The 57,671-nt window shown below is 45.9% G+C and carries 55 protein-coding genes and 5 pseudogenes (2 of these 60 cut by a window edge); 28 read left to right on the forward strand and 32 right to left on the reverse strand.

The window, feature by feature from the left end:
• Positions 1–129: the 5' portion of a GrpB family protein gene (locus AC50X8_RS05105; RefSeq protein ID WP_494878948.1), read on the reverse strand. It extends 204 nt beyond the left edge of the window; only the first 129 of its 333 coding nucleotides appear in the window; the start codon lies at positions 127–129; the stop codon falls past the left edge of the window.
• A 372-nt stretch (positions 130–501) separates the two neighbouring features.
• Between AC50X8_RS05105 and AC50X8_RS05110 the strand changes: the two genes are divergently transcribed.
• Positions 502–1,071 carry a C40 family peptidase gene (locus AC50X8_RS05110; RefSeq protein ID WP_056031469.1) on the forward strand — a complete coding sequence of 190 codons (570 nt, stop codon included), beginning with the start codon at positions 502–504 and terminating at the stop codon, positions 1,069–1,071.
• 62 nt (positions 1,072–1,133) lie between these two features.
• On the opposite strand, the gene AC50X8_RS05115 is transcribed toward AC50X8_RS05110, so the two are convergent.
• Together AC50X8_RS05115 and AC50X8_RS05120 are read right to left on the reverse strand one after the other, a co-directional pair.
• Positions 1,134–1,703 (reverse strand): nitroreductase family protein, encoded by a 570-nt coding sequence (locus AC50X8_RS05115; RefSeq protein ID WP_494865359.1) that lies wholly within the window; start codon positions 1,701–1,703, stop codon positions 1,134–1,136.
• A 30-nt stretch (positions 1,704–1,733) separates the two neighbouring features.
• Positions 1,734–3,704, reverse strand: coding sequence for an AraC family transcriptional regulator (locus tag AC50X8_RS05120; RefSeq protein WP_494878951.1), 1,971 nt, complete (start codon positions 3,702–3,704; stop codon positions 1,734–1,736).
• A gap of 214 nt (positions 3,705–3,918) precedes the next feature.
• Here AC50X8_RS05120 and AC50X8_RS05125 point away from each other — a divergent pair, with 214 nt between their 5' ends.
• The 3 genes from AC50X8_RS05125 to AC50X8_RS05135 all read left to right on the forward strand — a co-directional run bounded on the left by AC50X8_RS05125 (position 3,919) and on the right by AC50X8_RS05135 (position 7,032).
• A complete protein-coding gene (locus AC50X8_RS05125; protein WP_494878953.1) occupies positions 3,919–5,115 on the forward strand; it encodes an MFS transporter in 1,197 nt (398 codons plus the stop codon).
• Positions 5,116–5,150: 35 nt separating this feature from the next.
• Complete coding sequence (locus AC50X8_RS05130; RefSeq protein ID WP_494878955.1) at positions 5,151–5,459, forward strand: hypothetical protein; 309 nt, start codon at positions 5,151–5,153, stop codon at positions 5,457–5,459.
• Positions 5,460–5,685: 226 nt separating this feature from the next.
• Positions 5,686–7,032, forward strand: coding sequence for an Ig-like domain-containing protein (locus AC50X8_RS05135; protein WP_494865354.1), 1,347 nt, complete (start codon positions 5,686–5,688; stop codon positions 7,030–7,032).
• 196 nt (positions 7,033–7,228) lie between these two features.
• On the opposite strand, the gene AC50X8_RS05140 is transcribed toward AC50X8_RS05135, so the two are convergent.
• Entirely contained in the window at positions 7,229–7,888 is a 660-nt protein-coding gene (locus tag AC50X8_RS05140; RefSeq protein ID WP_494878957.1) for a TetR/AcrR family transcriptional regulator, read from the reverse strand.
• Positions 7,889–7,991: 103 nt separating this feature from the next.
• On the opposite strand from AC50X8_RS05140, the gene AC50X8_RS05145 reads away from it, so the two are divergent.
• The 4 genes from AC50X8_RS05145 to AC50X8_RS05160 all read left to right on the forward strand — a co-directional run bounded on the left by AC50X8_RS05145 (position 7,992) and on the right by AC50X8_RS05160 (position 9,930).
• On the forward strand, positions 7,992–8,759 hold the full coding sequence (locus AC50X8_RS05145) for an MBL fold metallo-hydrolase (protein WP_494865350.1): 768 nt from the start codon (positions 7,992–7,994) through the stop codon (positions 8,757–8,759).
• Positions 8,760–8,931: 172 nt separating this feature from the next.
• A complete protein-coding gene (locus tag AC50X8_RS05150; protein ID WP_494878959.1) occupies positions 8,932–9,174 on the forward strand; it encodes a hypothetical protein in 243 nt (80 codons plus the stop codon).
• Entirely contained in the window at positions 9,175–9,492 is a 318-nt protein-coding gene (locus AC50X8_RS05155) for a hypothetical protein (protein ID WP_494878961.1), read from the forward strand.
• 42 nt (positions 9,493–9,534) lie between these two features.
• A complete protein-coding gene (locus AC50X8_RS05160; protein WP_494878963.1) occupies positions 9,535–9,930 on the forward strand; it encodes a hypothetical protein in 396 nt (131 codons plus the stop codon).
• 912 nt (positions 9,931–10,842) lie between these two features.
• Here the strand turns inward: AC50X8_RS05160 and AC50X8_RS05165 are convergent.
• The 3 genes from AC50X8_RS05165 to AC50X8_RS05175 all read right to left on the reverse strand — a co-directional run bounded on the left by AC50X8_RS05165 (position 10,843) and on the right by AC50X8_RS05175 (position 14,048).
• A complete protein-coding gene (locus tag AC50X8_RS05165) occupies positions 10,843–11,376 on the reverse strand; it encodes an isochorismatase family protein (RefSeq protein WP_494865342.1) in 534 nt (177 codons plus the stop codon).
• A 32-nt stretch (positions 11,377–11,408) separates the two neighbouring features.
• Positions 11,409–11,810: a ribosomal-processing cysteine protease Prp gene (locus tag AC50X8_RS05170; RefSeq protein WP_056031499.1), complete on the reverse strand. Its 402-nt coding sequence runs from the start codon at positions 11,808–11,810 to the stop codon at positions 11,409–11,411.
• A 288-nt stretch (positions 11,811–12,098) separates the two neighbouring features.
• Positions 12,099–14,048, reverse strand: a complete 1,950-nt coding sequence (locus tag AC50X8_RS05175) for an alpha-L-arabinofuranosidase family protein (RefSeq protein WP_494878966.1) — start codon at positions 14,046–14,048, stop codon at positions 12,099–12,101.
• A gap of 180 nt (positions 14,049–14,228) precedes the next feature.
• On the opposite strand from AC50X8_RS05175, the gene AC50X8_RS05180 reads away from it, so the two are divergent.
• Entirely contained in the window at positions 14,229–15,026 is a 798-nt protein-coding gene (locus tag AC50X8_RS05180; RefSeq protein WP_056031511.1) for an AraC family transcriptional regulator, read from the forward strand.
• Between the two features lie 143 nt (positions 15,027–15,169).
• Entirely contained in the window at positions 15,170–15,646 is a 477-nt protein-coding gene (locus AC50X8_RS05185) for a hypothetical protein (RefSeq protein WP_494865335.1), read from the forward strand.
• Between the two features lie 78 nt (positions 15,647–15,724).
• Here AC50X8_RS05185 and AC50X8_RS05190 read toward each other — a convergent pair whose 3' ends face one another.
• The 5 genes from AC50X8_RS05190 to AC50X8_RS05210 all read right to left on the reverse strand — a co-directional run bounded on the left by AC50X8_RS05190 (position 15,725) and on the right by AC50X8_RS05210 (position 20,699).
• Complete coding sequence (locus AC50X8_RS05190; protein ID WP_494865334.1) at positions 15,725–16,138, reverse strand: VOC family protein; 414 nt, start codon at positions 16,136–16,138, stop codon at positions 15,725–15,727.
• 53 nt (positions 16,139–16,191) lie between these two features.
• A complete protein-coding gene (locus tag AC50X8_RS05195; RefSeq protein ID WP_494878968.1) occupies positions 16,192–17,118 on the reverse strand; it encodes a YxiH-YxzG fusion protein in 927 nt (308 codons plus the stop codon).
• Positions 17,119–17,276: 158 nt separating this feature from the next.
• A complete protein-coding gene (locus AC50X8_RS05200; RefSeq protein ID WP_056031523.1) occupies positions 17,277–18,422 on the reverse strand; it encodes a glycerate kinase family protein in 1,146 nt (381 codons plus the stop codon).
• A 122-nt stretch (positions 18,423–18,544) separates the two neighbouring features.
• Positions 18,545–20,161: a DUF4179 domain-containing protein gene (locus tag AC50X8_RS05205; RefSeq protein ID WP_494878970.1), complete on the reverse strand. Its 1,617-nt coding sequence runs from the start codon at positions 20,159–20,161 to the stop codon at positions 18,545–18,547.
• Positions 20,133–20,699, reverse strand: coding sequence for an RNA polymerase sigma factor (locus tag AC50X8_RS05210; protein WP_235533071.1), 567 nt, complete (start codon positions 20,697–20,699; stop codon positions 20,133–20,135). The genes AC50X8_RS05205 and AC50X8_RS05210 overlap by 29 nt, the downstream gene beginning before the upstream one ends.
• An 857-nt stretch (positions 20,700–21,556) precedes the next feature.
• Between AC50X8_RS05210 and AC50X8_RS05215 the strand changes: the two genes are divergently transcribed.
• Entirely contained in the window at positions 21,557–22,630 is a 1,074-nt protein-coding gene (locus AC50X8_RS05215; protein WP_494878974.1) for a hypothetical protein, read from the forward strand.
• A 9-nt stretch (positions 22,631–22,639) separates the two neighbouring features.
• Here the strand turns inward: AC50X8_RS05215 and AC50X8_RS05220 are convergent, their stop codons facing one another.
• Positions 22,640–22,879 carry a helix-turn-helix domain-containing protein gene (locus AC50X8_RS05220; protein WP_056031541.1) on the reverse strand — a complete coding sequence of 80 codons (240 nt, stop codon included), beginning with the start codon at positions 22,877–22,879 and terminating at the stop codon, positions 22,640–22,642.
• A gap of 190 nt (positions 22,880–23,069) precedes the next feature.
• Between AC50X8_RS05220 and AC50X8_RS05225 the strand changes: the two genes are divergently transcribed.
• Positions 23,070–23,723 (forward strand): hypothetical protein, encoded by a 654-nt coding sequence (locus AC50X8_RS05225; protein ID WP_494878980.1) that lies wholly within the window; start codon positions 23,070–23,072, stop codon positions 23,721–23,723.
• A 197-nt stretch (positions 23,724–23,920) separates the two neighbouring features.
• On the opposite strand, the gene AC50X8_RS05230 is transcribed toward AC50X8_RS05225, so the two are convergent.
• Entirely contained in the window at positions 23,921–24,232 is a 312-nt protein-coding gene (locus tag AC50X8_RS05230) for a hypothetical protein (protein WP_155972863.1), read from the reverse strand.
• Positions 24,233–24,477: 245 nt separating this feature from the next.
• The gene (locus tag AC50X8_RS05235; RefSeq protein WP_056031551.1) at positions 24,478–25,743 is read right to left on the reverse strand and encodes a gluzincin family metallopeptidase; all 1,266 of its coding nucleotides are present in this window, start codon (positions 25,741–25,743) and stop codon (positions 24,478–24,480) included.
• 202 nt (positions 25,744–25,945) lie between these two features.
• Here AC50X8_RS05235 and AC50X8_RS05240 point away from each other — a divergent pair, with 202 nt between their 5' ends.
• Together AC50X8_RS05240 and AC50X8_RS05245 are read left to right on the forward strand one after the other, a co-directional pair.
• Complete coding sequence (locus AC50X8_RS05240) at positions 25,946–26,851, forward strand: hypothetical protein (RefSeq protein ID WP_494865322.1); 906 nt, start codon at positions 25,946–25,948, stop codon at positions 26,849–26,851.
• Between the two features lie 67 nt (positions 26,852–26,918).
• The gene (locus tag AC50X8_RS05245; protein WP_494878982.1) at positions 26,919–28,166 is read left to right on the forward strand and encodes a histidine phosphatase family protein; all 1,248 of its coding nucleotides are present in this window, start codon (positions 26,919–26,921) and stop codon (positions 28,164–28,166) included.
• 171 nt (positions 28,167–28,337) lie between these two features.
• On the opposite strand, the gene AC50X8_RS05250 is transcribed toward AC50X8_RS05245, so the two are convergent.
• Complete coding sequence (locus tag AC50X8_RS05250; RefSeq protein ID WP_056031559.1) at positions 28,338–28,910, reverse strand: hypothetical protein; 573 nt, start codon at positions 28,908–28,910, stop codon at positions 28,338–28,340.
• Positions 28,891–29,388, reverse strand: coding sequence for an RNA polymerase sigma factor (locus AC50X8_RS05255; protein WP_494878984.1), 498 nt, complete (start codon positions 29,386–29,388; stop codon positions 28,891–28,893). Before AC50X8_RS05255 ends, AC50X8_RS05250 begins: the two co-directional genes overlap by 20 nt.
• Positions 29,389–30,058: 670 nt before the next feature.
• Between AC50X8_RS05255 and AC50X8_RS05260 the strand changes: the two genes are divergently transcribed.
• The 3 genes from AC50X8_RS05260 (at position 30,059) to AC50X8_RS05270 (ending at position 31,992) form a co-directional block, all read left to right on the forward strand.
• Positions 30,059–30,337, forward strand: a complete 279-nt coding sequence (locus tag AC50X8_RS05260) for a DUF2564 family protein (protein WP_056031566.1) — start codon at positions 30,059–30,061, stop codon at positions 30,335–30,337.
• Between the two features lie 119 nt (positions 30,338–30,456).
• Positions 30,457–31,263 (forward strand): hypothetical protein, encoded by an 807-nt coding sequence (locus AC50X8_RS05265; RefSeq protein ID WP_494878986.1) that lies wholly within the window; start codon positions 30,457–30,459, stop codon positions 31,261–31,263.
• Positions 31,264–31,536: 273 nt separating this feature from the next.
• Positions 31,537–31,992: an AraC family transcriptional regulator gene (locus AC50X8_RS05270; RefSeq protein ID WP_494865315.1), complete on the forward strand. Its 456-nt coding sequence runs from the start codon at positions 31,537–31,539 to the stop codon at positions 31,990–31,992.
• Between the two features lie 280 nt (positions 31,993–32,272).
• Here AC50X8_RS05270 and AC50X8_RS05275 read toward each other — a convergent pair whose 3' ends face one another.
• Positions 32,273–32,920 (reverse strand): hypothetical protein, encoded by a 648-nt coding sequence (locus tag AC50X8_RS05275; RefSeq protein ID WP_494878988.1) that lies wholly within the window; start codon positions 32,918–32,920, stop codon positions 32,273–32,275.
• 22 nt (positions 32,921–32,942) lie between these two features.
• Entirely contained in the window at positions 32,943–33,122 is a 180-nt protein-coding gene (locus AC50X8_RS05280) for a hypothetical protein (RefSeq protein ID WP_494878989.1), read from the reverse strand.
• A 407-nt stretch (positions 33,123–33,529) separates the two neighbouring features.
• Here AC50X8_RS05280 and AC50X8_RS05285 point away from each other — a divergent pair.
• The 7 genes and pseudogenes from AC50X8_RS05285 to AC50X8_RS05315 all read left to right on the forward strand — a co-directional run.
• Positions 33,530–34,475, forward strand: a pseudogene (locus tag AC50X8_RS05285) (ABC transporter substrate-binding protein).
• Positions 34,468–35,271: pseudogene (locus AC50X8_RS05290) on the forward strand (FecCD family ABC transporter permease); the annotation flags it as partial. The pseudogenes AC50X8_RS05285 and AC50X8_RS05290, both read left to right, overlap by 8 nt.
• 33 nt (positions 35,272–35,304) lie before the next feature.
• Positions 35,305–36,132: pseudogene (locus AC50X8_RS05295) on the forward strand (FecCD family ABC transporter permease); the annotation flags it as partial.
• Positions 36,132–36,476, forward strand: a pseudogene (locus AC50X8_RS05300) (ABC transporter ATP-binding protein); the annotation flags it as partial. The pseudogenes AC50X8_RS05295 and AC50X8_RS05300, both read left to right, overlap by 1 nt.
• A gap of 303 nt (positions 36,477–36,779) precedes the next feature.
• Positions 36,780–37,154, forward strand: coding sequence for a BlaI/MecI/CopY family transcriptional regulator (locus AC50X8_RS05305; RefSeq protein ID WP_494878990.1), 375 nt, complete (start codon positions 36,780–36,782; stop codon positions 37,152–37,154).
• 30 nt (positions 37,155–37,184) lie between these two features.
• Positions 37,185–38,480, forward strand: coding sequence for a M56 family metallopeptidase (locus AC50X8_RS05310; protein WP_494879070.1), 1,296 nt, complete (start codon positions 37,185–37,187; stop codon positions 38,478–38,480).
• 186 nt (positions 38,481–38,666) lie between these two features.
• Positions 38,667–38,792: pseudogene (locus AC50X8_RS05315) on the forward strand (methyl-accepting chemotaxis protein); the annotation flags it as partial.
• Positions 38,793–38,954: 162 nt separating this feature from the next.
• Here AC50X8_RS05315 and AC50X8_RS05320 read toward each other — a convergent pair.
• Positions 38,955–39,410 (reverse strand): VOC family protein, encoded by a 456-nt coding sequence (locus tag AC50X8_RS05320; RefSeq protein WP_056031581.1) that lies wholly within the window; start codon positions 39,408–39,410, stop codon positions 38,955–38,957.
• Between the two features lie 131 nt (positions 39,411–39,541).
• Positions 39,542–40,435, reverse strand: coding sequence for a helix-turn-helix domain-containing protein (locus AC50X8_RS05325; RefSeq protein ID WP_494878991.1), 894 nt, complete (start codon positions 40,433–40,435; stop codon positions 39,542–39,544).
• 193 nt (positions 40,436–40,628) lie between these two features.
• Between AC50X8_RS05325 and AC50X8_RS05330 the strand changes: the two genes are divergently transcribed.
• The 4 genes from AC50X8_RS05330 (at position 40,629) to AC50X8_RS05345 (ending at position 43,417) form a co-directional block, all read left to right on the forward strand.
• Positions 40,629–41,000, forward strand: a complete 372-nt coding sequence (locus AC50X8_RS05330) for a hypothetical protein (protein WP_494878992.1) — start codon at positions 40,629–40,631, stop codon at positions 40,998–41,000.
• Between the two features lie 295 nt (positions 41,001–41,295).
• A complete protein-coding gene (locus tag AC50X8_RS05335; RefSeq protein ID WP_056031589.1) occupies positions 41,296–41,535 on the forward strand; it encodes a hypothetical protein in 240 nt (79 codons plus the stop codon).
• Between the two features lie 77 nt (positions 41,536–41,612).
• Positions 41,613–43,067 (forward strand): MDR family MFS transporter, encoded by a 1,455-nt coding sequence (locus tag AC50X8_RS05340; RefSeq protein ID WP_494865299.1) that lies wholly within the window; start codon positions 41,613–41,615, stop codon positions 43,065–43,067.
• A 98-nt stretch (positions 43,068–43,165) separates the two neighbouring features.
• Complete coding sequence (locus AC50X8_RS05345; protein ID WP_494865293.1) at positions 43,166–43,417, forward strand: hypothetical protein; 252 nt, start codon at positions 43,166–43,168, stop codon at positions 43,415–43,417.
• Here the strand turns inward: AC50X8_RS05345 and AC50X8_RS05350 are convergent.
• The 11 genes from AC50X8_RS05350 to AC50X8_RS05400 form a co-directional block, all read right to left on the reverse strand.
• The gene (locus AC50X8_RS05350; protein ID WP_494878993.1) at positions 43,404–44,174 is read right to left on the reverse strand and encodes a class I SAM-dependent methyltransferase; all 771 of its coding nucleotides are present in this window, start codon (positions 44,172–44,174) and stop codon (positions 43,404–43,406) included. The two genes, AC50X8_RS05345 and AC50X8_RS05350, sit on opposite strands and share 14 nt — an antisense overlap.
• A gap of 182 nt (positions 44,175–44,356) precedes the next feature.
• Positions 44,357–45,997 (reverse strand): response regulator, encoded by a 1,641-nt coding sequence (locus tag AC50X8_RS05355; RefSeq protein WP_494865286.1) that lies wholly within the window; start codon positions 45,995–45,997, stop codon positions 44,357–44,359.
• The gene (locus tag AC50X8_RS05360; RefSeq protein WP_494878994.1) at positions 45,994–47,775 is read right to left on the reverse strand and encodes a cache domain-containing sensor histidine kinase; all 1,782 of its coding nucleotides are present in this window, start codon (positions 47,773–47,775) and stop codon (positions 45,994–45,996) included. Before AC50X8_RS05360 ends, AC50X8_RS05355 begins: the two co-directional genes overlap by 4 nt.
• An 82-nt stretch (positions 47,776–47,857) precedes the next feature.
• Complete coding sequence (locus AC50X8_RS05365) at positions 47,858–48,748, reverse strand: carbohydrate ABC transporter permease (protein WP_235533073.1); 891 nt, start codon at positions 48,746–48,748, stop codon at positions 47,858–47,860.
• 13 nt (positions 48,749–48,761) lie between these two features.
• Positions 48,762–49,646, reverse strand: a complete 885-nt coding sequence (locus tag AC50X8_RS05370; RefSeq protein WP_056031606.1) for a carbohydrate ABC transporter permease — start codon at positions 49,644–49,646, stop codon at positions 48,762–48,764.
• Positions 49,647–49,725: 79 nt separating this feature from the next.
• The gene (locus AC50X8_RS05375) at positions 49,726–51,024 is read right to left on the reverse strand and encodes an extracellular solute-binding protein (RefSeq protein WP_494878995.1); all 1,299 of its coding nucleotides are present in this window, start codon (positions 51,022–51,024) and stop codon (positions 49,726–49,728) included.
• A 158-nt stretch (positions 51,025–51,182) separates the two neighbouring features.
• Positions 51,183–53,264, reverse strand: coding sequence for a beta-galactosidase (locus tag AC50X8_RS05380; protein WP_494878996.1), 2,082 nt, complete (start codon positions 53,262–53,264; stop codon positions 51,183–51,185).
• The gene (locus tag AC50X8_RS05385; protein ID WP_056031616.1) at positions 53,264–54,850 is read right to left on the reverse strand and encodes a gluconokinase; all 1,587 of its coding nucleotides are present in this window, start codon (positions 54,848–54,850) and stop codon (positions 53,264–53,266) included. The genes AC50X8_RS05380 and AC50X8_RS05385 overlap by 1 nt, the downstream gene beginning before the upstream one ends.
• Before the next feature lie 360 nt (positions 54,851–55,210).
• The gene (locus AC50X8_RS05390; RefSeq protein WP_494878997.1) at positions 55,211–55,927 is read right to left on the reverse strand and encodes an ABC transporter permease; all 717 of its coding nucleotides are present in this window, start codon (positions 55,925–55,927) and stop codon (positions 55,211–55,213) included.
• Positions 55,924–56,769, reverse strand: coding sequence for an ABC transporter ATP-binding protein (locus AC50X8_RS05395; RefSeq protein WP_494879071.1), 846 nt, complete (start codon positions 56,767–56,769; stop codon positions 55,924–55,926). The genes AC50X8_RS05390 and AC50X8_RS05395 overlap by 4 nt, the downstream gene beginning before the upstream one ends.
• 142 nt (positions 56,770–56,911) lie before the next feature.
• Positions 56,912–57,671 carry the 3' portion of a LytTR family transcriptional regulator DNA-binding domain-containing protein gene (locus AC50X8_RS05400; protein ID WP_494865271.1) on the reverse strand. 281 nt of this gene lie beyond the right edge of the window, so only the last 760 of its 1,041 coding nucleotides appear in the window; the start codon falls outside the window, past its right edge — the gene reads right to left on this strand; the stop codon is at positions 56,912–56,914.

Genomic DNA, 57,671 nt, shown 5'->3' on the forward strand with positions numbered 1-57,671 from the left:
AACCGATGTGCTGCCAATATGGTAGATGTCCATTACTCCTTCATTAAAAATTCTCCTTAGCTCCTTACCTTCTGCAGAGTATGCCTCATTCCATTTCTCAGACCAAGCCGCTATTGTCGTTTTGCGCATTAATCCTCCCTAAAGTCTATTCTCTTTATTGGCTATAGCAGGAAAAACAAGGAATATCGCGAAGATATAACCTTTAATAAAACATGAAGTATTAAAATGGCTGCATCTATGTGGGGGTAAGTCAGTTGGTATCATTAACAATCCCAGCGACTAACTGGGCAAAATAATGGGCTTCCACTGCCGTCACTCGCCTTTTTCCATATTCCTTTGCCTGAATACAATGAAGTGTGGAGGCGAGTGTAATCACGCATGCCGCTAATGAAACTAGACAATGGTCGGGGATCATCTATTACCTCAGAAGGTTCCGCAGCATGCTCTCCTGTATTAAAGTTAATAGCAGACAAAAGATCTTTAATGTGGGGGTCATGTGGGATGAGTATAGAAAAAGAGATTTATGTGCTTCTGACAGATACGGGAACCCTCTTCACAAGGATTATCCGAACGTTTACGAAGGATCCGCTGAATCACGCTTCGATCGCTTTTGATTCGGACCTGCGCGAAGTGTACAGCTTCGGCAGGAAAAATCCGAACAATCCGTTCTTCGGCGGATTCGTCCGGGAAGACGTGAGCAGCGAGTTTTTTGGCGAGTCGATGTGCGCCCTTTATCGATGCACGGTGAGCCCGGTAGTTTATGCTAATCTGAGAAATCAGGTTCAGCATTTTGAGCAAAATCAAGATTTGTATAGCTACAATTTGGTCGGCATGTTAGGCATTCTGTTCAATATCGAATGGGAGCGCAAAAATTCATACTTCTGCTCACAATTCGTGGCGACGATGTTCCAGCAAAGCGGGATGATTCTGATCGACAAGTCGCCGCTGCTCGTAACGCCTGGCGATCTCCAGCATACGCCCAAGCTGGAATTGGTGTATCATGGACATCTGAATTCATATGTGGGCTGTCAGAACAGCATGGCCGCGGCAGGCTCGTTCCGCACGGCATAGAAGGGATCCCGGAAGAAGTCGGGATCCCTTCCTTTTTTTCGAAAGCTGAACTGAATTTTCTTTTATTCCCCTGTAATGCAGGTTAGCAGTTCCCCAACAGGTGTACGAGGCCGAGGTTTAGGCTTCTTATCGGGATCAAAATAACCAAGATGCAGCGTGCCAATAATTCGTTCGCCTGGCTTTACGCCCGTAAGCCTGCAAAAATCCGGGTCGAAATTATATTCATTCGTCTTCCATACGACACCGATTCCCTGCTCCCACGCCAGCAGCTGGATATTTTGAATAAGCGCGGAGCCTGCACCAACAGCATCCTCCCATTCCCGCTGCCTAGCGTCAGCCTCTATGACGATGAGCAAATGGGCTTGCATGCGTTCGCAATAATCAAGCTGCAGCTTCTGTCCCCATTTTTCCCGCTCGTCCTCCGAGAACGTATGCAGCACCGCATCTGAAAACTGCTGCCTTCCGGCTCCCATGAACAAAATGAATCGCCAAGGCTCCTTGCGCGAATGAACCGGAGCCCATACAGCCGCATCCAATAGAGCAATGACCGTTTCCTTCGCCAATGTCCGTTCGTTAAATTGACGTATTGTTCTTCTTTCGCGAATGAGCTGCTCTATTGCTGATATTGCCATCTCGTATCTTCCTCCTCTGCTCACCGCCCTTTATTGGGTAAGAAATTGAACCGTTTCTTCAATAATTTTCGTTTGGCCGATTGGGCCGCCAGGACCTTGAAACCATAGGCCATAGTCCACCAAATGGACATGGTTATTTTGAACAGCCTTCAAGCTTTTCCACACTTCAGTCTTCTGCATCTCCGTCGTTTCCGCAGGATCGGATGACAATAAGAAGATGTGGTCCGGGTCAATAGACGGCAGCTTCTCCAGCGAGATCACCTGCATGGAATCCGCTGGATCCGGTATAGAAGCTGGCGCTTGCAAGCCTAGATCATCATAAAGAACTTCATAGTTCCGTTTGCTATAATAGCGCACTTCCTTATCAGACAGGCGCAAAAACATAACCGTGTCATCGCCGATAGCTTGCTTGATTTTCTCTTTGCCCTCTGCAGCCAGCTTCTCGTAATCCGCAATAACCTGCTTCGCCTGCTCCGTTCTTCCGAGCATGTCGCCCAGCTTAAGCAGGCTCGTCTTCATCCGAATGATGCCCTGCTCATCCTTCACTTTCTCCGCAAACAAGGTAGGGGCAATTTTATTTAAGCTGGCAAAGGATTCGCCCATAAAGTCTTGGCCAATAATCAGGTCTGGCTCCAAGGCTAAAATGCTCTCAAAATTCGGCTCCACCTGCCAGCCTAAATTTTTCTGCCCTTGCAGGCGATCGGCAAGATAGGTCGGGAATTGATCGCTGCCTTCTTCATTGCTTGATGCCGCCTGCGGCACGATGCCAAGCGCCAGCAAATAATCGGTAGCGGCCGGAAATAAGGAAATAATATTTTGAGGCTCCCCTTTAATAACCGTTTCTCCCCATGCATGCTGAATGACTTTCTCCTGCGTGGACGGCTGCTGGGTTGCTTGCCCGCTGTTCGTTTGCTGCGCTGCATTGCTGCCGTTTCCATTGCCACTCGCAGCTGTCGTGTTTGATGTGCCGGAGCATGCTGACAGTAATAGGGTAAGGCTAAGCATAAGAAGGAGCGTAATCGACTGTTTCGGTTTCATTGGTATGCGTGAGTCCCCTTTTTGTTTATATTGATAATGATTATCACCATTATGAATATAACGGCGAAAGGTACGCCTGACAATGGAGGATTCTGACCTGCCCGTAGCATTATACTGATCGGATGGCAAATGAACATAGCTCGTTTTAAAGCGTCCCGGAGAAATGCCAACATATTTTTTGAAAATACGATTGAAATACATCGCGTCTGGAATACCCACGCTTTCCGCAACCGCCTGTAGCGACGCATCGGTATGCAAAAGGAGTTCTCTCGCTTTATGGATTCGAATACGGGTCAAATATTCAATGAGACTGCTTCCCGTCTCTTTTTTAAACCTTCTGGATAGATGCCCCGCACTGCAATCCAGCAGTTCTGCCAGTCCATCCACCATGATGGGCTCTGCATATCGCTCGTTCAGATAACGGATTGCCTGCGCCACCATATTCGGCTTCATCGTTGGAATGCCCTGTGCATCCAGCTGCCGCAGCAGCTCGTGGACGAATTGATAAAACAAGGTTTTAACTTGGAATTTTGAAAGGGCGTCCGCCTGTCTCCACATTTGATTAAGGCTTGTAACATAGTTGTATAAAACAATCGGATAATGAGGAACGAAGGCATATTGAATGTGAAAAGGGAGCTGCTGCTCCAGTAAGGCTTGAAGCTCTCTGCTGCTGGGCAGCGGAAGGCTGGCCCGATAATAAATCATATAATATTCAAAGCAGTCCTCGACCTCGGAAATATCCAGACCTATGCCCTTTCCGCCATGCAGCACCTGCAGCTTGTTCACTTCATAGAATTTTCCGTCCAGTGCAACTTGGGCACTGCCTCTTGCTGTATATAAAAAACCGCTGGCTGGCAGCCGGTAGCCCTTCACTTGCTCCCCCGTGCGCATAACGTGATGCCGTATATCTAATATTTTAATAGAAGCCTGATTCCACAGCCTAACATGCTGCTCTATATCCATCGTTTCACCTTCCGATAAAAACCTGATCTGTATGCTTCTTTATTTTATCGATAATAATTCTCATCTACAATATAAATTTATTTAACACCATTTATAAATAGCTTGATATTACACTCAAAAACCTAAATAATGAGGAAATAGGTCTAATTGCTTGGATACATACCGTAACGATTAGAGATTTATTTTGCACAGCAGAAAGGTTGTCATTTACATCATGGAGTTATCTCAACGTTTAAGCCAGAAACGGGCAGCCAAGGAACCGTTCCCGGTCTCGATTCTCTCTCTTACGGTTGGTGCTTTTGCCATCGGCATGACGGAGTTTGTCATCATGGGGCTTCTGCCTAATGTCGCAACAGATTTGCATGTCAGCATCTCGGCTGCCGGACAGCTGATTACGATGTATGCCCTTGGGGTAGCTATCGGTGCCCCGATATTGACTATGCTCACCCAGCAGATTCCGCAAAAGCGGCTGTTATGTCTGCTGATGGTTTTATTTATTGTCGGCAATGTCATTTCGGTCTTTGCCCCAAGCTATGCCGTCCTGATGGGCGCACGGGTCATTACCGCGTTGACGCACGGTACTTTTTTCGGGGTCGGAGCTGTGATCGCTTCTAATCTTGTACCGCCGAACAAACGGGCCGGGGCCGTATCGATTATGATGGCCGGACTGACGATTGCCAATATTATTGGCGTTCCCCTCGGTACCTTTATCGGACAAAATATGGGCTGGCGAGCCTCATTCGGAGCCATTGCCATCATGGGCGTCATCGCCTTGGCAGGCATATTGGTTTTCATTCCAAAAATCAAGCAGGAACAAACAGCAAGCATCGTTCAACAGCTTGCCGCTCTTGCAAGACCGAAGCTCCTTGTATTCCTGCTAATATGCGCGCTCGGCAATTCCGGACTATTCGCCGTCTTCACTTATATTACGCCGCTGCTTACGCAGGTTACGGGCTTTGCTGAGCACAGCGTAACGTGGATTTTAGTTCTTTTCGGCTGCGGCGTAACGCTCGGCAACATTGTCGGCGGGAAGCTTGCCGACTGGAAGCTGATGCCCGCCATTTTAGGGCTTTATGTGGCCATATCCGTCATTTTGGCTCTCCTAACCTTTACGATTCATAGTCCAGTGGCGGCCGTCGTGACGATTTTTCTCTGGGGAGCCGGTTCCTTCGCGGTTATGCCGGGGCTGCAGGTTCGAATTATGAGCCTTGCCAAAGCCGCTCCTGCTCTCGCCTCGACCTCGAGCCACTCCGCCGGCAATCTCGGCAATGCTGTGGGCGCCTTTATTGGCGGCTGGGTCATCACTCATCTGTCCTTAAACGCACTGCCATGGGTTGGAGCTGTACTTGTGGGACTGGCGCTGGTGCTGGGGCTTGCAACTTATATGTCGGAACGCAAAACAATCAAATAAAAAAACATTCAACATTTTAAATTGGAGGTATTTCAATGAGCAAACGCTATCGCATTACAAGAGCCCTGCAAAATAACAACTCGTCGGCGCTGACGATTTCTTTGGAAGAATGCAAACAATATTTTGCGTCGAAGCCTGATTTTTCATATACATCGTTGTTTACTGTAAAAGGCGCTACCACGATGTCTATAGAAGGCGATTTCTTTATGTGGAGCTGCGGAGAAGCTTCGATCCCCTTCCGGCATTATGAGGGCGATATTTACGTTTCCGGCACGAACGATGCGGTCATTCCTAAGCTCATTGAGGTTGCAAGCGAGCTGATCGCTGACATCGTAAACGAGTAGTTTTCGAGCCAACTCCAAACTTTTACTTCATACACAAATAGCCCTCACGACCACAACAACGTGGATGTCGGGGCTATTTTTTATGCCTATTCTCGCTATTTTCACTATTTTCATTCGTCCTTTATATAAATTTTGACAAAAAGTTCACAAAGATACAATTGTAAAAAATAGATAAATATGTAATGATTATATTCGTAGTCTACTAGAAGAAAAAGGAGAGTTTACCATGTTCAAGCGGCTTTTATTGGCGGTTTCTCTACTAGTCACGGCGGTATTTGGCGGGTTTTCCTTCACACCTAGCGCGAATGCCCAGGCCATTCCCGAGGTAAGTCTGACAACCAGCAGCACACAATTGCCATCCTTCGACATTCCGGAAAGCAGCAAGCTTGACCTTACAGAAGCGTTGCCTGCACCTTCAGACATCTCTAGTTCGACACAAAGCCTGCAACAGCGCTCCCTCGACTCCGTCACTCAGGCGGTATACAATACCGATCCTGGCAACGCCTATACGATCAATACGGGCCAAGTCTATTTTGATTATATTGACCAAGCTGGCGGGCAGAAGTGGTTTAACTTTCAAACGACTGCGCCTAGCAAGCTGACCGCTTTTTTACAAACGGTGCAATCCGCAGCTGTCGATTATGATTTGCACTTATTCCGCTTAGATTTAGATACCTTGCAATTGGTAGAGGAGCATTATTCGGTTTATGGTCCGCAAATGGACGAGCAAGTAAGCCGGATCGCTCCAGCGGGCATCTATTATTTGGCCGTCAATACGGTGGCAGGCTATGATGCAAGCAATCCGTTCTATTTTACAGTCGTTCAATCCTCTGTTTATGACAGTGCCGAGCCTGATGACAACTATGTGTATGCCAAAGCAAAAACAAGCGCCTTCACCGTCAGCCAGACCATCGACAACGCTTTTGACGAGGACTGGATCAAATTCACGGTCAGCACAGCTAAGCAGTACACGATATCTTTTAACAATCCAGCGGCTGGCACAAACTATCAGGTTAACATCTACAACCAGAACCTAAATCAACTGGCTACCATTAACCAAAATACTAGTGGAACCTACAACATGAGTGCCGGCACTTATTATTTTAGAGTATTAAGCACATCTTCGTTTAATGCTTCGCAGCCTTACACCTTCAGCGTGAGCAATGCGGCTGCGGCAGTCACGGTATCGAACATTACCTCCGACCCTAACGTTTCAGGTTATATGACCTATGGGTATGGGAATAAGTATCGCATCCAAAACTATATTACCGTGACGGGTTCAGCTAGAGATTCAAGCGGAAATGCAGCTGCTAATGTGCCTATTACCGTGAGCATCAGAACGGTTCTGAACAATCTGCTTTATACGGCGACTACCACTACTAATTCCAGCGGAGGATTCACTGCCTCTATCTCCAGCATCCAGCCTGGTGTTGGACTTTATGGCTATGACAACTGGGTTTCCTACCACTACTTTGATATTATTCCGATCCAGTTCAGCTCCAATAATGCGGTTTTGAGCTCTAATGAAACGACGCTTTACCACTTTGCTTATCAGATTTATCAACCTCATTAAATATTAAATATTAAATGTGAGATGATAGAAGTATGATAAAAGCATAATAGAACTAAAGCCAATGCTCGCGGTCAAACGCGGCATTGGCTCTTTTTTTTGAAAATTAGCTTCCTATTCCTATTCCTATTCAATTTGTGGCAATCCGCCTTCACGGGGTGGGAGGGTGAAAAGTTAAGAAGACAGGTCACGAAGACATTTAAGCAACGATTCGTTCCTTTATATAAGCCTTCGCTTGCTCCGCACAATGCCGAATATATTTAGCATCATCAAATAATTTACTCATCATGACTCCGCCTTCAATTAGCCCGATGACTACACTGCATGATGCTTCCACATCCAGATCGCTGCGAAACTCTTGTCTAACCATCCCTTCCCTAACGATATTCCCAAGCTCGGTCATCAGCTCTTTCATGGCAAGCTGCGCCTTTTGCTTGAGCAGCGGGTGGCCGTCGTCATTTTCCACCGCAGTATTTAGAATGGGGCATCCGCCTTCACAAGCATCCTGTTCAATCAACGTTACATAGACATCGCATATTTCCAGCAGTTGATCTGTGGAGGAAGCTTTGTTCGAGATGGCATCCATCAGCAAACTCTTTAATTGCATAAAGGAATAATCAAAAGCAGCCAGCGCAATTTCATCCTTATTTTCAAAATGGTTATAGATGCCGCCCTTGCGGACATTGCAGCGCTCCATAATCTCCGACAACGACGTGCCCGCATACCCCTTCGTATTAAACAGGCCTGCTGATTGGCGAATAATATGTTCTTTCGTCATTTGTCCCTTGCGCATATCCAGCCCTCTTTTCAGAAAAATACCGATTGGTCTTAAAATAGCATACTCTTCTGCCGTGTTCAACTTCTTAGATGCAGATTCGCACCGTAACGCAAGAGGAATAGCAGCTTGATGGCACTCCAAAAGTATGTTAATTTAAAAACAGACCGATCGGTATTATTTGGAGGTGCTTCCTATTACAATTTCAATCCAACATATTCGCCACGCCACATTGGTCGTTACGATAAACGGTAAAAAAATACTTGTGGATCCGATGTTAAGTGACGCCCGCGAGCTTCCGCCTGTTCCTTTCACTCGAACATTACGCAGAAATCCGCTAACCCCGCTGCCCGTTCCCCTCCCTTTTTTTGAGGACATGGACGCTGTATTGTTAACCCATCGACATTTTGATCATATGGATAAAAAAGCGATCTCGGTGTTAAACAAGCGAACCCCCGTCTTTTGCCAGCCGGAAGATCAGACCTTCTTGCAAACTGCCGGCTTCCTCAACGTACAAGTCATTGGCAACTCGTTGGAATGGGGCGGCATACAGCTGAAACGGATCAAAGGACAGCATGCCCAAGGTATTTTTACCAGACTGCTTGGCCCTGTATCCGGATTCATCCTAAGTACAGCAGCGGATGGTTCTATTTATTTAGTCAGTGACTGCGTCTATACGCCTGCGATTGAAGAGACATTTAGGGAGAACCAGCCGGATATTGCGATTTTGCATACCGCACGCGCACAGCTGCTATTGGGGACGACTATTACGATGACAGCGGAAGATATCCTGCGTATTCGCAAGGTTTCGCCAGCTACGAAGCTCGTCGCTGTTCACATGGATGCCATTAGCCATTGTACACTCAAGCGCCAGCAGCTTAGAATCTTCCTGAAGGAGCGAGGCTTGGAAAATGAAGCGTTTATTCCTGAGGATGGAGAGGTCATTGCATTCTAGCTTTTCATGCGCTCCACTCAGCCTGCATAAATCTAGTAGAACTCTTCTCTACCTCAGCTTTATGGTATAATACCAATGATTTACATTAACCGAATAAAGTTGGGGGTACCTTTTTGAAGAAAATACATATTTGGGGAGCGGCTGCACTAATCGTGTGCTTGTCACTTGCCGGATGTTCCCAAGCATCTACAAATCATCAACAAGTGAAGCTGCGGACACAAACGAGCAATCACAATCCATCGAGGTCGATAACAGGCTGCTACAGACCGAATTAACGATGCCAGCTTCCATACTCAAATACCAGGATATGGACAGTATAACGGCTGATGCGAAAAAGATTGGGATTGACGAAATTACTACAAATACGGACGGTTCCGTCACTTTTAGAATGCCGCAAGCTGCTCATAAGGAATGAATGAAAAAAGCAGGAAAAGGCATGCTGCAAGCGATAGAGGATCTAAAAAGCGGGAACTATTTGGCATTTATTAAGGGTGTCAAGCATAACAAAGCTTTCTCAGAGTTTACATTTATCGTGGATCAAAAAGCTTACAAAAACAGCTTAGATGCAATTGCGAATTTTGGCATTGGAGCGGCGGCAATGTCTTATCAAGCAATTGCTGGCGTATCTCCCGAAGAGCTCAAGGTCACCATTAACATTCAGGATGAGGGTACGGGAACTATTTTTGACACCATTATTTATCCTGATGCTTTAAATGAAATGAGTGGCAAATAAGCGGGAAATCTATAAAACTAGGATATGGGGGCCGAAGGAGCCATGAGCAAAAAGCAGGCGGAAACGATCCGCACCATGAAATATCGTTACAACGGGCCTAAAAATGGCATCGGCTATTCCTTTAGCCCCGTTCGTTATGAGGATGCAGAACCAGCCAATAATCGGATTTTTATTTATGAGGAAGATTTCAGCGATATGCTGCCGTATATTCAGCAAAAATACCCGCTTGCCGATATACGCACAGGCGAGATTTATGCAGCTTTCGATCCTTGCTGGGATAATCCGATACCGCAGGCGGTCTGGGAACAGGTTGTGCAGGAGCTTGATGCCCTATCTTTAGAAGACCCGGGCCAGCTTGCCTTTATCCATTCATTCACTGCTTGGGTTCGCGAGGTGCTGGAGCAGGCTGATGAAATTGTGGTTTATGGAAATTTGTAGAAGGAATGATCTCTGCTTTCCATTTCCCGTTCTCCCATAAGACGATCTAATCAATAAGTACAAGAAATACGGTACAACAACGCCAGCAAATTCATATGAACAGGTGATCAAGTTGAAGAACAAGCTGCGCAGTATATCAATCGACGGAGTAGACTATAAATATACGCTGTCTATGCGAGTCGAAAGTCAGACCTGTATGCACGAACTAAAAATTTATTTAAAGGATTCCAAAATCCACCCTTTACACATCCGCATACGCACATGGGATGATCCTATCGCTGGGTGTCCACTAAATTCGGGATTTATATTGGCTAATAATAGTAACAACATGCCTGAAGAGAATTACAATCTCAATCATCCCAAACGGGTTCGCGAGTGGCTCTTATATGGATTAAGCTGCGGATGGACTGGGACGAAAATGCTTGTCATCGAGGACGGACTTGCCGCTATGAAGGAAATGGGATATGAAATAGAGCGAATACAATCTAGTGCGTGTGCAACCGTAAACGGGCCAGATTCAGATCGAATCTAGCATCAAACGTATGGCCTCTACTACCGGGATTGTCCCCCTTATGAGTAGAACATTAGGGTTAACCCGATACTCCCTTGCACAAAGACTGACTTGGCGGACTCAGAAGCCGCTATTTAACCGAATCACGGGTTAAGGCACTAGCTGCGGACTCAGAAGCCGCTAATGCGCGGTAAATGTCCATTTTGACGGGATTAGGAGCGCAATAACGACTTTCCTGTCCGCTTACGGCCTGAAATCGTAGAAAAAGCCAGAATAGCGGAACCTCAGTCCTCCAAAAAAGGATCGAGCTTCCAGAGCTGCTGAAATTAAATCAAAAAAAGCGGCGGCGGCTCGTTGAGAAACGTTGACAGCATTTTTCAACTGCAAAGGGTCATACAGGGTTAAAATACATGCTCGTCTAAGTCGCGAATCTTGACAAACCTTCCATTCCATATGTGCTCGTGATGCTCAATAATTTGAGGAGCGGTCAGCACAGCGTTCGCAAGGGTGCTATGGCTATTTTTCGCCAAAATATTAGACTTATAGCCACGGCTGTACGCGGCTCGAATCGTTGTATCCAAACAAAATTCGGTTTGTGCTCCAGCAAAAATAAGCTGTTCAATCGATTTCCCCTCCAAAACAACAGGCAATTCAGTGTTGTGGAACGAATCCCATGTCGTTTTTCGAATGACTGCATCCCCTGGCCTAATATCCAGTCCGTGATGCAACTGCCAATCTGGTGAATCGACATAAAATTCTCCATTTTTATTGTTATAATCCGTATGCTGGATAAAAATCACCGGAACCTCTGCCCTTCGTGCAGCCGCAATCCATTGGTTAATGCGGAGCACCAAGTCCTCTTTTTGATATAAGTAATTTTCCGGCAAGTTAAAAAAAACCTCCTGCACATCGATAACGATTAATGCTTGTTTCATCTCGGTTCTCTCCCTGTCTATTTCAATTCAATTCAATTCTTCTCCACCCTTATTTCCTCAATAATCAAATATTGCTCGCCATATGAACGCTGAATGTCTTCCATGCCTAACCGGAGTGATCGCAATAAAATTTGCGAATCCCTACTGACTTTTTCATGAATGATGCATTTCATATAGTTCCTGCCCATGTCTACCTCAGGACTGTCATCTGTAAATTGATTGATAGAGTTAACGGCATTAATCGTAAGCGTGGATACGGCTGCGGCAATAATGTCTAAGCCATATTTGGAAAATCCCGTGCTGCCCTTAGCTACAAAACCATAAATATCCTGATTGGCGTAGGTGAAAAAGGTTATTACGAAAGGATCTCTATGCTCCTCTGCTAAAATGTCCCTTTGCCTATCCATTCTTATGTTGATATCATCATGCTCCATAAAAACCATCTCCTTGGTCGGTTCAAGAATGCTAAATCCGCTATTGAAAATGGGATAATCCCCCTGCTACTGCTTAAATTTTACTATAGCATGCTGCTGGACCGACGTATAGCTGATTCGAAGCGATGCTAGAAATTAGGCCCATTTCCCCTCACAAAAAAAAGACCAGCCCCAGCAACGGATACTAATCTCCGCCGCTTGACTGGTCGTTGCTGGGCCCCACCTGATCCTATTCCTGTTCCTATTCAACTCACCGTCATAACTCCTATTGCACCATTCAAGCTTCCCCTATTTCCCATCCTTGCAAAACATCTTAATGACATGAAATGACTTCGCATGGACCTCATATTCCATCGTGCTGCTCACCTTGATTTCGTGCTTTTGCGGAGCTACGTTAAGCGGAAGCTCGATAGAGTTGACCGCCTCTTCTCCGCCTTGCATAATATAAACTTCCGCATCCTCGGCGAGCTGGAATTCGTTCTTCAGCTCTATCCGAACGGTACGATCGAGCGTATTGACCAGCTTCACGAAGATCGCGCCCTCTTCTGCATCATAGGAGACGGAGAACGGAATTTCCTCGTCGTCATGGACGACCTTAAGCAGTTCGCTTCCCATAAGCGTGCTGTACATTTTTTGCACATAGTAGCTAGGGCTGCCATAGGAATGCTCGCCATCAAGCCATATCATATCTGGCGACCACTGAGAATAGCCCAATCTTGCGAACAGCGGCGCATAAGAAGCAAGGACGACTACATCGGCATTCCGCTCAAGCCCCGTCATAAAGGCTGCCTCTCCCAAAGCGGCACTCCAGTTGTTAAAATGGGGCGCGTTCATGCCATTGCCATGGTGAGCCGCATATTCGCCAGCAAACACTTTAATGTTTCTTGGATACTTATCATAGAAATGGACGTTCTCGCACAGCCATTCCGGCTTTACATAATAATGCTCGTCTACCGCGTACACGAAATCCGGATTTTTCGCTGTTCTGTCTTTATAATATTTCCACGCATTTTCATAGTTTTCAGAGGAAATATCCGGGCCTGCTGAGCCGATAAGCTTCATCCCAGGATATTGACGATGAATGGCTTGCTGGAACAGATCGGAGCGCTTATAAAAATCGACATGCTCCGTTTCCCACTGCTCATTACCGAGACCAATCATCTCTAGCCCGAAAGGCTCTGGATGCCCCATTTGCGCCCGAATAAGTCCCCATGGCGAATCTGCTGGTCCATTTGCGAACTCGATCAGATCCAGCGCATCGTCAATGTATTCTTGAAAAGCTGGCGTATCGACGCATACGAGCTCATCAGACTGATACTGACAAGCGAGTCCAACATTCAAAACGGGGATTGCCTTCGCCCCCAAATATTCGCATAGCAGAAAATACTCATAATACCCGATTCCGAGCGTCTGATTATAGTGGCTGTATGGGCTCATAAACTGGTTTTCCTCATTATTTCCATGCAGCGCCCAGCGGTTGGTATTTGGTTTCCGCTCTTCCGCTTTTCCTATGCCATGCTTCCATTGGTAACGGTTATCCAGAGAGTAGCCCTCTACGACGCAGCCTCCGGGAAACCGCAAAAATCCCGGCTTCATATCCTTCAGCAGCTCTACCAAATCTGTGCGGAACAGTCCCAACACCGCATCTGCGGGAATCATGGAAATAAAATCAAAGCAGACGGTGCCCGGCTCGTTCAGTTGAATGACAAAAGCGCCATAAGAAACGGCCTCGCTAGCGCGCAGCTCCGCTTTGTATTGAGTCCATTCGCCTTTGACGGATGAAGTAACCTCCGCAAAAGCCATGATCTTGTCATTTTTCTCCACAAACACTTCAATGCCACCTGAATAATTTTCTGCCCGTGCGTAGAAAGAGACGTGATAGGCCACATCCTTCTTCAAACAAACGCCATCATACGCTTTATTCGTAAAAGCCTTCTGGCTATCCGTCGCGGTGAACGCCAGATAGTGCGGATTTGTCGTGTTTTGCGGCTTGTCCGTTTCGATATTCAAAATAGCGCCGCTTGCAGCTTGCGGATATGCACTCCAGCCATAAAGTCCGGCATACGTCTCCTGAACACTGCCTTTGTCCCCTGTTGTCTCTAAAAACTCAAAGGAACGGTTTTCGATCATTTCCGCATGAAGACCACCGTCGAGCCCGTAATTGATATCTTCGAAAAACAGTCCGATCATGCCCTTCTCGATAGCAGGGCCACGTTGATTTGTTATATGGATTTGCATATATATCCCCTCTTTGCCACGTCACGCTGAACGTTGAATTTGATATATTCAGCATAATTTAGAAGGGCAGGAGCATTCAATTACACATTATGCGCATCTACTAACCTATTGTGCAAATTATATTTACAACGCAGCAAGCGGATTATACAATGGGCATACCCCGCATCCATGGAGGCGCTTATGAATATTGGAAATATCGGCTTTAATCATAGCCACGATAGCGATTTTATTATAAATAGGCCGCAGGGCTCCGGCGACTATATGCTGCTGCTTTTGAAAACACCTGCATTTTTCACCTTAAATGGCTCCGAAATGCTGACTGAACCGAATTCCTTCATTCTTTACAGCGAGGACGAGCCGCAAATGTACCGCGCATGCGGAGCGCAGTTTACAAATGACTGGTTTCACTTCAAGCTGCAGGAGGGCGATGAAGCTCTGCTCGCTGAGCTAGAAATCCCCCAAAATCAAATCGTCCGCATTGGCGACATGAACGAGCTGTCGTTGATGATTAACCATTTGTGCTATGAAAACTATTCCTCCAACCGTTTCAAATCAGAAACGATTCAATTATATTTGAAGCTGTTTTTTATTAAGCTAAGCAACAAAATCCATGTTTCCAACAAAGAAATCAGCAGCACCCATTACAATAAAATGTCGATTGTCCGCACCAAAATGTACAATCAGCCTTTTCTCCCGTGGACGATAGCCGGTCTCTCTCATGAGCTGACGATGAGCAAATCTTGTTTTCAGCACTTGTATAAGGACTTTTTTGGCGTTAGCCCGATTACAGACTTGATTCTGAGCCGAATCGAGCATGCGAAATATTTGCTTTCAACGACGGATATTTCCGTGAAGAAGGTTTCGGAGATGTGCGGCTATAATAATGAAATTCATTTTATGCGGCAATTCAAGCAGCAAATGAAACAAACGCCCAGCCAATATAGAGAAGCGATTCAGTTAACTGGAAGCAGAACATAAGACTAAGAAATTAGGACCAGAGCCAAAGCCTCAGTTACATCAGGTATTTGCTATGGTAAACTGGATGGCGGCATTGTTTTTCTTTCCAGAAACTGTTGGTTGCTGTATAAAAGCGAGTTCATCTTAAAATGGGGGTTGTCTCTATGAAAAAAAATAATAGACGATGGTTAAGCGGAGTGGCCCTTATATTGTCGCTGCTTACCCTTTCAGCATGTGGTTCTTCGGGACCTACACAATCAGATTTTGACAGTTTGCAGGAAAAGGTTGCGGGGCTGGAACAGCAGCTTGCCGCTAAGGAACAAGAGCTGGAAGAGCTCAAATCAACGGTTGTAGCCATTAATCAAGCTGGCGGCAGTGTCGATGCGTCTGCGCCAAGCGATAATGGCCCGGCTGACAAAGGGGACGATGTTCGAATTACCTTTGATCAGTATCAGCAGATTGTGATTGGCATGACCTATGATGAGGTGAAAAATATTGTTGGCGGTGACGGTAGCGCCTTGAGCGAAACTGCAGATATGGTCGTCTACTCCTATTATGGCGCAGGAGATACAGGAGCGAATGCTATCCTCTCTTTCAACAAAGGAAAGCTGCTATCCAAAGCACAGGCAGGACTCGAATAAAATAACGATTGGGCAAAAAGAACAGACAGCCTTCACTCATTAATAACATGAGATGCGGGCTGTCTGTTTGTCTAATGCCTACTGTGGACTCGCTTCAATGGGATTGATCGCAAATATCGAATGAATATTGCCTTCCGGATCAGCGAAAAAGCCTGTTGTATGTCCCCAAGCCTTTAATTGAGGCGCTGTAATCGCTGTAGCTCCTTTTGAGACAAATTCATCATAAAGAGCATAAACCTCTTCTGGAGAAGAGCATTGAAAATTAAGCTCAAACGCCTGTCCCTTATGCTCTTCTGTAAACGAAGGATGGTCGTTCGTATTATCCGCCATTAACGGCTTGGAGCATATCGCCAAACGAACCCCATTATTTTCAAACTCCGCATAATGACCTTCTTCTACTACGATTTTAAATCCGAGCACATCACGATAAAAGCTGGCCAGCCGGGATACATCATTCGATAATACGGTAATGCCTTCTAATTGCACTTTCATCCTGGCAGCTCCCTTACTCGCTTCGTTCTAACTTTCTCCTAAGTCTATATGCACTAAATTAATTCTTCAATCGCCACTTTGTACAAATAGTTGCCTTCACTGAACAGCACACGGTTTTCTCGAAAATCTTGAGTAAGCGGTTTAAGCGGCTCCGCCTGCTCATTCAAAAAATGAATTTTGTGCCCCGCACTCAAGCTGTCTCGTTTTTCATTTTTCTTCAAAATAAAGGTCTCATGCTTGCCGTAGCCGCCGTCGAATAAAAAGTAGTACCCATCCGTACAAAACCCGGCGGAGCCGGAAATATTCGGATTCAAATAGGTAACCTTAGCCTGCTCGGGTCCGCCTGAAATACGGCCTAACAGAAAGTCCGTGTAAAAATAGAACCAGATCTCCTGTTCATTCACGACATTCAGCGCATAACAATCCGCGATATTCGACGTGTGGTCTTCGTATATTTTGTTGCCATGCTCATCCCAAGCCAGGAGACCTTGTGCCCCAATGGGATGATTCCACCCGTTATTTCCAAAAACACCTTCGTCGAAATAACTGGTCCAAATGGTGCCCTTCTCCGTTACCTGCACGCTCTGAATGCCGTCTCCCAGCATAAATTCCCGAACGGTCTCGCCCTTATAGTCACATACTTTGGCGTTCAAATCATATCTCTCTAAGCCATAATAAGAGCAGCGCGCACCGACTAACAGCAGTTTATTCCGAAGGGGCTGCACATAATGATAATTGAAATGCTGTCCCTCAATCACCACTGCTTCCATATAGTTATCTTCTATGATGAGCACCTTATAGGTGTACGTTTCCTTCAGCGCTGATGGGACGTGCACGCCTCGTTTCCGTTTCGGGATGCGGTTAACCAGCAGTACATACACGCATTCATCACCGCCGAGCTGGGCCGAAACCACCTCAAAGCCCTCCATATGCACAGACATATCCGCATAAGGCTGCAGCGCTACCGTTTTATCAAACATATCCATTCCTCCCCTTCGATATCATCAAAAGCACCGTCGGTATTCAATAACTGAATTATGTGTGAGCACGGTGCTGCTGAACAGGGTAGAAGTATGGCAAAGGATAAAGCGGGCATGCTCGTCTCTATTGAACTGTCTTGAATTAGCCCGCAGCTCTCCTAAACTTTCGTTAATTTCAACACCCTCGCAATGTTCTCGGCAGTACGTTCTACGTTGCTTGGACCTTCCTTCAGAAGCTTCTCCAAATCGGAGGCTCCTGGAACAATTCCGAACACAGCATCAATGCCTTCGGCGTATAACGTTTCGATTCCTTCCCCAATGTATCCGGCGATAGCTATGACCGGCTTGCCCGCTTCCTTGGCCGCTTGTGCTACACCGTAGGGGGTTTTGCCAAATTTCGTCTGAAAATCGATGCCGCCTTCACCCGTAAACACGACATCGGCCTCAGCCAACTTGTCTCGAAGTTCTGTATATTCAATTACAATTTCAATACCCTTGCGCAAAACCGCCTGCGTGAAAATCAATAGGCCTGCCCCCAATCCGCCAGCTGCGCCTGCGCCCGGTATGTCTCGAACATCCTTACGCAATTGCTGCTTAACGACATCTGCATAATGTGAAAGATTCGCATCCAGCCGCTGAACCATTTCCGGCGTCGCTCCCTTCTGCGGACCAAATACCTGCGAAGCGCCATGCTCCCCGCATAACGGATTCGTCACATCGCAGGCGACAATAAACTGCACTTCCTGCAAACGCTCATCCAGCATCGACACATCGATGCGGGCCAAGTGTTCCAGAGCCCCTCCGCCACGCGAAAGTGCCTGTCCTTGTGCATCAAGGAATTTTGCACCGAGCGCTTCAGCCATGCCCGCTCCCCCATCGTTGGTGGCGCTGCCGCCGATTCCAATAATGATTTTGCGGATTCCCTGATCCAAGCAAGCGCGAATCACTTCGCCGGTCCCGTAAGTAGTGGTGCAAAGCGGGTTTTTCGTTTGCTTCGTCACCAGATGAATGCCACTGGCCGATGCCATCTCGATAACCGCCGTTGTACCGTCGCCAAGAATGCCATATGCTGCCGTTACGGTCTGGCCAAGCGGTCCGCTTACTTCTTTATAATGTATAGTCCCGCCTGTAGCATCCACAAGGGATTGCACCGTTCCTTCTCCTCCGTCAGCCATCGGGACATGAATATAACCTGCTGCCGGATAGATTTTCCTTAGCCCTTTTTCCATTGCGATGCAGACTTCTTTTGCTGTCATGCTTTCCTTGAATGAATCTGGTGCCAGCACGAATATCGTTTCTTTCATTTTTTCACCCCATCCTCGTGATTGAAAGGAGAAATCCGTAAATCCATGTAGCTGCAATAGCCATCATACCCCAAATTACAGTTTCATAGGGGACAACGCCCATCCGCTGTCGCCCCGCTGGCTTATTGCGGAATGACACCAGTCGTTCCCTCTGACGGAATGATGAAAGACAAGTCGGCATCCTTGTACTGGCGATTGATGACCGTGCGTTTAATCGTCAGCTCTTTCGGCATGCTGTTCATGCCAAACATCACGAATCCAAGATCAGCCCCATCGTCCAAATTCGGATGTTCAGGGCTATATCCCCCGCCAACCGACATCCGGTATTCCTTGCCATTCTCATCAACGGCGATCCAAGTATCCGACGCAAAGTTGGGATTGCTGAACGTTCCCCCAATTGGAATTTTCCCTACCCCATCTGAGTTGACCGTTAATCCCTTGAGCTGCAATGAATCGCCAGCGTCTTCAAATAGGACAGGATTTTCGGCCGAAGCTTGAGACGGATCAAAGACGACCGAGGCCTCGCTTTTTTCCCGAATCATATAGCTGTCCAGCACAAACCGGATCTGCTGCTTGTCATAGGCAAAATCATCGAATTGGTAAAACCATTTCGTCAGCCCGCTCCATCGGTCAAACTCGTAGCGACGACTTGAAAATTCCATTTCCGTCATGCTCGGGCTCTTCTCAAGCACATTGCCTTGTTCATCCTCCAGATGGTAGTTTAACAGATTAAACCCGCTTTGACCGTTTAATGCCCTGCTCGCCGCCTCCGACGTCAGCGACGTCGTAAATTCAAGCGAGCCTCCGCTCGGCGTACGGGTTGCTCCTTGCATCTGAATCCGAATGCCGCTTGGCGTCTCATAAGAAATGCCGATAGGGGTGAGCAGCGTCTGGGCTTTCGCCTTGCTCAAATCGACATCGAACCGCAGCGCCCATCGACCCTTGACCGTCTTAGACGAAAAGTCATCCGAACCCGGTGTTCCTTGATGCAAGGCGATCTGGTTAATGTAAGCGTCGAGCTGCAGCTTGTCTTTCAATACTGGCCGTCTAAAAACAAATTCGAATCGGCTCGTAGTCGTATTGCCTCCCGTCATGATTCCATAAGGGATATCTCCAATATGCCCTCTATCTACATCAAAAAGATTGAAATTCCCATTAGTAGATTGAATTTCGCCAGCTACCGGATTTCCTTTCGCATCATAAATGTCGATTCCTACAATGAGACGGGTCGAATCAGCTATCACTTCGTTAACCTTCAGCGTATAACCCTGATCCTCGGCGCTGGCATCCGGATGCTGCACAAGTCCTGCTTCCTGCGCCTGCTTCATGCCGTTATCCACATAACTGTTCTGGGCAAAAAGCGACCGCACCATATCCGCAAGTGTCGGTTGTGCGTATAGCAGCGTGCTTCCCGCGAGCACGACGGCAGCGGCTGCAAGCCCCCAGGCTTTGCGTCTTGAAGATTTTCTGACCGCATATTGACGTTTGACTTGATGGGCAATAGATGAGGTGCCCGGCTCAAGATCAAGCGGATCACGATTTCCCGCTGGCTCTATGTCGATGCCCTCCAGCTCCAGCATCACCCGATCGGTAAAATCGTCTTGAAGCTTGTCCTCGAACAAGACGCTTTCTATTTTTTTATCTTCCATCGTCGGTGTTGGTGTCGGTGTCGGTGTCGCTGCTTCAGCCCCCGCTTTAAGACCGGCTGTTTCAGCTTTTGTACGATTCCAAAATGTCATAACGTTGTCCCTCCTTGGCTTCTACCATTTTCCGCAGTCTGATTTTAGCGCGGTGAACGATGTTGGTGACCTGCCGTACAGACATGCCGGTTATGCTGGCGATTTCCTCGTGGCTCAGCTGGTTCGTGTAGCGGAGAACCAGCACCAGCCGATAATGCTCAGGCAGCTTCTCCAGCAGATGGTCCAGCTCAGAGCGCAGCTCTTTTTGCAGCAGCTTGGATTCGGGTGTCTCGCGTTCGCAGCCTTCATCCTGCACGGGGGATTCTGCTGTTTTCCGTCGCCAGCCGTCCTTCTGCAAGTTAACAGCTATTGTATAAAGCCAGCCAGCAAAGCTTTGCACCGGATTATGCGATGCCAGCTTGCGGTACGCCTTGAGCAGCGTCTCCTGCGTCAAATCCTCAGCATCAGCCTCGGAAGAGCCCATTTTTCGAAACAGTCCATAAAGCTTATTTTGATAGCGCCGGACGATATCCGCGTACGCTTGTTTATTTCCGTTCAGCACGGCTTTGATTATCATATGATCGTCTCTCAGCTCCACTTGCTTCCCTCCTCTTACGGTGCGACTTTTGTTTATCTCACTACTAAGACTCCCCATCCTCGCTAATTCTCTCACTTGATTTTAAAAGTTTTTGAGCCTATTGTGGTGAATTGGCATTTATTTCAGCAAAAAAAGACGCCAGTCCTCCAAAACAGCCGTCCGACCAACTAAGGCGTGTATACAAACGTAAGCAAGCCAGACCCTGATTGAATTTAGCGTCAATCGTATTGCCTCTTCTACCGGAAATATCACGCTTCATGAATATAAACAAGCGTACCTTAAGGCAGCTCTATGCGCTTGGTTTCATAGTTTTACTCCCTGCACAAAGATAGTTTTGGCGGACACAGCAGACGCTATTTTATTAGGATCACGGGTTATGGGACAGGCTGCGGACTCAGGAGACGCTAATGCACTTCCAGTAGCCATTTTGCTCGGATTATTGGGTAGATAACGGATCTCCTGTCCGCTTAAAGCCTAAAATCGTTGAAAAAGCCAGAATAGCGGAACCTCAGTCCCCCCAAAAAAGGAGCGAGCTTTCCGAGCCGCATGGTCTTAGCAACAAAGGCCTCAGCAACAATGGTCTTAGCGACAATGGTCTTAGCAACAATCTCACGCTGCGGCTCCTTAAGTCTTGAATCGTCAGATGAGACTTGCTTTGAGATTTGCTTTTAGATCTGCTTTGAGATTTGCTTTGAGATTTGCTTTTAGATCTGCTTTGAAATTTGCTTTGAGATTCGCTTCGAATAAGCGCTAAGCAAGACGCAGTAGACCGACTCCGGTTTGCTTGCACGCCCTAGTATTTGGAAGATACATAGGAATAGATTAAAATAGAGCTATTAATGAAAAGGGGTGGGAATATGCCATTGCATCACATTTCTTTGCCAGCGCTTAGCGCCTCCCCAGGTCCTATCGCTGTTATGCATCCTTTGCCTAATGAGCAAAATAGGTCGGTGCTTGCCTTAAATCATGCATGTGAATTGTGGAAGCTGAACCTTGCTACAGGACTTGCTGAACAACTGCTCCAAGTGGATATCCCTGAGTTCAATATTCATCATCCCGTGCAAGTCGTAATCAGTAAAGATGGGCAATATGCAGCGGTTTCGAACTGTTTTGGCCGTCACGCCGCAGTTTATGATTTGCTCGCCCGTCAACAAATGATGAAGCTGTCTCGAGACGACTATCATTCAGAGGTATGTACCTTTCCGTTAGCCTTTGCCGAGATTGACGGACGATCTCTGCTCATTCATGGAACACTGTGGAATCGTGTGGACTTAACCGATGTGTTGACAGGGGAGCTTCTAAGCAGCCGTCCACAGGCCGAATATGAAGACGACGGCTATCTTAATTATTTTCACGCCAAACTTTATGTATCGCCGGATCAGCAGTGGGTTGTAGATACGGGCTGGGTATGGCAGCCTGTTGGTATTATTCGGTCCTGGAATGTCCGAGCTTGGCTTAAAAACACTCGTGAGTCGGAAGACGGTGCTTCCGTATCCTCACCTTGGGAAATACTTGTGGACTGGGACTTGCCCGCCGCTTGGGTAGATTCGCAGACCATTGCAATCTGGGGACAAGTGGATGGCGATCTATTCGATGAGGAGGATTTGCCGGATGAAGGCGCATTGCCTGTCGTTATGGTGTTCAATGTGATGACGGGTGAACGTTCAATCATATTAAGAGAGGCCCCTGCCTATGAGACCACTTCACCAATAGAGAATGTTTATCCTCATCCACAGGGAAAATTAGCAGTAGATGGTGATCGCTTGTTCTTATGGGGGAGGGGGCTGAATATGACCGTATGGAATAGGCATGACGGGGCACAGGAAGCTGCAGAGGAAGCCTTCTGTCCTGATTTGTACCATGAAGAGGGGCGGCTATTTCTACAATTGGATTCGCAGGGCGGCATTTCGGCTTGGCGGCATACGCCCTAGATGAGCCTCCTATTCGCCTCTGGGAGGGGCTTCGGCTTCTAGCGCGATTAATTCATATAGGTCATTTACCGAGCATCCAATCGTATCAGCGATTGAAATAGCGGTTTTCAAGGGCATCATTCTCTTATTTTCTATAAAATCATTCATCCGCTCGTGTTTATAATGCAGCGCTTCGGTTAATTGACCGATGGTCATGTCGGCTTCCGCTAATCGCTCAAGCAGCAAGCAGCGCCCAAGTTCAAATTTCATTTAATCTCCTCCTACTATGTTTGGCTATTCATAAGAAAGCGGATCAGTCGCCTTTTTCCGCCCTTAGAATAATTCCCCAATGTCGGGCTATTTATAAATTTCGAGCAGCAGCTAATATTTTATTCCGTAAAGGTGAGGTTGATATGAAAAATAATCCGCTGGCCTACATAAATACCCTTGAGGAAAAAGCATGAATAGGGCAGCAGAGTGGAGCATCCGTGTGCTGTCCGTAGAGCCAGAATGGCTGCATTTCCCCCATGCGCATCAGGATACATTAGGATATCGGTTAAAGCTCAGTCATTCGCCAAAAATAGAGCTGCTTCGCTATGATCACATTCAAGTGACCACGGGGACAACTGGCACTTCATCTTGGGCCGCTTTCACAGCGATCGTGATGGAGATTAACCCGGAATCGCTGCTGCTCTTCACAGCCCCCATGTATCATAAGCAGTTAAAGGAAGCGCATAAGATCAAGCGGATTTTCTCCCCACGCCATTCGATTCAAGGTGCGGAGCAGCTCATTGCACATTATGGTTATTTTCCTCCCTTTCACTACGATGAAATAATGGATGCAAGCTGGGATGGGGAAAATGAAGGTTCGAGCGAGGAGAAAAGCTTGACCATTGCTATTAAGCCCTCCTTAGTTGAAGAGGCAGCGAAAAATGTCATCTTCCGTTTTGATGGGGTCCAGGAAGAGAATCTCTCTACTGTCGAGGAGCACAATACTATTTTTCAATTGGAATTTACTTATCAGGAAGAAGCGATACATGTTGTCATCGACTCACAAGAAGGTTTTGGCGGACAATTTCTGTGCCGCAGCGTCCATGTTAGCTGGGAAAGTTAAATAAAGCTGGCACCAGTCAATGACCGGCGTCAGCCTGCTGCTGTGCGCTTTCTCCAAACTTCTGCTGCAGAAGCGCTTTATTTTTATCAAGAAAACGGACATTATGCGAAGAAACACCAGCCATATCAGAAGCTCCCGGCTCATTGTGAGCCCAAATACCGATATCGGTTATTATGCTGCAAAGCCTATTCTATCAGCTATTTTTGCAAGAAATAATCGTAGTAGGCACCTTGAATCAGTAACACAATTTCACCGAAAACCCCTATGACAAAAAATAGGAAGTAGTAACTTGCCGATGATACCTCTTTGTTAAATAGCTCTTTAAAGGCTTGACTAAACACCCGCTCGAATTTAAACCAATTCAGGACCCAGCCGATAATGAGAAAAGTAAGGATCGCCATGTTGAAAACACCGCCCCCAATATCCATATTATTGTTGAGCTTATTATAATGGATAATTCGCCAAATCGAAAATGGTACATCATACATATAAAGATGGCGGCGGTTCAATCGTCACGATTTCTGGATAATGTACGTTCAATGCAGAAGCGCCTCTTGCGCCCCTTTTAAATACTGCTTAAGATGCGTATATTTTCGGTTGGCCATTTATTCATAAACAATTAGCCCCCTGACTCTTTACAGAGCGGGAGCTAACATCATTTTAGTATCTTTTTGGGAGGGATTTTTGATTCAAACATTCCCTACAAAACCGCGCGGATCTGCAGCGAATGTTTGAATCCATTTCAGCCCCTCATTTAAACGGGCAGCAGCTCATCTACAAGATGTGTTTTCATCGAATCAAATTGAAATCTGGTTGAGGCCGTAATTCCACGCCAGTCAAAACAGCCACGAATGGTTTTTTCATATTTTCCATTATAAAGCTCGCGATCTGCATCCAAAATGTGGCCCAGCATTTTGTTGTAGCTAAATTTTTGCACCTCTGTGTTGCTCCAAGCAGTGGCCATTAGCTTACCAAATGTGTCTCTGGCATCCAGCAATGCTTTCGTAAATTGCTCCTCCTTGCCTGGATAAAGGGCTTCAAATTCCCGTTGCACTTTAGAAATCTCATCTCCCTTTGCATGAAACGAGCGATCTCCAAGCGATTGCGAAATTAAGCCTTGTTCAATTAAATTAAGTTGAAACATCTCTACTAATATATCAAAGGCACCTCCCGTAAATGGTTGGGATAAAGCATGTGGTTCTCGCCCAACCATACTCATTTTGAAATCATTAAATGCTATACGTATGGATCGGCCACCGCTTAATTCCCCGAGTCGGGTTAATTCGTTAGGGGAGAACAAGTTCCCCTTCGTGTTATCCAGCAACCGTTTAATTACAGAATCGAAATGTAAGGTTGCCACTATTGCCACTAGATCGCCAAAAGCCTCATGATGCCCGCCATACTCAGGCGTTAATTGATCAGAATTTTGAATTTCATCTAACCCTTTTAAAACCGAAAAATTAATGGTGTGGCCTGTTTCATGCGCTAATACATCAAAATTTTCACAATAGGCATCATTATGATCTATTCTGCCATTTCTTCCTCTAGGAAAACCGAACTCCAAAAAACCTTCCAAACCTGAGTGAGCATTGTCCCATTCCACTCTGGGAATTAGCAGAAGTTTTGGCGGCGAAAACGGCCATTTAATGGCATGTCCAAAATAATCCTCCCAAATCTCCATTACACGCCTTACCGTGGCAAACATGGTCATTGCTGAAAACTCATGCGTTCCCGGTCGAATATGATCAAAATGGCCGTCTGCATCGGGCTTCACGGGCGGATTCTGTTCACCTTCATATCTGTACTTGAACGCAGGGGAACCCTCAAAGCCAAAAGGAATCTTATTAACAGCATCAACCACGTATATTCTGTTGTCTTCCGGTCCGCTCTGAATCGAGCCTGGCTGAGCATTAAGATAAACCACCTCGGGTTGTTCGAATCCAGGAATGGTTTTGCTTTGCGGATAGATTAAAAACCGCGTTCCATTTTCTCGTGCGTTAGCATCTAACATTTGCGACATTATTGTATCCTCCTTGTTTATGAGCTGACAACGAATATTATATTTACCTAAATTCAGTGTTATTATCACTCATTTGTTTGGCATATAAAGGTCATAATAATTATATTAACTTATTATGGCTGTCGTAATTTGATACATAAAAGCGGTCTTAAACACACAAGATGTTACAGGTTCAAAAACACATTTTTGGAGGGATACACTGATGACATTTCAAAAAATTTGGGAAGCGGATATGAAGGAAAACGGAATCCTCCCTTTGATTAAAGGATTGAGTGACAATCAAAAGGACCCTGCACAAGGTTACGTTATCGTCGATATGAACCCGCAGCCCGATGAAGCTTCAACGCCAGGAAGTGAAAAGAATGAGATTACAGTATTTAAGGAAACCCTAATTCCTGACAGCAAACAGCCCTCGTACGACTTATTTATTAAATTGCATGATAATTATGATTGGAAAGTAGGAAGCAAGGAATCAACTTCTCCTGAGGAACAAGCTGAGGTCAATGAGTTCTTACAATTTGCTATTGGAACTAAGCCCATGCAAATTGCTCGGGAATATGCTGAATCGAACGGACATCTTGCGGCTGGGAATTCAGATGATGATTGGAAGAACATGCTGAAAGCACTGTGGTTCAAACTAATTAAAGGAAACAGCACCTCTTATTTTGAGCATGTGTTTCTAGGCGAGCAAGGCAGTAAAAGGAGGAAATTGGGCGGCCATCATTTCTGGTACCATTATTTGATTAACGATGGCCCCTTCGTCAAATTGGAAAAAGAAGATTCAATTGTTTTCATTAGACATGTAGAAGTAAATAAAATAGAAGCTAGTAAGCTCGCTGAAGTGATAACGATTGAATACTCTTTGGAAGAAATAGATAATCAAGGTAAAAAAACAAAGCTGATTAAAAATATCGGAGGTTTTTTTGTCGGTACAAGCCCAGAAGGCCTACTTGCTCTAGGTACAGTCGCGTTTCTCGATGGCAGGGAACATATCCCGGTTGAGCTTAATGGAGAGAAGCTTGATATCACTGTGTTTCGAACTCAAGATGAAAAGAAAGACGCACGAACTTTCTACCCGGTGATCAAAGAGGCAGTTCCAGCACATTAAGCAAAAAGTGGGGGCTTCCCCCACTTTTTTTATTATTACATTCATTTCTGCGAATGGAGGAATTAGAATGAGTCAAACCGATATGCCGTATGAAATCAAATTTTTATTGGATGGCAACCAGGTACTTACGGATAAACATGAACTGCGCACCGACCTTGTTCATCTGGACCAAGCTGAGCATCAGCAACTGGATATTCGATTTTTGGATACTTCTGCTTTGGATTTGTACCGTAAAGGCTGGATTTTGCGTGGACGTCTCAAACAAGGGAAGGATCGCTGGGAAATCACCTTCAAAAAGAGAATTGCTCTTCAAGGGACAATGACGATTGAAAATGCTATTCAAGAAGCAGAGAAATTGGGTTTTGATCTGAACGATCCTTCCCTTAACAAAGAAGTGGATTGGACCGGGGAGCATCAATCGTTAAACCTTTCCTATGAGGTAAAAGTAAGTGCTTCTGAACTGAACGATACCAGTGATTGGAAAATAACATTGATGAAGCATGCGCCGGAACCATTGCGATTGCAGCAATGGGGCGAGATAACTTTTAAGGAGATGTTATCTAAATCAAATATGTATGGCCCGATCCCTGCTCAAAAATATCAAGGAGAACGGAATGGGGTGAAAGAAAGTATTGAAATCTGGACGGTTGCTGGAAGCTCAATTGTGGAAATAACAACGGAGGCGCTAGGAATGGAGGCGGCGCAAAGTAGTCACGAATTGATGGCAAATCTGCTTCAGCAGCAAAATCTGCTGGTCCTGCAACCTGGTTTATCCAAAACCGGATGGGCGCTAAAAAAATGGCTGCAAACAGTAAGCAATCCCTTTTCGCTGCTTCTCGAAGGTGGATTCAACCTCTATTTTAGACATGCGCAGCCTGAAAGTACTGATAATGATGAGGTTATGTTGAGTCAATCAGGTCAAGAGCAAGCTAGGAAATTGGGCGAGCTGCTTTCTGAAAAAAAGATCCCCATACAACTGCCGGTTAGCGCCAGTCCGATCAACCGTGCGAGACAAACGGCGGAATTAGCTTTCAGCGAGAAAAATATTCTAATTGAGCCGCGGCTTATCCAGAAGAATCATTTACCTCAATTGTTAGAAATAGTCCCTAAGCAAGGATTCAATCAAGTATTTGTTGCTCATCACTTCACATTTAACAATCAGCTTAAAGAATACGATGACTTCATTCATCTAGGGATGGTATGGCTTAAGCCCTTGGGCGAGGGAAAAGGCTATACCGTAGTGCAGGTACTGGACTTGCTGCAGGAAGCTTTGATTAAGCACAGTAGCGATATTCGTGAATTAACCTTGAGGTAACAAAAATATTTAAAGGAAATAAAAGCATACCGCTGTAGGCTGCAACACGATGGAAAGTAACTGAGGAAATTCCTCCATACACTAAAAAAACTGCAAAGAACGCAGTGGGATAACTCTCTGCGGTCTTGCAGTTTTTCACTCTCTCTTTCAGCTTTCATCGGCATAGTTATCTTATTTCTGTGGAGCCATATTATTGTAAATGCGCGTTGCATTCACTTTTCCTGTGCTTACATCCTCTGTCGTAAATCCGGATACGATATTGCCAACTTTAAATTCCTTTTGCAGCAGATCTTCAGACGGCTCGGCAGCCGTTGGCCCACTGATACCCAATTCGGTTTCTGGGGTTACGGTTACCCATAAGTCGCCAACCTTGAAGCTTGCTCCATCTTCGCTTACTTCCGTAATCACGCCCTCAATATTGACGACCGCTTTGCCGCTCGTAGGAGGTTTTGTTGCAACAGCAGCCGACTCGGGTGTTGTATTTGGCACATTTGTTGTATTTGGTGTATCCTGATTCATCGCGAAGATGCCTACCGATAATACTGCACATGCTGCAATACCAACTGTCCAACCTGTTAACGTTCTTTTTTTAGCTTTTTCCATTTTAAACGACTCCTTTTGATTGATCAAATTTGGTTGTGCTGTCTTTTCCATTTCCGACATCAGCTTCTGATAGGTTGCCTCTTGAAAATTCTCACTTGTTTTCACACGGGACATCGCGGATTTATAAACAGATTTCTTCATCCTCAAGGCCTCCAATCTTCTCTTTTAAGATAAGGCGTCCTCTTGCGAGCCATGTTCCTACCGTTGCCGACTTGGTCTGCAAAATATCGGCAATTTCCTTAATGGAATATCCCTCATAATAGTGCAGATGAATCGGAATCCGATACTTCTTGTCCAAGGCTAGTACAGCCTGCAAGACCCCATTTTCTTCCGGTGGGAGATAGCTAAGATCTTCGGGAACAGGATTTCTGCTTTTGAACCATCCTGTTTTCAGCATATTTTTACTTTTATTTATGGTTGTTCGAATCAACCATGCTTTTTCGTGTTCATTGTTTTCAAATACAGGGCGCTTTTGCAAATAGGTGAGAAATACCTCTTGGGTCACTTCTTCCGCATCAGCTATATTTTTCAAATACGCAAAGGCAATTTTGATCATGCTTTGTGAATATATATCCAAGGCCCGCCGTACAGATTCATTGAGCTCATATGAATTGTACACCTCAGCACCCCCTTTCACTTTTAATACAACTGAGAGTTCTAATATTTTTCATTGCGTCTAATTTTTTTAGCATTTAATGATTTCCACTAAAATATCCGTTCCATTAAAAGAGATAGAATAAGGACATTGGCATGACATGGCTGCCCTCCTACCTTAACCTTGCTATTCAATCATGTAGAGTACTGCATCTATAGGACAAAATAAAAAAGCACCCGATTGGATGCTTTTTCGTTCTAATCCTCACCTATACCATTTTCGGCTATTTCCAGAGCTTTTTCCAATAAAGGAGTTGGCGATGATGTCGAACAAAAGTCCAAGTGCAGCAAGCCTGCATCATTAGACAATAAACCGATTTTAGAAAGATACATCGCAGAAATGATTACCGATGATTTATGTGAAATCTGTGTGCCGATTAAACCATTATAGTTCCCAAGAATGCCTTGTTATCATGCCCCACAGCAATAAAAGCAACAACTTGCATGAAAACGGCGGACGGTTGCTGAACTTTCAGAGTACTCTTCCTCCTAAAACTGATGATTTAGCTTCCTGCTTCATCATGCTTATAGCTCATATGTCTATTCGTTAGCAGCAATCCATGCATATTTTACTGGATATTTCACAAAACTATAGTGTGGACAACATGATCTAATCGAGAGGGGAAAAAGCACACTTGGCTAAGCACACAGACACAAGTTGGAAAGAGGATCATCCGAGCACTTTGCTCAGTAACTCTGTCCAAAAGGCAAATCATGCGGTTAAGCAAGCGATGTCTCATCCAGAAGAACAAACCGTTGAGCAAGCATGCGATTCAATATCACATGCAGAAAATGCGCTAGATAATGCAGAGCAACATTACGGTCACATGGACACCGTCCAGCAAAATAAAGAGCAGTTAGAGCTTCTGGAGCACCAATTGGATGAAGTACAAGAAAATATGAAGGATCAGTAATATAAGAATAAAGACAAGCTCCGTTCGTTATGTAAAACGAATGGGGCTTGTTTTTATTTCACAATATATCCGCCTATAAAGGGATAGAATTTGTCTTTGTTCCCGGCGACGAGGTAACCTTGGGCTGGAACAACTGGTTCGAGGAGCCGGATAGCACGGCACGCATGGATTCGGAAGAAAACCTGATGAAAATTGGGAGATCGTTTAAGAAGCCGGAGGATAGACTGCGTCGAATGATGACTCCGGTCAGAAAAGCCGCTATTGGGCCGATGCTGGTAGAGCGGAATACCCAGCCAATCGGCTGGACCGAGGTGACTGCTGAAGAGCTAGATGCAGAAAAAGATGCTGAACTGCTAGGGCGGTTGGAAGTGTTCAAGAAGATCGTTAAAAGTAATCGTGAATATTATCCTTCCTATCGTCTAGATCGGGATGGTGAACATATTCGCATCTATCTGTTTAATGATAGCGAGAATTTTGAGGATTGGGCCGATTCGACCTTGAATCAGGGATTCGACATTCCAACCGAGGACGAGTGGGAGTATATGTATGGTGCCGGCTGTAGAACCTTGTTTCCATGGGGAGACGGAATGGATTACTCGATGAATCTAAAATATTTTGAGGGTCTTAAGGATGACAGAGAGATGAGTACCCCAACAGGAGCAATCAGCCATTCCTATGACCTTGAGCTACCGAATGTCTTCGGACTGCGTTTTCTGGGAGATCCATACCAGAAGGAGCTGACCAAGACAGAAGACGGAGAGTCGACCGGCAAAGGTGGCGAAGGCGGGGCCAATCACAATGGAGGTTTGGGCGTCTTTTTCAGTTATTTGCCAACAGCCGTATATTACCGTGACAAACATGAAGATGAACAGGAATGGGTGGAATGGCTCGATCAGCTGCATTATCGACGAATTGTGCGACTGTGAACAATTCTTGTGTATTACTAAACAGCGTTATCCGCTCTACACCATTATTTAAGTCCAAACTTTCAGGCTTGCTTTGAGAAACGACCCAAACTTTATCTCCTTGTTCAGCAACTCCTCTAACGAATCCATCTCTTGATCCTTTGCTCGCGCCGGATACAAGCTAGATTCCCCTCTCACTCTCCCTTACTTTTCCCAAAAAAATAATGAATATTATTTTATAGCATGATAGCATTCCAAATGTAGTCAATTCTAATGAAGAAAGGAAATAAAATAATGAATATTAAAATCGAAACTTTGCCGAAATACCGTATTGCCTATGTGCGACAAGTAGGTCCATATGGTCCTGCCAATAGTCAAGCAATGGAGAAGCTGAAACAATGGGCTAAGGGGAAAGAGCTGCTTACCGAATCGACTATCCTGCTCGGAGTGCCACAAGATAACCCTGAAACAACAAAGCCGGAAAACTGTCGATATGATGCATGTATTGTCATTGCAAAGGATTATCCAGATGATGATTCCATTAGCGAAGGCCAGCTTGATGGTGGAACGTATATTATTTGCAAAATCAAACATACAGCGAAAGCTATAGAAAGAGCATGGAATGAGATTTTTCCATACTTGCAGAACAACGGATACCAAATGGACAATAAACCAATTTTAGAAAGATACATTGGTGAAATGCTTATCAATGATTTTTGCGAAATATGCGTGCCGATTAAACCTGTATAACTTTCTAAAATCACGATAATCTACAACCTCCTAAGACACGTACAAAAGGCTATGACAGGTCACTTGTTCACAAACTGTCATAGCACTCAAACTCGTGAACGATGCGATCGCTCCGGGCCGACTTTCAGACACCATCTACGTGACGACTCTCTACCCAGATATCTTGGTTTGAACTCGCACAAACAGCGCTTAATCCTCCATTTAAGGACGATTAAGCGCTTATATTGACTCATCTTTAAATTCAAAAAAATCAAAGTAAAAGCCTTTTGCTTTTACCTTTTCAATTAGGAGTACACCAAATTGGCCCTGCCCATGGTTGGTGTACATAATACCCGTTATTATTCCAATTGCATATCTCACCTATGCCGTATAAAAAGTATAAAGCAGCAGCCCATACCGCACTAATTCCACCTAAAGCCGATGCTATACCTGCTGCTCCTCCGCCCGCAGCTAATACTTTCTGTACCTTACTAGCCTCACTAGCGTTTATAAAAAGAACATGTCCATACCATTCTGTTTCAACTGTGAAAGAAGGTTGAACCATATCGATAATAGTCTCATCGGCTTCATTATTGATTTGTAAATCTAGAAGGCTTCCATTTGTTATAAATATTCCATCTTCAACTTGTTTATTAAGTGCAATTAAGGTTTCATTAAATTTGTCAAAAGCTACTTTAGAAACGTTTGCCGATTCATAATTTTCATAAAAATTTTTAAATCCACCGTTAATAAATACAGCTGTTTCTTCTAAATCCGAATTTGCAATTTCTAATGCAATTTCCAAATTTTCATCCGTTATTTCTGGAAGCTCAATTACTAATTGATTGTTTATTTGATCTTCACCGAGTAAGGATGATGCATAGGTTGCTGATACACCAGATGTCGAAAAAAGCAGAGCAAAAGCAGAGATTACTGTTACAAATTTCATTTTCCATTTAATCCCAACAAAATCACTCCTTCTTTTTATTTTTATCTCGCAAAGCAAAGTACCCTATTATCAAAGAAATGACAGCAATTAATATTGCAAATATTTTCTTCATCAATATCATTTCGCCAAAAATATTTCCGAATGAATCTAACAATAAAAATATAGCTACAATGAAAAGTGTTATTTTAATTGTTTTATTCAACATTTCTCCCCCCACCTCTATTGTATGCTGTTATACAAACTGCCGTAATCTGAATTCCTCAACCTATTGTTTCTTACAATTCACACTCCTTTTAAAAAGGAATAAGTACACAATAGTAAATATATATAAATTTTACCTTTTTTAGAACTTGCAAGAAACAGGTCGAACGAATCAATTAGATGGTCGAAAATTAGCATAAAATGTATACGTCCAATACTTACTCTAACGTTTGCATTGCTTGTTTTATGCTATTGCATCCCTTCTTCATCGATGATGAGAATCATTATCGAAATTCAGAGAAGCTATTTTTTTCATAATTTTTACAACATCACGATTGATGCGAGTTTACTCTGCAAAGATAGTCATCGCCAACAAAAATATATTTCAAGATAAGGAAGGGTTCACACATGAATACAAAAAGAAAGTTCTCTTTATCCACGCTAATTATTATTGCAGTGCTTGCAATCGCGCTAGCAGGTTGCGGCAGTCAAAATTCCAATTCGACGGCTTCACCATCTCCGGCTGCAAGTGAATCGGCAAGTACCGAAGCTCCTCAGACAGAAGCTTCCGCTTCCCCAACCGAAACGGTCCAATATCCGATCGTGATCAAGCATGCTTTTGGCGAGACCGTTATTGAAAGCAAGCCTGAACGCGTCGCTACGGTTCAATGGGCGAATCACGACGTCGTACTAGCTCTTGGCGTTGTTCCTGTAGGCTTCTCGGCAGCGAACTTCGGCGTCCAAGATGGCAGCGGACTATTGCCTTGGACAGCAGAAAAGCTTAAGGAGCTTGGCGTAAGCGATCCTAATGTTTACCAAGATACGGACGGCCTAGATTTTGAGGCCATTTCGGATTCAAACCCGGATGTGATTCTTGCTGCTTACTCTGGTATTACTCAGGAAGACTACGATCTGCTTAGCCAAATCGCTCCTGTTGTAGCCTATCCGACTGCACCTTGGGCAACCGCATGGCGGGAGCAAGTTCTATTAAATGCAACTGGTATGGGCATCTCGTGTTTCTTTCTTGCATGAGCTAGGAATGGTTTATCCTGAAAGTATTTCGAAGCAAATTACTGACCCTACCAGCTACTCTTTAACTTTAAGCTCTGAGAACGTCGAAGCTCTGAACGATGCGGATCTCCTCGTTGGATATGGCAATGACGAATTGTATCAAACGCTTAAAGCCGATACGCTGCTTGGCAAAATTCCTGCGATCGCGAGAGGCTCTGTTGCTTTTATTGATAGCGATACGCCTTTAGTAGCTGCTGGAACTCCAAACCCACTTTCCATTGCTTATACCATTGATGAATACCTTGCATTAATTGGAGGAGCCATTGACAAAATAAATGAATAGTTCTTCCGTTTCAAAAAACAAACAGCTCACCTCGCCTATTCCGGGGAACTTTAAGATGGTCCTGATTATTTGCATTGTCCTGCTCGGCGTATGCGTGGTCGCATCTCTAGTTTTAGGCGCTCGAATTGTAAAGCTTAATGAACTGATAGACGGTTTATTTCACCAGGACATTGATTCCTTCGGGGCTAACGTCGTTCGCAAGCGAATTTCTCGAACCGTATTTTGTTTATTGTGCGGTGTCGCTCTGGGCGTTTCCGGGGCGATTATGCAGTCGGTCACTCGCAACCCGCTTGCAGATCCAAGCATACTGGGAGTCAACACAGGCGCATCTTTGTTTGTCGTCTGTGGGATTGCGTTCTTGAATATTAGCAGCGCCAATCAATATATATGGCTTGCTTTAGCCGGAGCTGGAATTACGGCAGTGTTCGTATTTGGAATCGGCTCTATGGGACGTGGCGGCGCCACGCCCATTAAGCTTGTTTTGGCGGGGGCGGCCACCAGCGCCGCCCTTGCTTCTCTGGTTACCGCCATCATGATTCCGCGCTCCTATGTTATGGATCAGTTCAGATTTTGGCAAGTAGGAAGCGTCGGTTCGGCAACCTGGAGCGCTATTACTACCTTCATCCCTTTTCTAATCGTTGGCTTACTAATCGCTTTTATGGCTGCCCCGGCACTAAATGCGCTGGCACTGGGAGACGATGTTGCGACTGGACTAGGCGTTCGGACAGGGCTGCTAAGGTTTATTGCAGCTTTTGCAGGTGTTATTTTGTGTGGAGCTGCTACTGCGCTCTCGGGAGAGCAGCTTAAAGGCGTATCTTTTGCGGTTAGTACAATACGTTTACCGAGAATGCTGGCTGGTCTCTTCGCTGGATTTGCTTTCGGCATTGCTGGTTATGTCTTCCAAACGATGCTGCGCAATCCTCTTGCGAACCCGAATGTCATCGGTATTACCTCCGGCTCCAGCGCGGCGGCTGTTTTTTGCATCACTATCCTTCATTCAAGCAGAGCAGTGATTTCCATTGCTTCTGTCATCGCCGGTCTAGCTATTGTCATTCTGATTTATGCATTATCCAGGGGCAAAACATTTTCAATCGGGCGATTGATTCTTGTCGGAATAGGCATATAGGCTATGCTTGACGCCGTCATATCCTATCTTCTGCTCGTTAGCGCCCAACAAGATATCCCTTCAGCGCTCAGATGGCTCGGAGGCAGCCTCAATGGCTCTCAAATGCGTGAGCTTCCGCCTCTTATAATAACGGTTATTATCTTTACTCCTATCATTATTGTTCTAGGAAAACATCTAAACATATTGGAGCTTGGCGAACAATCGGCTTCTTCTCTCGGCGTGGACACGGACAGGACAAGAATTGCGCTAATTGTGAGCTCCGTCATCATGATTGCTATTGCTACGGCTACCACGGATCCAATAGCCTTTGTCTCCTTCCTTGCGGGACCGATCGCAAAAAGAATGGTCGGAGCCGGCTTCTCGAACATCATCCCGGCGGGACTGGTTGGCGTTAATTTGGTCCTGGCGGCAGATCTAATCGGACAATTTGCTTTTGAGTACAGATTCCCCGTAGGCATCATTACCGGATTGCTCGGAGCGCCTTATCTAATCTTCTTGTTAATCCGAATGAATCGAAAGGGAGAATTATAATGAAACCGACACATATTTTTCAAGCCGAACAAATCGTAGCGGGCTATGAGAATAAAACGGTTATTCACGGAGTAGATCTTGTTATACCTAGCAATAAAATAAGCGTTATTATTGGCTCCAATGGCTGCGGTAAGTCTACGCTTCTTAAAACACTGGCCAGGCTTATAAAACCTGCATCGGGCAAAATCACCCTTGATGGCAAGCCACTCGGCAAAATCCCGCCTAAACAATTGGCTCGAATGGTAGGACTGCTGCCGCAATCCCCTATTGTTCCGGAAGGCATTTCTGTAGCGGACTTGGTGGGACGGGGAAGGTTTCCGCACCAATCATTACTCGGCGGATGGATCTTTCTGTAAAACCCGCATTAAACCTCCTTTCACCTAACCCAGCCCTATGCTGCTTAACTCCCAAATGGTTTTTATTATATCAGCGCACCATACCCCGACATTTACTATTTCCCTAAAGCTAACTTGAAAAATGCTTCAGATTCAAATGGGATACGATGTTGAATTTAATTATCACTACAGCTACGGCCGTTAATCCGTTTAACTTGACAACCTACTACGAAATGTAGTAGGTTTTATTTACTACATCATGTAGTAACAAAGCTCGTTATGGACGCATAACGAAGTAAAGAGGTGTTCACCGTGAACCAGATTCAAAAGTTATCGGATACTGAATTAGAGCTAATGGAGGTCATTTGGGCGTGCACGCCCCCTGTCACATCTACTGAGCTTCTGAGTATGTTCGCCCTAAAGGGGAAGGAATGGAAGGCACAGACCATTTCCACCTTCCTCTCACGTCTAGTCGATAAAGGGGCGCTAACTACTGCAAGGCATGGACGGATCAATAAATACGAGCCGCTTATTTCGGCCGAGGATTACAAGCTAATAGGGACGCAGCAAGTTCTGGATGGCTTATATCAAGGCTCCGTCAAGAACATGGTTTCTGCTTTGTATGATGGTGACAAGTTATCGGACGAGGATATTGCGGAACTGAAAAAATGGCTGTCGGAAAAGTAGGTGCTGCATATGAATACCATTTTTACATTGATGTTTACCCTAACCGTAGCTGGAAATGTCGTTGTCGCTTGTATTTGGTTGTCACAGCACCTATCCACCGAGATTTGGCCTACGAAGTGGCGGTACGTGATTGACAAAATGGCGGTAGGATTGTATTTATTCCCCGTCGTTCTTATTATTCAGTGGATTTCGCGAATGATCCCATTCCGTACGCCAAACGATTCCAGCATGAATGAATCTGCTTCGATCGTACAGCATGCCCAGCCCGGAGCATTATTGAGCTTCAAGCCTGAGCCGCTCTTTCCGGAATGGACGATTTCAACAAATGCAGCCTTTTTTGTAATAGCCATATGGGCAATCGGAGTTGTAGCTTTTGCAGCTTGGCAAACGTATTGTTACCGCAGATTTTTAAAGCAACTGGCAAATACGAGTACTGCCGTCCCATTAAACAGCGAGGCGGTTAACCAGCTTTACCTGATTAAGCAGGCTCTTGGACTTAAAAGCAAGGTCCGGCTTGCTTTTAGCTCCTCCATTCAGAGTCCCATTCTTGTTGGGCTTTGGAAGCCTGTCATTTATCTCCCTATGGTTAGTACCACAAACGTAGACATGAGCATGATTATCCGTCATGAGCTGATTCATCTGAAACGCAAGGATATATGGGTTAAAGCTTTTACGCTAGGAGCCAGCGCTTTACATTGGTTTAATCCTTTGGTTCATATCCTTCGTAAGGACATTCATACATGGAGCGAGCTGTCCTGCGATGAAGAGGTGGTCAAAGGCATGTCCCATGCCGAGCGCATACGTTACGGGCAAACCCTTTTAAACGTAATAGCAGAATCAAAAAATATTCCCGTACAGCTCGGCGCCTCTTTATCCGGTGACGGAAAACAATTAAAAAGGAGATTAATTCTGATGCTAAATGTTAAGAACCTGAGCAAAAAAAACATTTTTCTATCCATTACAGCGGTATTTGCGGTAGCTGTAATCAGCACATCCGCTGCGGTATGGGCATCAGGCAATACGCCCAAGGTAGCTGAGGATAAAATGGCCAACGCCGAAAACCACACGGCCAACTCATCAGCGGAACCGGTGCCTTCTATCGCTCCATCTGAGACAGCTAGTGATAATCAACCAGCCGTTACGGAACCCATTCCTGTTCCTTCTGTCGCTTCAGTTGACGAGGCTAGTGAAAGTCAAGCAGCCGTAACAGAGCCCGCTCTTGTTCCTTTCACTGCTCCATCTGCGGCAGCTAGTGATAATCAACCAGCCGTTGCGGAACCCATTCCTGTTCCTTCTATAGCTCCAGCTGAAGCAGTAGTTAAATAGTCTCCAGTAAAATAGAGGCTCATTGTGAAGGGGTTGTCCCGAAAGGGTTTTAATCTGCGGTGAACATCCCCATTGAGCTCGGCAGAATTCATTTTACGAAAAAAAGCGCAGGTTTTAAGGCGGAATTAGCCCGAAACCTGCGCTTTTTGCAGTTTTTTTGTCCACCTATGGAAATTCATTATGGTCGGTGAACAAGGAAAAGGCTTCGCTGTCGTTGCCTCAGAGGTGCGCAAGCTCGCCGAACAGACTCAGCATGCGGCTGAACAGGTCAGCGGGCTGATTGATGGGGTTAGACATGATACTGCTGAGGCTGCCGCAGCAGGCAGACCCATTCGCTAGCAGTGAAAGCACCTCTATGCTCGCAGAAAACCCACCTTTAGACTAAATAGCCAGGGTGGGTTTTCTGCGAGCATGCACAATCGTTTCTTTTCGTATGAGGATAATACTTGAAAAGAGATGAATCATCTGGATTTATTAATCTATCACCTGAGCCAATTCGAATAAATTCCCCCACGGATCGGTGAAAAATGCGAGGCGGCGATGGATGGCCTCCAAGTTAAAGGGCACCCCGATGATGGTGACCCCTTTTGAATCCAAATACGCAATCGCTTCATCCACGTCGTTCACGGTCATGCAGAGGTGATGGTGACCAGCTTTATACATACTGCTGTTAATATCATGGTAAATGGGCGCGTCATTTACCTCTCCGTCTCCAATGATCTCAAAGTAAAAGGAGTCGTCATGGGGCGGAGCGACATAAGCAAGGTGCAGGTCTCCAAACGGCCATTCTTGAATGACACGGAAGCCCAGCTTCTCCACGTACCAGCTCTTTGCAGCCTCGTAGTCTGGCACACGGATGGCGATATGATGACCTTTCAGTGACGCGATAGGGGTGGCAGCAGAATCCTGCCGAAGGTTAGAGTCATGCATGTTTTTTCCTCCTTGGATTTTATAGGACTAGACTTCGTCTGGTTGACATGTATAAATGTACCAGATGAATACACACTATACTTTGTTCGGAGGTCCAAATCCGTTGTTCATTCAGCTCAAGGTTAAGATCATCAGAACTTTGGCGGTTGTTTGAGTGCGGAAGGTGGGATTCCAAATCTCAGCTTAAACACTTTGGAGAAGTGTGAGACGTTCTCAAAACCCGTTGAGAAGCAAATTTCAGTTACGGATAAGGACGAATGGATTAGCATTTCTTGTGCTTTATCCAATCGGCGATTTCGTATCCACTGGAGCGGAGAAGTATTATAGATCGCTTTAAAATCACGTTTGAAGGAGGATAGGCTTCGGCCAGATAAGTAGGCGAGATCATGCAAGGTTACGGGATTTGTGATATTCGCATCAACGACGTCCTTGATGCTTTTTCGTTCTTGGCGCTTAATCTGAGCAAGCTCAGACAGGAAAATATCATTTCTATCGGCTATGCCAAATAATAATTCTAATAACTTCACCTTAACCAACCCATCTCTAATCCGTTCCGGTTCATTGAAATACGGTCTCAATGATTCCAGATAGCTGAAGAGTCTATCATCAATCGTATGTACAGATACCGGAGCCGGTGTCCTAGATGCTGAAGTAGGAGTATAATCCGCTAGTTTCATAAACTCGTTAATTAATTCGTCTTTTAAGAAGAACATCATATAGTTGAGTACATAATCGAAGTTCGGTTCCCCGCTTTTTTCATATTGGAACGCAATGGATTTATGGATCAGCACCATTTCATGCTTGTTCACCGTATGCACCTCGGTTCCAAACCGTACGGTATACATCCCTTCCATTACGAATAAGAGCATATGGTCTTCTAGAAACAACGTGCCAGTGGCGCCTTCAGTACGTGTGCAAGATTCAATGGCAGACAGTCCATTCATTCTCAATATTCTTTGTTGATGGGTTGGTGTTTTGATTAGAATCCGGGGTATTTTTGTCAATTTACTCAAGGGTACAGCCAATGGACATGACTCCTTAGGAATTATATTTGTAGACTATACTTAACTTAGATATAAGTTTCGTTCGAAGAGGCTCACTTCATGTGATTTCTACGGGATTACTTTTATGAAAACAATGACATGCTGCTGATTAAAGCTGTTCAATCATCTTGTGACAACATGGTTAGAAACGTTTATTCTACCATGCTAATTCTTATTGATAAAGCTTTTACATCAGTTCCAAAAATATAGTTTTGCCAAGGGCAACAAACCCTTATTAAGAAATCCGTCTGTAGCATTCGCTAAGAATTTAACGGCTTCCGTAGGAGCCGTTGACAATACTAAGACTTCCGGGGAGGTTGCGTTATTACTTGTAGTTACAGACAGCAAGGTCAATCGTACAGTTGATAACTATTATGGAATAAACTTCAAACATTTTATGAAGTTATTTTCAAAGTTGGACGAGCTTTCCGCAGGCGAAAAGATCCCAATATACTGTTCAGGTATTACCGATAATGTTCCGCCTAAAGAAGTTGTCCCTATTACAGATGAAGATGGTTACCAAGTAATATCCAATAGCTGGGGCTAATCCAGGCTGACAATTCGGTGCCGAGGCACTTCGAAAAGTCGGCCTTTTTATTGATTTACTTTGTTGAGTTAATCGGCACGTTATCATAATCGCCAAACCTCATCCCGTCAAGAGATAATTTGCAAATGAGCGACATAACGTGGAATCCCCCTTTATTCTTTTGAAATAGGAATGAATTTCCGAGTATGAAGAGCGATATCGCTTTTTTCATTTCATCCTTTTTCACGTAAAATTTTCTTCAGGTCATTAGGGAGATAAGGGATCTACACACAAAGAACAGGAAAGGAAGAGTTACATGAACAGGGTAGAAAAAATCAGATTTACACTCCTTTACAATGAAGCGCCTGAAGCAGATTGTTACGGGTACATGGAGTTGAATCGGGATGGCACTATGATTGCGCTCTACAATAAGTATGGCGAGGAAATCGACATGAATGGTGGACATGAATTTGTCAGGGTAGGGACACTGGGCAAATTCGATGATGAAGACCGCGATAATTTCTATTCCTTGTTAGAAAGTGATGGTGTAGGATAATCTGCACGCCAGACTGGCGAATCGGTGTCCATGCATTACGAAAGGACATAACACAATGAATATTCGGGAGGTAGAAGATGAACAAACGCGTTCAAGAGGCAAGTGGAATAAAGAGAGGACCGATGTTAACCGCGCTGCTCATCGGTGCATTTGTTGCGTTTCTTAACGAAAATTTGCTTGCCAACGCGCTTCCTGGATTGATGCGGGAATTCAACGTTGCTGCCGCGACCATACAGTGGTTATCGACGGGCTATATGCTCGTTATCGGCGTACTGGTGCCAGTGACCGCATTATTGCAGCAATGGTTCACCACACGTCAGATGTTTATGTCTGCGATGGCATTATTTTTAGCCGGCACCTGCTTGTGTGCAGTATCCCCGGGATTCGGATTGTTGCTGATGGGCAGGGTTGTTCAGGCTTGCGGGACAGGATTATTGGTTCCACTCATGATGAATACGATTCTCGCCCTCTATCCTCCAGAACGCCGGGGTTCCGCCATGGGTCTCATGGGGCTGGTCATTATGGTCGCCCCTGTCATCGGGCCGGCTTTGTCGGGGTTGATCATCGATACCTTTCACTGGCGATGGCTGTTCTACATGGTCATTCCTGTCGCCCTGTTTTCAATTATTTATGCAAGCTTTTACTTGAAAAATGTAACAGAACTGACCAAGCCAAGGGTCGATCTTTTATCCATTGTGATGTCAACCGTCGGTTTCGGTTGCGTCACCTACGGCTTCAGCCAAACCAGTGTCTGGGCCGAGCCTGAGGGTTACGGGTTGCTTGCCATAGGAAGCCTCTTCTTGCTCTTGCTTGTATGGCGGCAGCTCAGGATTAAAGAGCCGTTGCTCGATCTTTCCGTATTCCGGCATCCCACTTTTTCTCTAGTTGCAATATTGGTTGTAATCCTGATGATGGTTCTATTTGCCACAACGACATTGCTGCCAATCTATTTGCAGGATGTGATGCAGTTGACAGCCTTCGCAACAGGTTTACTTCTGATGCCAGGTTGCATCTTGAACGGCATGATGATGCCAGTGTCAGGGAAATTATTCGATAAATTCGGACCGCGATTTGTCATTTTGCCCGGACTGTTCTTGATCGCCATAGCGTTGTGGCTGTTTGCCAGCATCGACAGTGATACAACGCGAGGTTCCGTTCTGTTCAATCATGTCCTCTTATTCTTAGGCATATCGTTTGTCGTCATGCCGGCTCAGACGGCAGGATTGAATCAACTTCCGCGGCACCTGGTCCCCCATGGCACAACCATATACAACACGCTCCAACAGATTGCAGGGGGAATTGGCATCGCATTGTTCGTCGGCATCATGTCGTCTGGAGCCAATCGTTATCTCCACCATTCGCTCGATCCTACTGCAATGCTGGAGAAGACACAGAGCATGGTCGCCGGTGTGCAAACGGTTTTTTGGATCGAATTTATTCTCGTCGTCCTTGTTTTGGTAATAAGCTGGTTTATAAAAAAGCTGCCTGAACATCATGAAAGTGATTCATTACAAGCACAGATCGAATCATAAGTTCACAGCCTAAAAACAACGAATAGGGGTGAACCCGGATACCCGGGTTCACCCTATACAGCTTACAACCTAGCAATTATTCATTTAATGAATTTCAAATGAAGCAGCAGCGCTTTGATGACGACTTCCGATTTGGCGCGAGTCGCATTTTGCAAATGGTTGAATTTATCCTTCGTATCACCTTTGAATTTGGACAATTGGCAAATTCAATAGCACTGGAAATCATTACTGCCATAGTTACGGCATCGTTTTCTCATGATACTTTAATTGCATCACCAGACGTTGCGTCAAGCTCAAGCTTTATCGGCGAGACTGATGCTTCGGGGAAAAACCACTCTACTCCGGTTTAATCGCCATCACTCTTAATCGTTTATAATCCGCGTACCATGAACCATCATGAAACAATTCGTTGCGGGCTTTAGCAGCTATTTTCGAACAAACGGCAGTCCGCTCCGCTTCAGAAAGTGCCTTGAAGAAATTGTCGGCGAAGCCCCTCAGCCAATGATCCAAGCCTTGCTCATTGTCGTTGATCTTTGTTGGCCGATCAAAGTGAAGCGCATAGGTGACGCGGAAGCCCTGCTGTTCCAACAATGCGCTGTATTCGGCGATGCTTGGGAAATACCAGGGATTCAGCTTGCCAGCATCCATGCCGAATTCCTCATGCAGCACCTCGCCAATGGCCTGAACGATCGTTTCCACATTTCCTTTCCCGCCAAACTCTGCAACAAACCTTCCGCCAGGGTTCAAACTATTCCGTACACCCGTCAGTACCGACCGCGGGTTCTTCATCCAATGCAGCGCTGCGTTGGAAAAGACGGCATCGAACGTAGAATTTACGGTGAAATGTTCGCCATCACCAACAAAAAATTGGATTTTGGGATATTTGTGCTGCGCCTGCTCGATCATTGCCTCTGATAAATCCATCCCTGTAACATGTGCGCCAGCTTGACTAATTTCATGTGCTAAATCACCGGTTCCGCAGCCCAAATCAAAGATTTTTTCATCCTTCATCGGATTCAAAAGCCGAACAACATCCTTGCCCAATTCAGATACAAATCCAAGATTGCGGTCATAATGATCAGATTGCCAAACTTGATTGGAACTCATGAAATCATCTCCCAACTTTTAGGTTAGGGATAGTATGGCATAGAGCCATTTATAAGTTAAATATATTAAATCTATATACATTATAGTTACAGACTATATATACTCATTTAAAAACTGTATCATTTTGCAATCAAAATCTAAGCCTCACATTATTAAATCCAACCTCTCTAATACATAAAGCTCTAACCCCTTATCGTTTTGCTAGGCACAATACCGAACTTCTTCTTGAAGCATTTGCTGAAATAGTAGGGGTCGGTATATCCAACCTGCATGGACACATCAACAACCTTCAATGACATCAATCCGTCGGAGGATACACCCTTCAGCAGCTCAATGGCTTTATCCAGACGAATATTGGTCAAATATTCGGTAAAGGATTGACCCTTCTCTTTTTTGAAAATATGACTCAAATAGCTCGGATTGACCGCCAGGCTGCGTGCAGCCTCCTGCAAATTGACATTCTCGTTGGAATAGTTGGCAATTACGTAGTCTACCGCCTTGGTCACAATATCTGAATTTTTACTGCGAGGAAGCTGTTTCTCTATTTCCACAAACACCATTTCTCGAAAAAATGTCTCCAGCCATTGCTGCAAGGCAGCTACCGTCTCCAAAATATGCATTTGGCGGAAGAGTGGATGCCTTTCCGTTAGCCAGTCCGGAGGGAGAGAACCTCCCCGTTCAAGAATAGCTGCGCTGCCTAGCGATACACACTCCATCAGCACGAACTGGGCTATCTCCTTGCTTGCCCTGCTTTCCATTAGATGATCGCAAGCACGCCGAATGAGCTCAGTAACGGTATCCTGCTGTTTCTGACGGAGCGCGGTCAACCACTCAGAGCGAGCGATCGGCAGCGAAAAAACAGCGTCCTCTGCCCCCGCATGCTCCTGAGCATAAGCAATGACCTGATTGCCGCCTTGTGTGAACTTATATTTGAGCAGGTACAGCGCTTCCGAATAGGACAAGTAAACTTGGCTAATGCTCTCGTAGCTTTGTCCCAGCCCAAATGTGACGAATAGATGCATTTTCTGATCGATAAAAATACGTGACTGCTCGCATAAGTCGAAAAGCGCAGCATCACTATGTTCAGACAGGCTTGCCAATACGGCAATCTGATTTTTTTCTATATTAATAAATGTGCAATCAACGCCCGCAGATCCCAACGTTTCCTGCACAATATTTTGTACGGCAAACCGCCAAAGCTGCCGCTCCTGTTCCTTGGCAAATCGGGTATTGAGCTCGTCGAGCTCCACGATAATGACCGCATAAGAAGAGAACGCCAGATTAAGTCCATAATAACGAGCTTGCTCGCTTAGCGTTTCTGAACTAACCGTCGGCTCATGCAGCAGGAATTGCCTAATAAAGTGGTCCTTCAATATGGGCTTGGTCTGATCAAGCTGCTGCTTTAATTCGCCCATCGATCGTGAAAACTCATTTTCCTCACACAGCTCATCATGTACAGCGGCCAGCGCCTTGGTGAGCTCGTCCTCGTCAATAGGTTTAAGCAGATAATAGGAAGCGCCAAAACTGATTGCCGCACGGGCGTACTCAAAAACATCATAGCTTGTAATAAAGATGATCTTGGTATTTATATACTCGGATCGCAGCGATTCGACAAAGTCCAGACCAGACATGCCGGGCATATTAATGTCAGCGATAATGAGATCATAGTTCTCCTGCCGCGCCAGCTTGAGTGCTTGGGTCCCGTTCTCGGCCTCATGCTTAATGCGGAAGCCCAGTGCTTCCCAATCGATTAATTGTATAAGCAGCTGACGGAAATAATACTCATCATCTACAATTAGAACTTGATATAATTGCTTCTTCATAACTGAGACGCCCCCCTTTCCTCAAGCTCCCCCCTGCTGGCCGCAAGAGGAACTCGCAATTCTGCTTGAACACCCTCTCCGAGGGTCGAGGTAATGGAGAGCCCATAATTCTCTCCATAAAGCAGGAGAATCCGCTCTTGTACACTGCCGATGCCAAAGCTGTCCAAGTCATGATGTTCCCCATCCTTTTCCTTGCCTAGCCAAATCCGGTTCAGCTGCTCTGCGCTCATGCCGCTCCCGTTATCTCTAACGGTGAAAATAAGCAGCTGCCTGCCATTTTCCTCCGTTTTCCTCCCCGTAATCGAGCATAAAGCTCCTTCACGCTTATCCCTCAGACCGTGCTGAATCGCATTCTCAACTAGCGGCTGCAGAAGCATATTGGCAATCCAGCAGCTCTCAATCGCTTCATCCATTTCAATGCGATAATCAATGTAGCTGTAACGAACCTTTTGAATATAAAGATAACTCTCCAGATGCTTGCGCTCCTGAGAGACAGGAATTAGCTCTTGCCCATTATTAAGCGAGGTGCGATAGAAATCTCCCATTGCCTTCACTACCCGACTGACATCTCGCGCATTTACCATGAGTGCCATGGATCTGACCATTTCGAGTGTATTGTACATAAAATGGGGCTTGATCTGTGAATATAGCAGCCGCAATCCAAGCAGCCTTTTTTGGCGCCCCTCTTGATTGATCGTCTGCAGCAGATCTTGAATTTGCCCAATCATTTCATTAAATTTGTGAGCCACCCTGCCAATCTCATCATTATTCGAAACGACAGCCCGTGCATCCAGATTGCCTTCGCTTACCGCTTTTATCGTTCGGCTCAGTTGGATAATGGGTCTGGTAATCCAACGGGAAAATACAGCCGAAAGAGCGAACGCAATCAGCAGCCCCGCGACGCCAAAACCAACAATGAACAGGGTGATTTTCCATTGATCCTTCATAAGGGTTTGAGTAGGAACAGCGTATACAATCTTCCAGTCATTCTGCTCCATCTCCATCGATGAGATGATCAATCGCCCTTCGTTCGCGTATACCTCATCGTATACTGATTTGTGAAGCAGCTCTGGATCATTAGCGGAAATAATCGTTCCGGCAGCATTGGTTATCATCATTTTACTGTCGAGATGCTCCTCGTCCCGACCATACAATTGGGGCAGCTTTCGCTCGTCGATATTGATGAAAATAAACCCGGTGGTCATGCCGTCGTCTATATCAATGATGCGTCTGCCTACCGCCATTACATTTACTTTTTCAGCGTTAACGAGGAAGGGGCTTTCAAAGGTTTCAATCCAGACAGGCGAACCCGCAGCCGCTATCATCTGCTCCTTCGGATACAGGTCGGCTGCATTAGCCCCTACATTGGTCAAGTTCTCTGAATAGTAGAGCTTATCACTCTTAATGGATTGAATTATAACGGAATTAATATAGGGATTGGACTCCACAAGCGAATTGAGACTGGCGTACAGCAGCTGGATATTTTCAATCTCATGCCACTGGGCCATTCTGTTGCTTTTCAGAACCGACTGATAGGTCTTGTTCACAATGGCGAGCTTGGAATAGTTCTCAATATCGTTAAATAAGGTGCTAATCGTATTCGATATAAGCGAAACCTTGTATTGAGAGCTGCTTGCCGCTCTTTCTACCGCCTGCTGCTTGGTCATATGATACAGCGTAATAGTCAACAGCAGGACACTAGGAAAAATAACCAATAGATTGATGATCAGCATCTTGCTGCGAATTCCCATATTGTGTAGTTTTCTGATCCCATTCATGAATATCCCTCCGTCAGTCGACTCCTTAGATGCTAGAGAATGTCCCCATTATACCAGCCAGCATCAGAGAGAGGAGAAAAACTTATTTCAGGATAGACCCGGCGGTGAAGCTCTTTTCTAATTGTTCACTGAAAAATAAATAGATAATGACTAGCGGAATCGTTGAAATAAACATTGCCGCACATAACGGCCCCCACTCTACGCTGTATTCGCCGCTGAAGTTCATGAGTCCTAGAGGCAGAGTACGAAGTGAGGATTTCTGAATAAACGTTACGGCCATCAGCAGTTCATTCCATACGTTGAGAAAAACAAAGATTCCTACGGATGCTAAAGCCGGTCTCAGCAATGGCAGAACGACATGGAAGAAGGCGCGGATAACGCCATATCCATCGATGAACGCCGCCTCCTCAAGCTCCTTGGGAAGTCCACGCAGAAAACTCGACAATATGAAAATCGCAATGGGTATATTAACCGTTATATACGGCAATATTATCGCAAGCTGAGATTTCAACAAACCAAGGTCTCTAAGCAGCGTAAATAACGGTACTAGTGTCGCATGGACTGGAACCATAACCCCTGACAAAATGATGATGGACAATAGTCCGCTCCACCTGAATCTCATTCGAGTCAAGGCATAGGCCATCATGGAGCCGAGCATAAGTACAACGATTACAGTGATAGTTGTGACAATTACGCTGTTAAAGAAATAATCGCCAATCTCTCCTTGGACCCAGGCGTCCACATAATTTTGAAATTGCCAGGTCTCGGGTAGACTGAAGGCGGAATTGCTCTGAATTTCTTTATTGTTCTTGAATGAGATAAGCACCAGCCATACCAGAGGAATGAGCTGCAGCAGGCCGATGACAGACATAAAAGCGTATAGCCCTATTTTTTTCAAACTTTTTGGACGAATCATTTTTGACGGCTGCTCAGGAAGGTGTAAGGGATGATTGCTTGCTAATTGTTTTTGCATTGGTGCCACTCCTCTACGAATACACTGTATTTCTCGACATCAACTTGTTAATCACCCAGGAGATCAGCAGACATTGTACGACCAGATAAACAGCCAGCGTACTGCCATAACCAAAGTTCATTTTCAGGAAGGCCTCCTGAAACATCCGTACAGCAACAACAGTCGAACTGTTGTCCGGCCCGCCTCCGGTCATGACATAGACTTGCTCGAATACCTTCAATGAGCCGACAACCGCCAATACGACATCCACCTTCAGCACATCGGACAGAAGGGGGAGCGTAATGTGTCGAACGGACTTCCAGCCTGTTGCTCCATCCAACCGGGCAGCCTCATAAATATGATCAGGTATGCTCTGAATACCCGCGAACATAATAAGCATGTGATAACCGATAAATTGCCAAACAAGAACGAAAACCACTGACAGCAAGGAGGTCTTCGTATCTCCCAGCCATAGCTGGGTCATTGATTCTAGCCCAATGGAGCGCAAGAAAGCATTAAGCAGCCCGATGGCAGGATCGTATATTTTGCTCCAGAGCAAGCTAACCATTGTAGTGGACATAATGACCGGGAAAAAGTACACATTACGAAACCATTTGCTGCCCTTGATTTTACGAGATACGAGCATGGCCAGAATAAAAGCAGCAGGCAACTGAAAGATCAGAGAGAACAGCACGAAGACAAAGCCGTTTTGCACAGCTGGATAGAAATTGGGGTCACTGGTAAACATTTTGACATAGTTGTCGAACCCGATAAATTTCATCGGTTGTATGCCATCCCATTCATGCAAACTAAAGAAGACCGTTCGGCAGATAGGATATAAAAAGAAAACAGAAAATAAGGTCAAGCCGGGCAGCAGAAACAATGCCAATACCCAGCGGTTTGATAAAGCCTTCTCCATGCGGGATTCCTCCTAACGCTAGCTGCGATTTACGATAAAAAGAAGAGGCACCTATTAATTACAGTGCCCCGTCCCTTCATTATTGTTGTTTCATGATTTTGTCCATCATCTGCACAAATTCACTTGATGGCAGGGAGCCAGTAAAGAGCTTCTGATTCAGATCCCGGTTCTCCTCATTGACGGCTGCCGGTACCGTATTGCCCCAGAACGTTTGGATAAAAGAATATTCGCTGTAATCTTTCAAATATTGCGCGTAAGCCTCATTAACCTCGCCCTCCGGCTTCACTGCGGTTTCCGCATAGGTTGCTTGTCCCAGCTTGGCAAGCGATTCATTCACCTTAAGCGAATAACGGACGGCAAATTCCTTGGACAGCTCAAGCTGCTTGGAATTAGCATTAACGTACAGACCATATGGAGCGGTGCTTTTCTCACCCATATTGGACGAGAATGGATCAGCTTCTGCGCCCGTTTTAGGGAATTTCACGTAGCCGAGGTCATCGCCAAGAGCCGGGATCGCCTTCGTAAAGATCCAAGAACCATTAACAATCATCAAAGCTTTGCCGCCATAGAACAACTCACGCGCCTCCAGGTCACTGTTGCCGAGAAACCCGGATTGGAATGCATTGGCATTGACCAACTCGATAATTTTGTCCGCCGCGTCTACAAACGGCTTGTCTGAAAAGCTCATTTCACCATTCTGAGCCTTCGTATAGGCATCCTTATCCTCACGCAGCACGAGCAGATTGTAGATGATATCACCCGGCCAGCGATCTTTGCCTCCCAGCGTGATCGGGGTAATCCCCTTGTCATTCGCTATTTTGATGACATTCATCAGCTCATCCCACGTAGTCGGGGCCTTTAAGCCTAGTTCATTCATCAGCTTCTTGTTGTAAGCCAGCAGATAGGATTGATCAGGGCGATAAGGCAGGGAATAGATGTTTCCATCCGCTTCCTTAATCAACATGCCATCGTTAAAGCTTCCTTCCAGTCCTGTACTCTGCAATGTATCGTTGAGCGGAGCAGCCATCTTTGAATTAAGGATGCTTTCTCTCTCCGATTTGCCTGCATATTGAGCAAAAACATCCGGCAGCTCGTTAGCTGATATAGCAACCTTTATTTTCGTTTTGTATGTTTCCGGATTTATGAATTCATAATTCAGCTTAATCTTCATTTCTTCAGCGATTTCTTCAGCTACGGGCTTTAGATAGTCATCCGTATTAAACATCCACAGCGTTAACGAGCCGCCGTCCTTCGCCGAATTGCCATTCGTACCTGGCGCTACTGAATTGTCATTTGTACTACCGCATCCGGACAATACAAGCGAAGCCCCTATGCCAATGGATAGCAAGGATGTGATAAAGCGCTTTCTACGATTCATTTTAAATCCCCCTCTTTATGTCTTCTTGTTGTCGCTTACAGATTTTATTATAGAGATAAATGGTCGTTTGCTTAATGGAATTCCTTTAGGCACACCCGTAAATATATTAGCCATTTGGCAATCACGGTAAAATTCCCAAAGTTATTTCTTGTATCTTACTATTCGTTTATTTCTCCACCTGATACTAATAGAAGTACATCGAACGGCCGCATGGTCACAGCGCCCTGCATCACCTTGCCCGACAGCAGATCGCGCATCGTCTGACGGATTACGACAGTTTGGCTGGTATGCGCATAGTTGAGTAGAAACCAAGTATCTTGCTCACTGTCAATCCGCTGTCTGCGGTGCAGCTCAACCTGCTCCGGCAGCTCCATTAACTCTGCCGCGGGAGAGGACAGCCCTGATAAAGTCAGCAGCTTCGTCGCCGCAATCTCAGTAAATGCCGCGCCAAAATAATAAACGGTTCCCTTGCCCAGCGTATTTCGGGAAACTGCGACACTTCCCTCATAATAGCTTCCACCACTATAATGGCCTACGCTTTGCGCCGAATCTGATGTGATGCGGAGTATATCATTAAATTCCGGTGCTTGTACGGATAGCTGGGTGCCTCCATCTTCCTCGAACGTAATATCTGGTGTTGCTTGATACGGGCCTATACGGGTGAAATCCTCGACTTCAATACCGCACAGATCGACAAGCGGGCCCGGCAATGGCTCCATGCGGCAGTGGCCGTTCTCATCTTTATAGCCGCTGCGGCAGCCGAATATAACCGTACCGCCTTGTTTTGCATAAGCTTCTAGAAGCTTGGCGTGGGCTGTGGTGATGAGCGTCGCATGCGGATACACCAGCAGCTTGTAAGAGCACAGATCCTCCAGCGTCGTTTCCTCATCAAGGTAGAGCGCATCGGTTGGAATATGAGCGCGAACGCAGGCTTTGTACCATTCGAGCAAGCTGTACCTCTCCAGCGGCCCATGCCAGCTGTCCAACTCGCCATCCCATTCATTGTCGTAGTTTTTGATTATGGCGACTTCTGCCAGATAACGCTGTCCTACGATTTGGCTGCCAACCAACTGCAATTCCTTGCCCACGAGAGCGGCTTCCCGCACTTTACGGTTGTCGTGATTAGAATAGTCGTTGATGCCATGCCAGTACATCTCGGTGCCGATGGACGCCGTACGCCAGCGGAAATACAGCACCATATCTGCTCCGTGAGCTATGGACTGATACGTCCAAAGCCGCATCTGCCCTGGCAGAGGGGCTGGCGTTTCCAGCCGGGTAAACCAGCCGCATGCGCCCGACTGTTGCTCCATTACGCAGAAGTGTGGCGAAATGCTGCGCACGACACTGAGGTTCCAGCTCCATTTTTGATCCAGCAGAGGACGATCCCCGGAATCGGGCATAATGGTGCTAATATTGGGATATGAATCATAGGACATAAAATCAAGCGATGTCCGTGTCAGCTTATGGTTGTCCAGATGTCCAAATATTCCGTTATGCGTGACCCACTGGTAGCTTGGCACGATGTCCCTAATGATATCCGCCTGCATACGGCAATAGGAGATGGCGCTATCTGAGAAAAAACGCTTTTCATCTAGTGATTGATGCGGGTTAGGGGCATTAGACACCGTTGGACGAGTTAGGTGCACCTGCTCCCAATCGCTGTAGGTCTGATTCCAGAAGACCGCTCCCCAAGCATGATTCAATTGTTCCAAAGTGCCGTACTTTTCCTGCAGCCAGCTTCGGAATGCAATATGATCGGCTTGCGAATAAAACACGTTCATTTCACAATTCAGCTCATTATCAATCTGCCAGCCGATTACAGCAGGGTGATCCTTGTAATGCTCAGCCATTTGCCGAGCGATACGAGCTGCCAGCTTTCTATAAACAGGAGAGCTATATGTGAAATGCCTTCGTTGGCCATGCTGGTATACCATGCCATTTTGAGCAGCGTTAAGTGTTTCAGGATACTTGGTAGTCAGCCAAGCAGGAGGCGTTGCGGTAGGCGTGCCCAAAATGACCTTAAGCCCGTGCTTATGCGCAGCCGCAATAGCCCGGTCGAACAGGTCAAAGTGAAACTCTCCTTCCGACGGCTCAAAGATCGACCACGCGAATTCGGCAACGCGAATAATCGTAAAGCCGCATTCACGCATACGTCTGTAGTCGTCCTCCCACAATTCCTCCGCCCAATGCTCCGGATAGTAACATACTCCCAATTGAAACTGCTTAGTAAGCTTAGTCATTAAATTCTGTTCCTCTCCTGAAAACGTGAAATATGGTTAAACTCTGGTTCAAGTCGCTCGTACAGCCGCGTGTAGATAGCGAACAGTTCACTATAAATAGCGTGGCGATCAAGGCATGGTTCATGGCGACCCGCAATATGAATCCAGTCTCTAGCCTCATCCATGGATGAGATGTGTCCTAGTGCTTGCATAGCTACGATAGCTGCCCCCAATGCAGAAGCCTCGTGACTTTCTGGAACAAGCAGTTCTCGTCCCAGCATGTCCGAAAGCATTTGCCTCCATATCGGTGATTTGGCAAAGCCTCCAGAAGCGCGGATTTCCCGAGCTGGCCCCGCAATCTCCTGCAGCGCCTCCCCAACGGATAAAATGCTGTAGATTACACCCTCTAATCCGGCTCGAATCAGATGCTCCCGCTTATGCTGCAGGTTAAGGCCGAAGAAAACACCGCGCGCCGAAGCGTTCCAGTACGGAGCTCGCTCGCCAGAGAGAAAGGGTAGGAGAAGCAGACCGTCAGCACCAGAGGAGACACGATCAGCGCTCTGAATCATCAGCTCATATATATCTGCGCCAAGACGGGCTGCCTCCTCCCATTCCGCTGATGCCAGCTTATCCCGCAGCCAGTTGAGAACAATACCGCCGTTGCTGGTTGCACCGCCGATTACCCAGCGCTGCTCGTTCAATGCATAGCAGAAGGTGCGTCCGAACGAATCTGTTATCGCCGTGTCGGACATCATGCGAATGGCGCCGCTCGTTCCGATCGTTACGGCTAGCTCCCCGGCTCCAATAGCTCCTACACCAAGATTGGCCAAAACACCATCGCTGGCTCCGATAACAAAAGGAGTATCCATGCTTATGCCCATACGCTCGGCCCAGATGGGGTTCAAGCCGTTCAATATTTCTGTCGTTGGCACAAGAACGGGCAACTGCTCCTCTCGAATACCCAGAAGCTCCAGTACATCTTCGTCCCAACCAAACTTTTGCAAATTGAACAAGCCGGTAGCTGATGCAAGAGAGCAGTCCATGACGAAGCGATCAAATAATCGAAACAGAATGTACTCCTTAATGCCGATAAACTTTCCTGCTTGTTCGTAGCAGCTCGGGTCCTCCTCCTTCAACCAGAGAATCTTGGATAGGGGAGACATGGGATGCATAGGGGTTCCGGTTCGCAGGTAAATCTGTTCCCCTTCCAGCTCTTCCTTCAATCGCTTGACTTGCCCGGTGCTGCGATTATCTGCCCATATCATGCTTCGAGTTATCGGTTTATTAGAGCGATCCAGAACAATCAATGAATGCATAGCTGAGCTAATGCCAATGCCAATCAGCTCATTCGCTGCTGCTCCCGATCGGCGCATTACTTCTCTAATCGCTGTGATAGTCGCTTGAAACAAGCTTTCAGGATCTTGCTCTACCCATAAAGAACGGGGATAAATGAGCGGGTAATCCACTGAATGAATACCGCGTATGCGTCCTTGGGGACCGAAGGCGACAGCCTTCGTACTTGTTGTACCAATATCGAGCCCTATTATAATTTCGTTATCGAGCAAATTAAGCCCACCTTTGCATGTACAGAATACTGCGGCTTTCATCGAACAGCTCATAAGGTTTCTTATTACAAACTTGCCTATTAGCCTAACTGGTATTAACGGTCAGACTAGATTATAGCGAAGAGCGCCCTTTTGATGAATGGAATTATTTTGGGTGCCATTCGCAAATATTTTTGCAAGCCGTCTATTTGAAACAGCACTAAAAGAGCTTGTTCGTCCCGTGAAGAACGATCAAGCTCTCTTAGTGCTAACTCAAAATCCTACTGCTTTAGGCCTCGCTTACTCCAAAAGCCCCCAAATTCCATCAGGCAGCCACAGCTTCCTCACAATCAGGCATACGATGAGCACGGCAGCGCCTAAAATAATATTTTTGGTTACTTTATTCATGGCCGTTCCTCCTTTTTATTTATCGAACCGTTTTTTTCCGTACACCAGCAAGCACAGCGCCCCTGACAGAACCGTCCACATCATCAGGCTAAGAAGATTTCCGCCTATTTCCGAAAGTCCCCCATTTTGATGAAGCTCTAATATGGCCACGACAAATTGCTGCGAGGGAAGCACATTAATGATATTCATTAGGGCAGGCATATCCAAAGTCGGAACAAATATCGGTCCAAAAATAAACAGCAGCAGCAGTGGAAGGCCTACAATCGAAGATTCCGATGCCGTTCGTGCGATGAGGCCTATAATCGTACCCAATGCCATAAAAATAAGCAGCAGCAATACCGCCAATACTGTCAAAAAGAACAGATTCACATCGGGCACACCGGAAATCGCCAAGCAGGCCGCGATGACAATTAGAGCAAACAGCGTCGTTGTCGCGCTTTTCCCCGCAAGCACCTCCAGCTTTGTAGCAGGCGACAGCATGAGGGAGCGCAAGGTGTTCTTCTCCTTCTCTTCGGCAATCATATTCGCCTGAACAAAGGCTCCTGTTATGGAGATGGCAACTAATATAGGAATGGAAAGAAACGTTAGGTCGCTCGGATCATTTTCTTTTTGTTTAAATAAAAGGGCTAGCAGTATGGGCATTCCCGCATTTAATAAAATTTGCGGATTGCGAATCGCATCCTTCCATTCTTTTTTGACCATGGCTCTGAAGCGGCGTATGGAAAACGTCATTCCAGTCCCCTCCCCGTCAATTTCACAAAAATATCCCCCAGCGTAGGCTCATTGGAATGAATGGCTAACAGTTCTTCTCTTCTTATTAAGTCCCGTATGAAGCCCGCTCCGACCTCATCCTGCTGAACAATCTGCTTCCCGAGCGGCGTAGTCACGGTAATGGAACGGTCACCATAGCGAAGGCGCAGAGCCTGCGGCGTGTCGAGAACCGAGATTTCGCCATTATTCAGAAAGGCTACGCGATCGCAAAGCATTTCCGCTTCCTGCATATTGTGGGTTGTCAAAAAAATCGTCGTTCCCCGGCGGTTCATTTCACGCAGCGTTTTCTGAATACGCTCGCTATTCACGGGGTCTAAGGCGGATGTGGGCTCATCAAGAAAAAGAATGTCCGGCTCATGCAAAATCGTTCTAGCCAGCGTCACCCGCTGCTTCATCCCTTTCGAGAGCCGTCCGACCAGCGTATGCTTGTCGCCGATTAAATTAACCGCATCAAGAACGGTTTCAATTCTTCGTTCCGGCACCCCATACAAGCAGCAAAACAAAGCCAGATTGTCATACACGCTAAGACGCTCATAAGTGCCGCTATTATCCGTAAGCACACCTATTCTGCCCAGAAACTCGGAGGGTCGGCTTCGTGCAGGATCGCTCCCCAGCACCTTCACTCGCCCGGAATTATAGAGCAGCTGCGAGGTAAGAATTTTCACCGTTGTCGTTTTGCCCGAGCCGCTGGGACCGAGGAAGCCGAATATTTCCCCCTGCCGGACCTGAAAGCTAATCTTGTTCAGCGCTTGTTTCTTTTTGTACCGTTTTTCGAGGTCATGGACCTCAATAATCGATTCCATCGTGATTACACCTTCCCTTGACATGAGTAGCCGAAAGCTCCATCCCAGCTTAGCGGTGAACAGAGCTGTAAACAGCAAATTTCCCATGAAAAGATCCATTTGCGCGCTGAAAGCAGCCATTCTGGCGGTGAACGGAGCAGAATTACAGCCCTACAATCGTCTTCAGCTCTTCAAACTTCCCCTTGGATAATGGAATTCTGGATTTTTTATCGTCATTTAGGACGAGACTGTAGCTGTTGCGGCTCCATACGATCAATTCGGCAATTTGGTCCAAATTGACAATATAGGAACGGTGGCAGCGATAAAACCGGAACGCCTTGAGCTTCGCCTCCAATTCCGCAAGCGTCCATGAGCAAGCAAAGCTGCCGGCCTGCGTATACAGATGCGTAACGCCCTCGATGCTTTCAATAAAGTGGACTTCGCCGGGATCTAGGAACACGTATTTGTCTTCGGTTTTTACCATAAACTTTGCTAGCCTTGGGGTATGCTGTTGCTCGCGCCTTGCAGCCTCAGGCTCGTCGCCGCCGGGAACAGGCTCAGACTCATTGAATTCCGAGGCGTCCTGAATCGTAATCGGGGCAAGCGAGCTTCCCGTCAGTCCGTAAATACGATTAGATATCGAGAGCGCTTGCTCCAATGTCGAGCACGTAACTAAAATCGCCTTATTTTGACGAAGCAGCTCTGCTATCATCCTTCTTACAATCATACAGCTCTCCAGATCGAGATTTTGCTCAGGGTCCTCCCAAATCAAAAGCTCCGGATTATGCACAATGCTTCTTGCAAAACCGAGCAGCCGCTTCTCGGAATAGCTTAGTTTAGAAATCCGTTCGCTGGCCTTTCCCGCCAATCCGATCTTGCTTAACAGCTCTTCTATCCCCGTTCGTATGCCATGCAGCTCCACC

This window comes from Paenibacillus sp. JT22N15 (assembly GCF_059383755.1).

Bases quoted from the DNA above. Each gene is read 5' to 3' on its own strand.
- AC50X8_RS05110 (WP_056031469.1), top strand. From the start codon at position 502: ATGAGTATAGAAAAAGAGATTTATGTGCTTCTGACAGATACGGGAACC.
- AC50X8_RS05115 (WP_494865359.1), bottom strand. From the start codon at position 1,703: ATGGCAATATCAGCAATAGAGCAGCTCATTCGCGAAAGAAGAACAATA.
- AC50X8_RS05120 (WP_494878951.1), bottom strand. From the start codon at position 3,704: ATGGATATAGAGCAGCATGTTAGGCTGTGGAATCAGGCTTCTATTAAA.
- AC50X8_RS05125 (WP_494878953.1), top strand. From the start codon at position 3,919: ATGGAGTTATCTCAACGTTTAAGCCAGAAACGGGCAGCCAAGGAACCG.
- AC50X8_RS05130 (WP_494878955.1), top strand. From the start codon at position 5,151: ATGAGCAAACGCTATCGCATTACAAGAGCCCTGCAAAATAACAACTCG.
- AC50X8_RS05135 (WP_494865354.1), top strand. From the start codon at position 5,686: ATGTTCAAGCGGCTTTTATTGGCGGTTTCTCTACTAGTCACGGCGGTA.
- AC50X8_RS05150 (WP_494878959.1), top strand. From the start codon at position 8,932: ATGTTCCCAAGCATCTACAAATCATCAACAAGTGAAGCTGCGGACACA.
- AC50X8_RS05155 (WP_494878961.1), top strand. From the start codon at position 9,175: ATGAAAAAAGCAGGAAAAGGCATGCTGCAAGCGATAGAGGATCTAAAA.
- AC50X8_RS05160 (WP_494878963.1), top strand. From the start codon at position 9,535: ATGAGCAAAAAGCAGGCGGAAACGATCCGCACCATGAAATATCGTTAC.
- AC50X8_RS05165 (WP_494865342.1), bottom strand. From the start codon at position 11,376: ATGAAACAAGCATTAATCGTTATCGATGTGCAGGAGGTTTTTTTTAAC.
- AC50X8_RS05170 (WP_056031499.1), bottom strand. From the start codon at position 11,810: ATGGAGCATGATGATATCAACATAAGAATGGATAGGCAAAGGGACATT.
- AC50X8_RS05175 (WP_494878966.1), bottom strand. From the start codon at position 14,048: ATGCAAATCCATATAACAAATCAACGTGGCCCTGCTATCGAGAAGGGC.
- AC50X8_RS05180 (WP_056031511.1), top strand. From the start codon at position 14,229: ATGAATATTGGAAATATCGGCTTTAATCATAGCCACGATAGCGATTTT.
- AC50X8_RS05185 (WP_494865335.1), top strand. From the start codon at position 15,170: ATGAAAAAAAATAATAGACGATGGTTAAGCGGAGTGGCCCTTATATTG.
- AC50X8_RS05190 (WP_494865334.1), bottom strand. From the start codon at position 16,138: ATGAAAGTGCAATTAGAAGGCATTACCGTATTATCGAATGATGTATCC.
- AC50X8_RS05195 (WP_494878968.1), bottom strand. From the start codon at position 17,118: ATGTTTGATAAAACGGTAGCGCTGCAGCCTTATGCGGATATGTCTGTG.
- AC50X8_RS05200 (WP_056031523.1), bottom strand. From the start codon at position 18,422: ATGAAAGAAACGATATTCGTGCTGGCACCAGATTCATTCAAGGAAAGC.
- AC50X8_RS05205 (WP_494878970.1), bottom strand. From the start codon at position 20,161: ATGACATTTTGGAATCGTACAAAAGCTGAAACAGCCGGTCTTAAAGCG.
- AC50X8_RS05215 (WP_494878974.1), top strand. From the start codon at position 21,557: ATGCCATTGCATCACATTTCTTTGCCAGCGCTTAGCGCCTCCCCAGGT.
- AC50X8_RS05220 (WP_056031541.1), bottom strand. From the start codon at position 22,879: ATGAAATTTGAACTTGGGCGCTGCTTGCTGCTTGAGCGATTAGCGGAA.
- AC50X8_RS05225 (WP_494878980.1), top strand. From the start codon at position 23,070: ATGAATAGGGCAGCAGAGTGGAGCATCCGTGTGCTGTCCGTAGAGCCA.
- AC50X8_RS05235 (WP_056031551.1), bottom strand. From the start codon at position 25,743: ATGTCGCAAATGTTAGATGCTAACGCACGAGAAAATGGAACGCGGTTT.
- AC50X8_RS05240 (WP_494865322.1), top strand. From the start codon at position 25,946: ATGACATTTCAAAAAATTTGGGAAGCGGATATGAAGGAAAACGGAATC.
- AC50X8_RS05245 (WP_494878982.1), top strand. From the start codon at position 26,919: ATGAGTCAAACCGATATGCCGTATGAAATCAAATTTTTATTGGATGGC.
- AC50X8_RS05250 (WP_056031559.1), bottom strand. From the start codon at position 28,910: ATGAAGAAATCTGTTTATAAATCCGCGATGTCCCGTGTGAAAACAAGT.
- AC50X8_RS05270 (WP_494865315.1), top strand. From the start codon at position 31,537: ATGAATATTAAAATCGAAACTTTGCCGAAATACCGTATTGCCTATGTG.
- AC50X8_RS05275 (WP_494878988.1), bottom strand. From the start codon at position 32,920: ATGAAATTTGTAACAGTAATCTCTGCTTTTGCTCTGCTTTTTTCGACA.
- AC50X8_RS05310 (WP_494879070.1), top strand. From the start codon at position 37,185: ATGTTTACCCTAACCGTAGCTGGAAATGTCGTTGTCGCTTGTATTTGG.
- AC50X8_RS05320 (WP_056031581.1), bottom strand. From the start codon at position 39,410: ATGCATGACTCTAACCTTCGGCAGGATTCTGCTGCCACCCCTATCGCG.
- AC50X8_RS05335 (WP_056031589.1), top strand. From the start codon at position 41,296: ATGAACAGGGTAGAAAAAATCAGATTTACACTCCTTTACAATGAAGCG.
- AC50X8_RS05340 (WP_494865299.1), top strand. From the start codon at position 41,613: ATGAACAAACGCGTTCAAGAGGCAAGTGGAATAAAGAGAGGACCGATG.
- AC50X8_RS05345 (WP_494865293.1), top strand. From the start codon at position 43,166: ATGAAGCAGCAGCGCTTTGATGACGACTTCCGATTTGGCGCGAGTCGC.
- AC50X8_RS05350 (WP_494878993.1), bottom strand. From the start codon at position 44,174: ATGAGTTCCAATCAAGTTTGGCAATCTGATCATTATGACCGCAATCTT.
- AC50X8_RS05355 (WP_494865286.1), bottom strand. From the start codon at position 45,997: ATGAAGAAGCAATTATATCAAGTTCTAATTGTAGATGATGAGTATTAT.
- AC50X8_RS05360 (WP_494878994.1), bottom strand. From the start codon at position 47,775: ATGAATGGGATCAGAAAACTACACAATATGGGAATTCGCAGCAAGATG.
- AC50X8_RS05365 (WP_235533073.1), bottom strand. From the start codon at position 48,748: ATGCAAAAACAATTAGCAAGCAATCATCCCTTACACCTTCCTGAGCAG.
- AC50X8_RS05370 (WP_056031606.1), bottom strand. From the start codon at position 49,646: ATGGAGAAGGCTTTATCAAACCGCTGGGTATTGGCATTGTTTCTGCTG.
- AC50X8_RS05375 (WP_494878995.1), bottom strand. From the start codon at position 51,024: ATGAATCGTAGAAAGCGCTTTATCACATCCTTGCTATCCATTGGCATA.
- AC50X8_RS05380 (WP_494878996.1), bottom strand. From the start codon at position 53,264: ATGACTAAGCTTACTAAGCAGTTTCAATTGGGAGTATGTTACTATCCG.
- AC50X8_RS05385 (WP_056031616.1), bottom strand. From the start codon at position 54,850: ATGAAAGCCGCAGTATTCTGTACATGCAAAGGTGGGCTTAATTTGCTC.
- AC50X8_RS05390 (WP_494878997.1), bottom strand. From the start codon at position 55,927: ATGACGTTTTCCATACGCCGCTTCAGAGCCATGGTCAAAAAAGAATGG.
- AC50X8_RS05395 (WP_494879071.1), bottom strand. From the start codon at position 56,769: ATGGAATCGATTATTGAGGTCCATGACCTCGAAAAACGGTACAAAAAG.